The organism is Plantactinospora siamensis (genome assembly GCF_042434095.1).
Classification (GTDB): domain Bacteria; phylum Actinomycetota; class Actinomycetes; order Mycobacteriales; family Micromonosporaceae; genus KBS50.
Window position 1 is genome coordinate 287637 of sequence record NZ_JBHLUE010000016.1, and the last position, 56623, is coordinate 344259.

A 56623-nucleotide genomic window follows, 5' to 3' on the forward strand; every position below is an offset into this window, starting at 1 on the left:
CCCGCCGACCTGCGGGCCGCGCTCTGGCGCCGGCTGCCGCCGCTGGCCCGGCTGGCGCTGCGCCGGTTCCCCGGCGCGGTGCTGGTGCAGTCGCCCGGCGAGGGCGAGACGGCCGCGGGCCGCGGCGGCGACCAGGTCCGGCTGGTGGGGCCGCCGGGCGAGCTGGCCCTGTTCCTCTTTGGACGGCAGCGGGTCGCCCGGGTCCAGCTGGACGGCCCGGCGTCCCTGACCCAGCGGCTGCGCGAGCTCCGGCTGGGTGTCTGACCCGCGCCCGGCGGAAATCGGTGGGCCGACCGGTCCGGGTTTGTCACTGATCGGTCAATCAGTGTCCGGTGCAACTCCCGCGCTGCAATTGGCTTTAGGCTCAACCCGCCGGTCGGGCGGTCGGGGGTCCCGCCGGCGCTGCCCACGGCGGGATCGGCCGCGGTGCGGCAGGGTGGTCGGCTGCCTGCGAGGAGGAGTCAGCATGCGCACCTTTGCCGCGTCAGCCCTCACCGAGCCGCCGTTCCCGGGCCGGCTCAACGAGCACACCCCGGTGGCCGCAGACCTGTCCGCCCGGTGGGCCGGCGATCTCGGGCTGGTGGCCACGCCCGCCGAGTCCTCCCGGCTGGCCCGGGCGAACGCGGCCGACCTGGCCGGCCGGGCCTGCCCGGACGCCGCGCCCGAGCACCTCGGCCTGCTCACCGACCTCATCACCTGGCTGTTCGCCTTCGACGACCGGTGCGACGACGACGGGCTGGGCGCCGATCCGGGCCGGCTGGCCCCGGTGGTGGCCCGGTTGCTCGACATCGTCGACCTGATCGGCGACGAGGCGCCGGCCACGCTGCTCAAGTCCGCCGGGCCGATCGGGGTGGCGCTGCACGACCTCGGCCGCCGGGTCCGCGCCCAGACCCCGCCCGCCCTGCTGCTGCGGTTCGCCACCGAACTGCGCGACTACCTGCTCGCGCTGCTGTGGGAGGCGGCCAACCGGGTCCAGCACCGCCGCCCGGTGGTCTCCGAGTACGTCCAGATGCGCCGGCACACCGGCGCCGTCTATCCCAGCTTCACCCTCACCGACGCCGCCCACCACGCCGACCCGGACGCCACCTGGCTGGCCGACTCCCGACTGTCCAAGCTGGACCTGCTGGCGGCCGACCTGGTCTGCTGGTGCAACGACATCTTCTCGTACGACAAGGAGCGGCGGGCCGGCTCGGACGGGCACAACCTCGCCGCGGCCGTGGCCACCGAGACCGGACTGGACGAGACCAAGGCGCTGACTGCCGCGGCGAACCGGTTCAACGACGCGCTGGAGGCGTACCTGCGGCTGGAGCACGAGGTGCTGGCCGACGGTGACCGGCAGGTGGCCCGGTTCGCCACCGCCCGGCGGTGCTGGATCCGCGGCACGTACGACTGGTCCATGCGGGCCGCGCGGTACAACTGAGCCGGCCGACGGGTCCGGCCGGACGCCTCAGCCGTGCCGCCGCCAGGACGCGGCGGGACCGTCCGGGCCGCACCGGAGGTCCATCTCGATCCGCTCCGGGCCGGTGAACTCGACCCGCACGTGGTCGTCGGCCTTCTCCGCGTCCTGCCGGGTGCCGAAGCCCTGGGCCGGCGACGTGGTGAGCACGACCACCCGGCCGCCGTCGCACCTGGCGATGACCGTGCCGCCGGGCGAGGAGAAGACCCGGCCGGCCGCCGTGGTCGCGGTGGTCGGTCCGGACCCCGGCGTGGCCGTCGCACCGGCCGACGGCCACGCCGAGGCGGCCCCCCCGGTGGCGAGATCCCGGGCCACCTCCTCCCCAGAGGTGATCCGGGCGGCTGGCCCGCTGCCGATGCCGGCCGCGATGAGCCGGACGGCGGCCAGCCCACCGCCGGTGGCCACCGCCGCGGCGCAGAGCCATCCGGCTACGAGGGCGACGCGGCGATCCATGCGGCCACTATGCCCGGTCGGGATTAAGGCCGGGGGTAGGCCGACCCTAAGGAGCGGATAAGACGATCGCCCGGGCCGCGGGCCGGCGCTACCGTCACTGGGGTGGCCCGCCTCCTGCTGATCGAAGACGACCTGGCGATCCGTACGCCACTGCTGCGGGCGCTGCACGAGCGGGGACACGCGGTGGGCACGGCCGCGACCGCGATGGCGGGCCTGCAGTCGGCGCTGGACGACCAGCCCGACCTGGTGGTGCTGGACCTCGGACTCCCCGACCTGGACGGCCTCCAGCTGCTGGGGATGCTGCGGGCCGTCAGCTCCGTACCGGTCATCATCGCCACGGCGCGGGACGACGACACGGAGATGGTGCGCGGCCTGGACGCCGGCGCGGACGACTACGTGGTGAAGCCCTTCACGGCCGCCCAGCTCGACGCCCGGATCCGCGCCGTGCTGCGGCGCGGGCCCGGCCGCCCCGCCGAGCCGGCCACGCTGGTCGTCGGCCGGCTGCGCCTCGACCCCGGCGCCCGACGGGCGGAGCTGGACGGCCGGGCCCTGGACCTCGCGCCACGCGAGTTCGACCTGCTGGCCTACCTCGCCGGCCGGCCCGGCCAGGTCGTCTCGAAGCGGGAGCTGCTCACGGCCGTGTGGCAGGTCCCGTACGGCGGGGCCGACAAGACCGTCGACGTGCACCTGTCCTGGTTGCGCCGCAAGCTCGGCGAGACCGCCCAGGAGCCGCGGTATCTGCACACCGTACGCGGCGTGGGGGTACGGCTCGACGCGCCGCCGCCCGCGGCCGCGCTCCCGGACCCGCGGTGAGACGCCGGCTGACCCTGCTGGTGGCCGCCACCACCTGCCTGGTGCTGGTCGCCTTCCTGGTGCCGCTGGCCACGCTCCTGCGCAGCGTGGCCCGGGACCGGGCGCTCGCCTCCGCCACGGCCGAGGCACAGGGCCTGGTGTCGCTGGTGGGCACGGCGGAGCGGCCCAGCCTGCGGCTGAGCGTCGAACAGGCCACCGCGACCTCCGGCCGGCCGATCACCCTCTACCTGGGCGACGGTTCCGTGCTGGGCAGCCCGGCGGCTCGGTCCGACGCCGTCGAGCTGGCCGGTCGGGACGGCCGCAGCCTGACGGTGGCCCGGCCCGGCGGGCACGAGATCGTGATCGCGGTGCGGGGCCGGCCGGAGGGCACCGCGGTGATCCGCACCTTCGTCACCCGTGCCGAGCTCGGCCGCGGCGTGGGACGCGCCTGGCTGGTGCTCATCGCGCTCGGCGCCGCGCTCGTGGTGCTCGGCGTCGCCGTGGCCGACCGGCTGGCCCGGACCCTGGTGGCGCCCATCACGGAGCTGTCGGTTGTCTCGCACCGGCTGGCCTCCGCCGATCTGGCCGCGCGGGCGCGCGCCCAGGGTCCACCCGAGCTGCGCGAGGTGGCCAACGCCCTCAACCTGCTCGCGGGGCGGATCCAGGAACTGCTGCAGGACGAACGCGAGCGGGTGGCGGACCTGTCGCACCGGCTGCGCACCCCGCTCACCTCGGTGCGGCTGGAGGCCGAGGCGCTAACCGATCCCGCCGAGGCCGACCGGGTGGCCATGCGGGTGGACGACCTCGAACGGGCCGTCAGCGGCCTGATCCGGCAGGCCCGCTGGCGTACCGAGGCGACCGGCGCGGGCCGCTGCGACGCCACCGAGACGGTCCGGGACCGGGTGGCCTACTGGTCGGCGCTGGCCGCCGACACCGGCCGGCGGGTGGAGGTCGCGCTGCCAGCCGAACCCCAGCCGGTCCGGGTCGGGGCCGATGAGCTGGGCGCGGCGGTCGACGCGCTGCTGGGCAACATCTTCGCGCACACCCCGGACGGAACGGCCTTCGCGGTGCGGCTGGCCGGCGGGCCCGGCGGCACCACCCGGCTGGAGGTCACGGACGAGGGGCCGGGGCTGCCCGGCGACGCCGTGGCCGACGCGCTGCCCCGCGGGGTGAGCCGGGCCGGATCGACCGGCCTCGGCCTGGACATCGCGCGGCGCGCGGCCCAGCGCTCCGGCGGGCGCCTCGGCCTTGGGGCCGGACCGGCGGGAGGGGCCCGCATCGTGCTGGAGTTCGGCCCGCTGCCGCCGGCGGGCGGTTCTTAACCCGGGGTTTGCCGTCGCACAGCGTGCGGCTAGCGTCCGGTAGGCGAACCTCGTGGCAACACGACACGAGGAGGCATTCCCATGATCCGCAGAATCCCGCTCCTGCTGGCCGGCGTCGCGGTCGCCGCGGTCACCGGCACGGCGATCGGCGCGGCCGCCGCCGAGCTGGCCCCGACGCAGGCGCCGGCCCAGACCTCCGCCGCGGTCGACGACCGGTCCGGCGGCGCCGACGACTCCGCGGCGCCGGGGAGCTCGCCGGCCGCCCCGATCCGGCCCGCGCACTCCGGTACGACCGACGACCCGGCATGGCCGCCGGTTCCGTCGGCGCCGGTCGCAGCCCTGAGCGCCGCTCCCGACGACCGGAGCAGTCACGGCCGCGACGACGCGGCCCGCGACGATCACGGCCGGAACGACGGGGCCGGCGACGACCGCGGCCGGGACGACGCGGCCGGCGACGACCGGGGCGGCCACGGCCGCGACGACGCGGCCGGCGACGATCACGGCCGGCGCGGCCGGGACGACGCGGCCGGTGACGATCACGGCGGGAACGGCCGGGACGACGCGGCCCGCGACGACCGCGGCCGGCGGCACTCGGACGACTGACCACGGGGGTGTCGCTCGGTCCGGCCGCTCCGGCGGCCGGACCGGCCAACCCACCGTGCGAGACCTCCGGCGGCACAGGGCCTAGCCGATCACGGGGGGCACGCAATACTCTTCGGTAACCGCGACCGAGCGTGACCCCCGTCACGTGTGAACCCCCGAAGGCGGCAGCACCGATGGCTCTCGATGTCCCGTACCGCTCGATCCCCGACATGTTCCGGCAGCGCGTGGCGGCCACCCCCGACGGCCGCGCGTTCGCCCACCCGGCGCCCGACGACTCCGGGCCGGTCTGGCTGACCTGGGCCGACATGAGCCGCCGGGCCAGCGCCGTGGCGGCCGGGCTGCGGTCGGTGGGGATCGACCACGAGGACCGGGTGGCCATCCTGGCCGGCACCCGCATCGAATGGATCATCGCGGACCTCGGCATCATGTGCGCGGGCGGCGCCACCACCACCGTCTATCCGACCACCGAGCCGGCGGACACCGGGTTCATCCTGGCCGACAGCGGATCCCGGGTGCTGATCGCCGAGGACGCGGCGCAGGCCGCCAAGATCGCCGGCGCCGACCTGCCGGCGCTCAGCCACGTCGTCCTGATGGACGGCCCCGCCGATCCGGCGGCCCGGCCCAGCCAACTCACCCTGGCCGAGCTGGAGGAACGCGGCGAGGCGGCGCTGGCCGCCGACCCGGCCCTGGTCGACCGGGTGGTGGCCGCGATCGAGCCGGACCATCTGGCCACGCTGATCTACACCTCCGGCACCACCGGCCGGCCGAAGGGCGTCGAGCTGCTGCACGCCGGCTGGTGCTGGGAGGGCGTGGCGCAGTCGGCCTTCGACCTGCTGCGCGCCGACGACCTGCAGTATCTCTGGCTGCCCCTGTCCCACTCGTTCGGCAAGACCCTCATCTGCGGTGTCATCCACGTCGGCCTGCCCACCTACGTCGACGGCCGGGTGGACAAGCTCATCGAGATGCTCTCCGTGATCCGTCCCACGCTCATGTGCGGGGCGCCGCGGATCTTCGAGAAGGTCTACAACCGGGTGGTGACCACGGCCCGGGCCGACGGCGGGGCGAAGGCGAAGATCTTCGGCTGGGCGGTGCACACCGGGCGCCGGCGGGTGCAGCACCAGCAGGCCGGCCGGCCCGTACCGGCCACCCTGCGGTTGCGGTACGCGCTGGCCGAGCGGCTGGTGTTCAGCAAGCTCCAGGCCCGGCTCGGCGGCCGGATGCGGGTCATGGTCTCCGGCGCCGCGCCGCTGAGCAGGGACATCTCCGCGTTCTTCGCCGCCGCCAACCTGCCGATCTCCGAGGGGTACGGGCTGACCGAGACCAGCGCCGGTAACTTCGTGAACCGGCCGGACGGGCTGCGCATCGGGACCGTGGGGCAGCGGCTGGGCGACCTGGAGTGCCGGATCGACGCCGACGGCGAGATCCTGCTGCGCGGCACGCCGGTCATGCGCGGCTACCACAACCTGCCCGAGGAGACCGCCAACGCGTTCACCGAGGACGGCTTCTTCCGTACCGGCGACATCGGCGAACTCGACGAGCAGGGCTACCTCACGATCACCGACCGGAAAAAGGACCTGGTCAAGACGTCCGGTGGCAAGTTCATCGCGCCGAGCCACATCGAGGGGCTGTTCAAGGCGCTGTGCCCGTACACCTCGCAGGCGATCGTGATCGGCCAGGCCCGCAACTACTGCACCATGCTGGTGACGCTGGATCCGGACGCGCTGGCCGGCTGGACCGCCGGCGGGCCGCTGGCCGGCCGGCCGTACGCCGAGGTGGTCGCGGCGCCGGAAACCCGGGCGATGGTCGAGGAGTACGTCGCCCAGCTCAACGGCCGGCTGAACCGCTGGGAGACGATCAAGAAGGTGGCGATCCTGCCCCGGGACCTGACGATCGAGGACGGCGAGATGACGCCGTCGCTGAAGATCAAACGCCGCGGCGTGGAGAGCAACTTCGCCGCCGAGATCGAGCGGATGTACCAGGGCACCCTCGCCGAGATCTGACCCCGCCGGATCCCGCCCACCGACCGGCATCAAAACCGGACCCGTTGGGTAAGGCACGTTGCGGCGGCGCCCGGGTACTCGGGCCGCCGCCGCGACACGAGGGGGGCGACCGGCGATGACAGCCAGGGTGTCAGCACACGTGCAGACCGGCGCCCTGGTGATAAGCCTGGCCGGCGGGGCGAACGTGGTCCAGGCGCACCTGCTGCGGCGGGCCGTGGCCCGCTGCATGGTGCACCGGCCGCCGTACCTGGTGCTCGACTGCACCGGGTCGTCCCGCCGGACGCTGCTGCCGGCCGTGCTGCCCGTCCTCGTGGTCAACACGTACGCGCGTAGACGGGGGATGGCCATGGTGATCTGCGGTTCCGTGCCGGTGCTGCGCCAACTGCTCCGCCGCTTCCCGGCCCGCCGGGTGCGCGCCTATCCCAGCCTCGCCGACGCGTTGACCGCGCTTCCGCCGTACCCGTGCCCGCCCGGCGTGCGGCGCGCGCACCTGCGGATGCCGGCCAGCCCCGACGCGGCCGGCGCGGCCCGCCGGCTGGTCCGGGAGTGCTGCCGGCGGTGGGGCGTCGAGGCCGGCGCCGACAACGGCCAGCTGGTCGTCTCGGAGCTGGTGGCGAACGCGGCCGAACACGCCCGGACCGAGATCGACGTCACCGTCTCGCAGTACCGCGGGCGGCTGCGGATCGCGGTGGGCGACCGGAGCCAGCAGCTGCCCACGGTCGACCGGCGGCAGCCGGCCGGGCTGGCCCTGGCCGAGCGCGGCCGCGGCCTGGACCTGGTGGCCCGGTCCGCCGCCGGGTTCGGCGTGCTGCCCGCCTCCGACGGGAAGATCGTCTGGGCGAGCGTGCCGGTCCCCCGCCCCCGGCGGGTCGTGCTGGCCCGGCTGCGCCGCCTGCGCCGGTGGCGGTCGCCCGCCTGGCTGTCCCGGCCCCGCCCGGTCGCCGGCCGGCTCCGGCTCGCCTGATCCCGCCCGGCGCAGCTCAGGCGATGATGGCCGGCTCGCGCCAGACCGTCCGGTTGGGCCGCTCCAGCCCGTACCGTACGGCGGCGATCCGGCGGACGGCCTCGCGCAGGTCGGCCGGCGGCAGCGTGAACGGCAGCCGGAGGAAGCGCTCGAGCGTGCCGTCGAGGCCGAACCGCGGCCCCGGCGCGAGCCGCACCCCGACCTCCTCGCAGGCCCGGGCGAGCGCGCTGGACACCGGGCCATCCAGCTCGGCCCACAGCGTGACCCCGCCGTGCGGCACGGTGACCCGCCAATCCGGCAACTCGGCGGCCAGCGCGGCGAGCAGCGCGTCCCGCTGCGCCGTGAGCTGGGCCAGCCGGGCCGCCACGATCCGCCGCCGGTCGGCCAGCAGGCGCACCGCGACGAGTTGATCCAGCACCGGGCTGGCCATGTCGACCCCGACCCGGACCGCGGCCAGCCGCTGCACCTGCGGCGCCGCGGCCCGGACCCAGCCGATGCGCAGGCCGCCCCAGTAGGGCTTGCTCATGCCGCCGATCGACACCACCCGGGCGTGCCGGTCGAAGGCGGCCACCGGCGGCGGCACCGCGGCGCCGTCCAGCGGCAGATCGACGAACGACTCGTCCACCACCAGGTCCGCGCCGGCGGCGTGCGCGGTCGCCACCAGCCGTTCACGCAGGTCCACCGGCATGAGGTGACCGGTGGGATTCTGGAAGTCGGGGATCACGTACGCCAGTCGCGGCCGGACCTGGCGCAGGGTGCCGAGCAGCAGGTCCGCGTCCCAGCCCGGATCGGCGGCGCCGAGCCCGTGCGTGGTGATCCGGGCCCGGCGCGCGGCCAGGGCGGCCAGCGCGTTCGGGTACGTGGGGGACTCGACGAGGACCCGCTCCCCGACCGGTACGCCGAGCCGCAGCACCAGGTCGAGCGCCTGCTGCGTACCGCTGGTGATCATGATCTGGTCGGCGCAGGTCGGCAGGCCGCGCGCGACGTACGCCGCGGCCACGGCCTCGCGCAGCTCCGCCACCCCGGTCGGGTGGTAGCCGGCGCCGCCGAGATAGCGCGGCAGGTCCTCGGCCGCGGCCCGGGCGGCCGCCACCAGCTCGGCCGGGGCCGAGAGCGCCGCGCAGCCGAGGTCGATCATGTCGAGGTCGTCCTGCGGCGTCCACAGACCCGAGCTGGCCACCCGGTGCCCGGCCGGCAGCCGGGTCCAGCTGCCGGCGCCGCGCCGGCTTGCCAGGTGACCGCTGTCGCGCAGTTCCCGATAGGCGGCCGTGACGGTGGTGCGGCTGATGGCCAGGGCCTCGGCCAGGTCGCGCTCGGCCGGCAACCGTGCCCCGAGCGGCAGCCGGCCGTCGGCAAGCAGGCCACGGACGGCGCCGGCCAGCGCGCCGTAGTCCGGCTGTCGCCGCGGGCCCGGCAACGCGTGCCACTGCCCCAGCAGCCGGGCCAGTTGCTGGCCCCGAACCAGCACCGCCATGCCGCCCTCCCGAAATTGGCTCTTTGCCGACCGTTGACTGGCCCTCAGACTGGCATGCGTGAAACGGATTGGCAATCTCCGAGGCCGCCGGTTGCCCCGCCGGCTGACCCAGCTCTACGTCGGGCTGGTGCTGTACGGCGTGAGCATGGCGCTGATGATCGAGTCCACCCTCGGCCTCGACCCGTGGGACGTGTTCCACCAGGGGGTTTCGCGGCGGACCGGTCTCACCATCGGCACCGTGACGATCGCCGTCGGCGCGCTCGTGCTGCTGCTGTGGATCCCGCTTCGGCAACGTCCGGGCCTCGGCACCATCAGCAACGTGGTGGTGATCGGCCTGGCCGTCGACGCGGCGCTGGCCCTGCTGCCCACCGGCCGGCCGCTCCCGCTAAGGATCGGCTTCCTGGTGGCCGGGATCGTGCTCAACGGCGTGGCCACCGGGCTCTACATCGGAGCCCGCCTCGGCCCCGGCCCCCGGGACGGGCTGATGACCGGCTTCGTGGCTCGCCACCCGGGCCGGTCCATCCGGTTGGTGCGTACGGTGATCGAGGTCACGGTGCTGGCCGTGGGCTTCCTGCTCGGTGGCACCGTGGGGGTCGGCACCGTGCTCTACGCGGTGGCCATCGGGCCGCTCGCGCACGTTTTCATCCCCCTGTTCACGGTGCCGCCAGCGGTGGCCCGGGAGCCACGACCGGCCCGCCTATCACATTCCGTGAAAGTTGCGCCCTAGGCCGTTCCCACCGCCGGGCTCGGCACGGCATCATCGTTGCTATGACCGAGGCGGGGTGGCGCTGGGCCGACGCGTGGATATTCGTGGCGCTGGTGATCGCCGGTGGCGCCGGCCGGCACCGCCGGGCCGCCACCAGCCGCCGGCCCGAGGGGGTCCGGCTCACCGACGTGCTGTCCACGGCCGACCACCTGCACAACGCCATTCCGGGCCGGGCCGAGGTCGAGGCCGCGGTGCGCCGGTTGGCCGGCGCAGGACTCGTCACGGTCTGCGACGGCTGGTTCCGGGTCACGCCGGCCGGTGAGCACCTGTGGCGGACCCGCCCGCGCGGTGGCTTCGGCACGGCCGTGGAGACGGTGCACGGCGTGCTCACCAAGCGGCACGCCCCGGGCGCGGCCGAGTGGGCGTTGGGTGAGGAGGAGCACGCAACGGCCGTCCAGGAGTACGCGGCGGCCCGGCTGATGATCCCGAGCCCGCGCCGATCCCCCGAGGACGACCTCCGGGCCTGACCCACGCCACCGACCCGGCGCTATCGGACCTGCCGGCCGGCGGCGCGCAGCACGTCCTTCACCTCGCCGATGGCCACCTCGCCGAAGTGGAAGATGCTGGCCGCCAGCACCGCGTCGGCGCCGGCCGCCACGGCCGGCGGGAAGTCGGCGGCCCGGCCGGCCCCGCCGCTGGCCACCACCGGCACGTCCACGGCCGCCCGGACGGCCCGGATCAGCTCGAGGTCGAAGCCGGTCTTGGTGCCGTCCGCGTCCATCGAGTTGAGCAGGATCTCCCCGGCGCCCAGTTCCGCCGCGCGGCGCGCCCAGGCCACCGCGTCGATGCCGGTGCCGCGCCGGCCCCCGTGCGTGGTCACCTCGAACCCGCTGGCCGGAGCCCCAGCGCCGAGCGCCGGGGCGGCGTCGAGGTCGTCCCCGGCCGTGCTGTCGGTGGGCAGGCCCGTGGCCGCGGCCTCCCGCGCCGCGGCCGTGGTCCGCCGTACGTCAAGGGAGAGCACCAGCACCTGCCGGCCGAACCGCTCGGCGATCTCGGCGATCAGCTCCGGCCGGACGATGGCGGCGGTGTTCACCCCCACCTTGTCGGCGCCGGCCCGCAACAGGGCGTCCACGTCGGCCACCGAGCGCACCCCGCCGCCCACGGTCAACGGGATGAAGACCGACTCGGCCGTGCGGCGGACCACCTCGAGGGTGGTCCGCCGCTCGTCCGCGGACGCCGTGACGTCCAGGAAGGTCAGCTCGTCCGCCCCCGCGGCGTCGTACGCGGCGGCCAACTCCACCGGATCGCCCGCGTCGCGCAGATCCTGGAAGTTGACCCCCTTGACCACCCGGCCCGCATCCACGTCGAGACAGGGAATCACCCGCACCGCCAGCGTCATGCGGCCGAGCCTATCCGGCGCCGGGGACGGGACCGAGGGTTAACAGGGGGCCCCGGCTATACAGAAAGCGATAACAAGGGGCCCTTCCTTACAGCCGGACCAGCATCTTGCCCAGGTTCTCGCCGCGCAGCAGGCCGAGGAACGCCTCGGGCGCCCGCTCGATGCCGTCCACCACCGTCTCGTCGTACCGGATGGCCCCGTCGCGGAGCCAGCCCGACATGTCGGCCACAAACCGGTCCCGCAGGTCGTTGTGGTCGTTGACCAGGAAGCCGCGCAGCGTGAGCCGCTTGCCGACCACCTGTGCCAGGTTGCGCGGCGCGGCCGGCGGCTCGGCGCTGTTGTACTGCGCGATCATGCCGCAGATCGCGGCCCGGCCGTGCACGTTGAAGGCCGAGATCGCCGCCTCCAGGTGGTCGCCGCCGACGTTGTCGAAGTAGACGTCGATGCCGTCGGGCGCGGCGGCCCGCAGCGACTCCCGCACCGGGCCGTCGTGGTAGTCGAACGCCGCGTCGAAGCCGAGCTCACCGAGCCGCTTGACCTTGGCCGGCGAGCCGGCGCTGCCGATCACCCGGGCCGCGCCCTTCAGCTTGGCGATCTGTCCCACCAGGCTGCCCACCGCGCCGGCCGCGGCCGAGACGAACACCGTGTCGCCCGGGCGCATGGCCGCGACCTCGAGCAGGCCCGCGTACGCGGTCTGGCCGGTCAGCCCGAGCACGCTGAGGTACGTGTTGACCGGCGCGATGGTCGGGTCGACCTTCCGGCCGGCGCCCGCGTCCAGCAGGGCGTACTCGCGCCAGCCGAGCCCGTGCAGCACGGTGTCCCCGGGGGCGAACCCGTCGGCCTCGCTGGCCACCACCTCGCCGAGGGCGCCGCCTTCGAGCGGCGCGTCGAGCCGGAAGGGCGGGACGTAGGACTTGGCGTCGTTCATCCGCCCCCGCATGTACGGGTCGACGGACATGAGCGTGTTGCGGACCAGCACCTGACCCGGTCCGGGCGTCGGAACCGGCGCCTCGACCAGGCGGAAGTTCTCGGCGCTCGGCCACCCCTCGGGGCGGCTGGCCAGGTGGATCTCGCGTCCGGTGTCGGTCATCGGGCTCCCTCCACGGTGAGCGTGACGTCGATGTTGCCTCGGGTGGCGTTGGAGTACGGGCACACCTGGTGCGCCTGGTCCACGAGCTGCCGGGCCGCCTCCGGCTCGACGGCCGGCAGGCTCACCACCAGCGTGACGGCCAGGCCGTACCCGCCGCTGCCGTTCGGCCCGATGCCCACCCGCGCCTCGACGGTGGAATCGGCGACGTCGGCCTTGGCCCGCCGGGCCACCACCCGCAGCGCGGAGTGGAAGCACGCGGCGTAGCCGGCCGCGAACAGCTGCTCGGGGTTGGTCGCGCCACCGGCGCCGCCCATCTCCTTGGGCACCGCGAGGTCCAGGTCGAGCGTGCCGTCCGAGGTGGTCACGTGGCCGTCCCGACCCTCGCCCGTGGCGAGCGCCTGGGCGGTGTATAGCGTCTGCATCTCAGTTCCCCCTCTGCTGTTGGTGCACGGTCGCGGTGATCCGGGTGAGCGTGTCCCGCAGCGCCACCAGCTCGGCCTCGGTCAGCCCGGTGGCCGCGGCGACCCGCCGGGGCACCTCGGCGACCCGGTCCCGCACCGCGCGGCCGGCCGTGGTCAGCTCGATCTCGACGACCCGCTCGTCCCGCGCCGACCGGCGCCGGTTGACCAGGCCCGCCGCGGCCAGCCGCTTGAGCAGCGGGGACAGCGTGCCCGAGTCGAGTTCGAGCGCGGCGCCGAGCTCCTTGACGGTCGGCGTGGCCGGGTCGCGCTCCCACAGCACCAGCAGCACCAGATACTGCGGGTACGTCAGGCCCAGCTCGTCCAGCAGCGGTCGGTACACGTCGGTGACGGCTCGGGAGGCGGCATAGAGCGCGAAGCACACCTGCCGCCGCAGCTCCAGATCACTCACCCGACCGACGCTAGCCCGCAACTAAATTGCGCACAACTTAATCGGGCGTGACCAAACCCACGATCGAGCCGGCGCCGATCGCCGCCGGTCACCCGCCGAGCACGGCCAGCGCGTCCCGGACGGTGAACGCGCCCGCGTACAGCGCCTTGCCGGCGATCACGCCCTCCAGGCCGAGGGGTTCGAGCGTGGCCAGCGCGCGCAGGTCGTCGAGTGTCGACACGCCGCCGGAGGCGATCACCGGCGCGTCGGTCCGGCCACAGACCTCGCGCAGCAGGTCCAGGTTCGGGCCCCGCATGGTGCCGTCCTTGGTGATGTCGGTCACGACGTATCGGGCCGCGCCGGCCTTGTTGAGCCGTCCCAGCACCTCGTAGAGGTCGCCGCCGTCCCGGGTCCAGCCCCGGGCCGACAGGGTACGGCCGCGCACGTCCAGCCCGATCGCCACCCGGTCGCCGTACTCCCCCGCCACCCGGTCGCACCAGGCCGGGTTCTCCAGCGCCGCGGTGCCGATGTTCACCCGCGCCGCCCCGGTGCCCAGCGCCGCGGCCAACGACTCGTCGTCCCGGATGCCGCCGGACAGCTCCACGGACACGTCCAGCTGCCGGACCACCTCGGCCAGCAGGTCGGCGTTGGATCCCCGGCCGAACGCCGCGTCCAGGTCCACGAGGTGGATCCAGGAGGCGCCGTCCCGCTGCCAGGCCAGCGCGGCCTCCAGCGGATCGCCGTAGCTGGTCTCGCTGCCGGCCGCGCCCTGCACCAGGCGGACCGCCCGGCCGTCGGCCACGTCGACGGCGGGAAGGAGGGTGAGGCTCAACTCTCAAGGCTCCCGTCGGGATTGGATCAGGGTCAAAATCGGATCAGGTACGTCGGTCCAGGGTCAGCGCGACCAGCACCGGCAGGGCGAGCAGCAGCACCAGGCTGAGCACCACCCGCAGCGCCAGGTCGTCCACGAGCAACCAGACCAGGGTGGGCGTGGCCATGGCCACCACGGTGATGCCGCTGCGCTGCGACCGGGTGAGCCGGCGCAGCCGGCCGGTGCGCCGGTCCGGCAGCCGCGGCGCGAGCCGGCGCAGCACCCCGTGCGTCCGCCGGCGCCGGGCCGCCCGCCGCGCGGCCACCGCCCGCTGCCGGTCCAGCTCCGCCTGCCGGGCCGCGCGCCGCCGGGCGCGTTCCTTGCTCATCCGGTACGCCCCGACGCGGCGCCGCCGAGCGAGGCCGCGCCGGCGGACGCGCCGGCGCCGTCGGACGCGCCCGCGACGTCGGACGCGGCGGGGATGTCGGCCGCGCTCGCGAGCACCCGGCGGGTCACAGCGTGCCCAGCCAGTTGCGCAGCAGCAGCGCGCCGCCGTCGCCGGACTTCTCCGGGTGGAACTGGGTGGCGCACAGCGCCCCGCGTTCCACGGCCGCCACGAACGGCGTCTCGTGGGTGGTCATCGTCACCCGGGCGCCGGTCCCGACCAGCGGCGCCGGCTCGGACACCCCGTACGAGTGGACGAAGTAGAACCGGCTCCCGGCCGGCAGCCCGGCGAACAACCGCGACCCCGCGGGCGCCTCGACGGTGTTCCAGCCCATGTGCGGCAGCCGGCGCGCGGGCAGCCGGGACACCCCACCCGGCAGCAGGCCGAGCCCCTTCGTGACCACGCCGTGCTCCTCGCCGTACTCGAAGAGCACCTGCATGCCCACGCAGATGCCGAGCACCGGCCGGCCGGCCGCCACGCGTTCGGCGATCACCGGGCCGGCGCCGACGGCGTCGATCCCGGCCATGCACGCCGCGTACGCCCCGACACCCGGCACCACCAGGCCGTCGGCGCCGGCCGCGGCCGCGAGATCGGCCGTGACGGTCACCTCGGCGCCGGCCCGTTGCACGGCGCGTTCGGCCGAGCGCAGGTTGCCCGACCCGTAGTCGAGCACCACCACCCGGGCCATCAGCTCTCCCCGAACAGCCAGGTGAGACCGCCGGCCGTGGCCAGCAGCGCGAGCACCGACACCAGCGCCACGGCGCCCTTCCCGGCGCCCTGCCGGTGCATGGACACCGCGCCGCCGAGCAGCGCCCCGGCCAGCGCGAACAGCGCCACGACGAGGATCGTCCCCATTAGAGGGCGCCCTTCGTGCTGGGGACCGCGCCGGCCGCGCGCGGATCGATCGAGACCGCCTCGCGCAGCGCCCGGGCCACGGCCTTGAACTGGGCCTCCACCACGTGGTGCGCGTCCGGGTGGCCGCCCGGCCGGGCCGCCCGCAGCACCTCGACGTGCAGCGTCATCCGCGCCGCCTGGCCGAACGACTCCCAGATGTGCCGGGTCATGCTCGTCGGGTAGACCGGCCCGATGTACGGCGGCAGCGCCGGCTCGTCGTGCACCACGTACGCCCGGCCGGACAGGTCGACCGACGCCCGGGCCAGCACCTCGTCCATCGGGATGGTGGCCGAGCCGTACCGGCGGATGCCCGCCTTGTCGCCCAGCGCCTCCGCCAGCGCCGCGCCCAGGGCGATGGAGGTGTCCTCGATCGTGTGATGCGCGTCGATCTCCAGGTCGCCGACCGTCCGCACGGTGAGGTCGAAGCCGCCGTGCCGGGCAATCTGGTTGAGCATGTGGTCGTAGAACCCGACCCCCGTGCCGATCTCGGCTCGGCCCGTGCCGTCCAGCCCAAGCTCGACCAGCACCTTGGTCTCGGTGGTGACCCGTTCGACCCGGGCGGTCCTACTCATGGCACACCTTTCGTTCGCGACTGCGGGGCCGGCAAACCCGGCCATGCGCGCATTCCGGCGTCGGCGCGTCCCACGCGGACCGACCCCGGAACGCGCGTCCTCGCGCTCACCGGAGCGAACCTTTCGTTCGCGACTGCGGGGCTGGCAAACCCGGCCATGCGCGCATTCCGGCGTCGGCGCGTCCCACGCGGACCGACCCCGGAACGCGCGTCCTCGCGCTCACCGGAGCGGCTCCATGGCGGCGAGGAAGGCGTCGGTTTCGGCGGGGGTGCCGGCGGTCACCCGGAGCCAGCCCGGCAGGCCCACGTCGCGCACCAGCACGCCGCGGTCGAGCAGGGTCTGCCAGGCGGTCCGCTGGTCGCCGGGGACGGAGAACAGCACGAAGTTCGCGTCGCTGTCGGCCACGGCGTGCCCGCGGGCGCGCAGCTCGGCGACGATCCGGTCCCGGGAGGTCTTGACCACCTCGACCGTGGCCAGCAGCGCGTCCCGGTGCGCCAGCGCCGCCCGCGCGGCCGCCTGGGTGAGCGCCGAAAGATGGTAGGGCAGCCGGACCAGCTGCACGGCGTCGACCACGGCCGGATCCGCGGCAAGATAGCCGAGCCGGCCGCCGGCGAAGCCGAACGCCTTGCTCATCGTGCGGGTCACCACCAGCCGCGGGTGGCCGGGCAGCAGCGACAGCGCGCTGGGGGTGCCGGGCCGGGCGAACTCCGCGTACGCCTCGTCCACCAGCACCATCCCGGGCGCCTCGGCCAGCACCGCGGTCACCACGTCGAGGCCCAGCGCCGTGCCGGTGGGGTTGTTCGGCGAGCAGAGGATCACCACGTCCGGGCGGTGCTCGCGGACCTGCGCCGCGGCGTCGGCCGCGGTGAGCCCGAAGTCGGCGCCGCGCCGGCCGTCCCGCCAGCCGGTGCCGGTGCCGAGCGCCAGCAGCGGGTGCATGGAGTATGCCGGGGTGAAGCCCAGCGCCGTCCGGCCCGGCCCGCCGAACGCCTGCAGCAGCTGCTGCTGGACCTCGTTGGACCCGTTGGCCGCCCACACGTTGGGCACCCCGAGCCCGTGGCCGAGGTAGTCGGCCAGGTCGGCGCGCAGCGCGAGCGCGTCCCGGTCCGGATAGCGGTTGAGGTCACGCAGCTCGGCCGCGACCGCCTTGGCGATCGCCTCCACCACCGGCTCCGGCACCGGGTACGAGTTCTCGTTGGTGTTGAGCCGCACGGCAACGTCGAGCTGCGGCGCCCCGTACGGAACCCGGCCGCGCAGGTCGTCCCGCAGCGGCAGGTCGTCCAGGCCCGTCACGCGGTCTCCCCCGGCCCGCCCGGGAACCTGGCCCGGACGGCCTCGCCGTGCGCCGGCAGGTCCTCCACGGTGGCGAGGGTGCGCACGTGCGGCGCCACCTCGCGCAGCGCGGCCTCGTCGTACTCGATCAGGTGGATGCCGCGCAGGAACGACTGGACGGACAGCCCCGAGGAGTGCCGGGCGCACCCACCGGTCGGCAGCACGTGGTTGGAGCCGGCGCAGTAGTCCCCGAGCGACACCGGCGCGTACGGCCCGATGAAGATCGCCCCGGCGTTGCGGACCCGCAGCGCCCACTCCCGGGCGTCCCGGGTCTGGATCTCCAGGTGCTCCGCCGCGTACGCGTCGACCACCCGCAGCCCGGCGGCCAGGTCGTCGACCAGCACGGCCCCGCTCTGCTGGCCGGTCAGCGCCGTGGTGATCCGCTCGCTGTGCTTCGTGAGGGCCACCTGCCGGACCAACTCGGCCTGCACGGCCTCGAGCAGGCCCTCATCCGGGGTGACCAGGATGCTCGCCGCCAGCGGGTCGTGCTCGGCCTGGCTGATCAGGTCGGCGGCCACGTGCACCGGGTCGGCCGTGTCGTCGGCCAGCACGGCGATCTCGGTGGGGCCGGCCTCGGCGTCGATGCCCACGAGCCCGCGCAGCAGCCGCTTGGCCGCGGTGACCCAGATGTTGCCCGGACCGGTGATCATGTCCACCGGCGCGCACCGAGGCTCGACCCCGGCCGCGTCGGTGGTGGACCCGTAGCCGAGCATCGCCACGGCCTGCGCGCCACCGGCCGCGTAGACCTCGTCGACGCCCAGCAGGGCGCAGGCGGCGAGCACCCGGTCGTCGGGCAGACCGCCGTTTTCCCGCTGCGGCGGGCTGGCCACCACCAGCGCGGAGACCCCGGCCGCCTGGGCCGGCACGACGTTCATCACCACGGTCGACGGGTACATCGCGAGGCCGCCGGGGACGTACAGCCCGACCCGCTCGACCGGCACCCAGCGCTCGGTGACGGTGCCACCCGGCGTCACCGTGGTGGTGTGGTCGGTGCGCCGCTGGTCGGCGTGCACCCGGCGGGCCCGGTCGATCGACTCGGTCAGCGCCGCCCGGACCTCCGGGTCGAGCCGCCGCTCGGCCGCGACGAGCGCCTCGGCCGGGACCCGCAGCCGTTCCAGCCGGACCCCGTCGAACCGCTCGGTGGCCTCGCGGATCGCCGCGAACCCATGCTCCCGGACCGCCTCGACCAGGGGGCGGATCTGCTCCACCGCCACCGAGACGTCCAGCTGGGCACGGGGCAGCAACTCGCGCGGATCACGCGAGCCACCACGCAGGTCGATCCGGTTCAACACCCGTGCAAGTCTAGGCGGCGCGCCGGCGGCGTACCGGATCGGTCCACACCGCGGACCGTGAGCCGGCCCACGTCGGCCGGCCCGGACGGTCTCACCCGCTCGGTCCGGCCGCCTACCGGCGGTCGCAGCAGCCGACCGGCCCGAAAACCCAGCGGGCCCGACCAGCCGGTGGGCTGGTCCGGCCCGACTCGGGTCGCAAGATCGAAATCCGGATGGTCGGGATCCGGGCTAGGCTCGACCGGTGAGTACCCGGTTGCCGCTGTTTCCGCTCGGGACCGTGCTCTTTCCCGGCCTGGTCCTGCCGTTGCACATCTTCGAGCAGCGCTACCGGGCCCTCGTCCGGCACCTGCTCGAGCTGCCTGCCGACGCGCCCCGCGAGTTCGGGGTGCTGGCCATTCGCAGCGGTTGGGAGGTCGGCGCCGCGCGGCCGGCCGGGCCCGCTCCGGCCGGCGGCCCCGGGGACACCCCCGGCGAGGGCAGCGGAGTCAGCGCGGGCGGCGGAAGCAGCGCGGGCGCCGTCAGCCTTCACGACGTCGGGTGCACAGCCGAGCTGCGCCAGGTGACCGAGCTGCCCGACGGGCGGTTCGACCTGGTCACCGTCGGCCGGCGGCGGTTCCGCCTGCTCGAGGTGGACGCCGACTCCGAGCCGTACCTCTGCGCCCGGGTGGAATGGCTGCCGGAGCCCCCCGGGTCGGCTGAGGCCGCCGACCTGCTGGCGCCCCGGGTGCTCGCGGTGTTCCGGCAGTACCTCGGGCTGATCCGGCAGGATCCCGAGGAGGTCACCGAGCAGTTGCCGGAGGACCCAACGGTGCTGTCACACCTGGTCGCCGCCACCGCGGCGCTGACCATCGCGGACCGCCAGCGCCTGCTGGCCCTGCCGGACACCACCGAACGGCTCCGCGCCGAGCTCCGGCTGCTCAACCGGGAGTCCGCGCTGCTGCGCGAGGTTCGCGCCGTGCCGGTGCCGCTCACCGAGCTGGCCCAGCCCGGCGGCCCGAACTAAAGCTCACGTCGCCCGGGATCGGTCGTGATCATTGCGGGATTTCGGTACGGACACGCCGAAGGGTTCCACCATTGTCCCGCATCGATCATGACGCCCGAGAATCCGGCTCCGGTCCGCCGCCGGGCTCCTGGGCAACGCCAGGCTCCGGGCCGGCGCCAGGCTCCGCGGCGGCGCCAGGCCGTGCGGCGGTGCCCGGCCGTGCGGCGGTGCCAGGTCGTGCGGCGGTGCCAGGTCGTGCGGCAGCGTCGGGCTCCCAGCCGGCGCCGAGTTCCGAGCCGGCGTACGACTCCGGCTCCGGCTCGGGTCGCAGGGATGGCCAGCGGCTCCATCCGGACAGCAACGTGTAGGTGATCACGGCGCCCAGCGCGGGCAGCAGCAGGTCACCGTGCGGCACCGGGAGCGCTCCACCCAGCACCCAGTCGACGCCGCCGGCGCGCAGATCCGGCGGCTTGCTGAACACCTGGCCCACCGGCGCCGACTCCACCAGGCGCCGGAAGTCGGCCAGTCCGATCCACCGGCCCAGCCGCCACGCCACGGCCGCCGCGCCGATGCCGCCCAACCCCAGCGCCACCAGCGTCACCGGGCCGCGCAGCCGGCGCAGCACGAGCCACGCGGCGATCGCGAGGAGGACCCCGAACCCGAGGCCCAGCAGGCTGAACCAGCCGTCCGCCGCGATGAACTCCTCCGGCTCGGGCTTCGCCGCCACGGCGCCGTCGGCCGTCTTCAGCACGGCGACGCCGGGAGCGAGGGCCCGCCAGAGCAGCCCCAGCGGCGCGCCGAGAGCGGTCACGGCGACCACCACGGCGATGGCCACCGCGAGCATCCGTCCGGGCCGCCGCGGCCGCGCCCATCGGACGCCCGACCCCATCGGGTACGTCCCGCCGTCCGGCTCGCTCCCCATCGGGTGCGTTCCGCCGTCCGTACCGGCGCTTGGCGACGCTCCGCTCCCGCCCATCGACGACGGCCCGGCGACGGCGGGTCGTGACTGCTCGTCGGGCCCGGCGTGCCCGGTCTCGTCTCGCCTGGGCTGATCCGCGGCGGCACCACTCACCCGGTGATCCTCTCAGGCGGACCCACCCGGCCGGAGGCCGGTACCGGCAGCGGTACGTGACGCGGCACACAGAACGCGCCGGAACTCACCTCCAGCACCACACGTGACACTGTCACTACGTTCCGATCATGCCGAGTGCGGAACATGAGTCTCCGGTGGCGCTGGCCAAACTGGATCCGGGCATGCTGGCCTGGCTGCTGACGAATGTCTTCGATGTGAAGGTTCCCGACTACCACCATGCGCGCACCCATTCAACGGACGTCCGCGTTCTGGTCCCGCGGACCTATCACGCGGACGGCATGCTGCTCTTCTGCGACGCCGCCGACCAGCCACTGCTCGCGAGCGTGCTCGAGGTGCAACGCGGCTGGGACATCACCAAGCGGCGCATCTGGAAGCTGTACGTGGCCCAACTCGAGGCCGAACTCGATGTCGATGCCGCCCTACTGGTCTATTGCCCCAGTCCCACGGTGGCTCGACGTTATCGCGGTCTGTTCGAGTTCGACGGGTTGAGCCTGTCGCTCCGACCGTTCATCTTCACGCCCAATGACGTGCCACTGGTAGTGGACGCGGCGCTGGCCCGCGCCAACCCGGCCCTGGCAGTGCTCTCGGCGATCTGCCACAGCGACCACGCCGACCTGGAATCCACCTTTCCGGCGCTGGTGGAGGCACTGCGATCGCTCGGTCCGAGCCGGGCGGTCCTCTATTATGAAGTTGTAGTGGCCGGGCTGCCGGTGGCGGCCCGGAAACGTTGGGAGACGTTCATGACCACCACGGCCGACCACGAGTTCCGCAGCGAGTTCGCCAAGCACTACGTGAACCTCGGCCGGGCCGAGGGCGAGGCACGAGGCGAGGCACGAGCGGTTCTGATGGTGCTCGAAGGGCGTGGCGTGGCCGTTCCCGACGAGGCCCAGGACCGGATCCGTGGCTGCACCGACCTGGCCCAGATCGAGACGTGGCTGCTCCGCGCCGGCACCGCCACAACGATCGGCGACGTCCTCCACGAGTAGACACACCCCGTGCACGGCCGTCTTCGGTCGAGGACCACCCGGCAGGCCACCTCGGCGCGGACGCGGCGACGGCCGGCCGGGAGCCGACCGCGACGACCGACGCGCCGGTACGGCGCCCGCCGCGCGGCTACCGGGTATCGCGTTCGGCAGCGTGCGTACGCAGACCCGCGAAGATGATCGCGAGCGTGCGCCGCCTGAGATCGCTGTCCCAACCGCCCCGCAGCGCCCCCTGACACGTGCTGGTCAGCAGGGCCATCACCGCGGCGGGCGCCACCGCCGGATCGACCGCGCCGGCCCGCTGGCCCTGCCGGACCAGTTCCCCGACCGCCGCCGTGAAGAGTTCCAGCGCGCCGAGGACCTGCCCGCCGGCGGGATGTTCAACGCCGTCGCCGGCTGGGCCGACGTCGAGCAGGTCGACCACGGACTTCTTCTCCGCCGCCTCGTCCACGAGCCGGGTGAAGACCTCAAACAGCGCGGTGCCCGGGTCGCCACCGCGGGCCAGGGCGACGATCTCCGCCGTCACCCGGCCCAGCAGGCGCTTCATGATGGCCCGCAGCAGTTCGTCCTTGGTCGGGAAGTGCCGGAACACCGTCCCGATGGCCACCCCGGCCCGGGCCGCCACCTCCTCCGTGGACGCCGACCGGCCGTGCTCGGCGAAGACCTGTTCGGCGGCGTCCAGGATCCGGTCACGGTTGCGCTGGGCGTCGGCCCGTAGCGGACGAGACGAGCCGGGTGCCGTTCCGGTGCCGGCCCCTTGCGCAGAAGGTGAGTCGTGACTCATCATCAGTCCTATCTTGAGTGCCCACTCATTTTAGCGGAGGTGCGGAACGATGACGCCGACCGAGGCCTTCCACCGGATGCGCGCGCAGTGGTTGTCCAACACCCCGACGTTCGACGGTGACCTGATGGCCGAGGACGTCGTGGTGGAGACCCCCTTCGCCCCGCCGGGCCGGCCGCGACGACTCGTGGGACGCGCGGCCAACGTCGCCCGGGCCGAGGTCGGTCGGGCGGCGCTGCCGGTACGGTTCGACGACTGCCGCCACGTCATGATCCACGAGACCACCGATCCGGAGGTGATCGTCGTGGAGTACGAGCTCGTCGGCACCCACACCGGCACCGGGGTGACGGCGTCCGCCCCGTTCATCGGGGTGCTCCGGATGCGCGACGGCCGGATCGCACACTGGCGGGAATACCAGGACCACGCCGCGATCGCCGCGGCCGTCTCGCAGCCAACCGGGTGAGGCCCGTCCGGTCGGCGTCCGCCGGGACGACTTTGCCCCGTCGATCAGTCGGCCGGTGGTCCGACGGTCAGCCGGCCAGCGGCCAGGGGCCAGGGGCCAGGGGTCCGGCGGTCAGGCCGGTGGTCCAGCGGTCAAGCCGGCCGCCGGCCAGGACCAGCGGTCAGGCCGGTGGTCCAGCGGTCAGGCCGGCCGCCGGCCAGGGCCAGTGGTCCAGCGGTCAGGCCGGCCGGCGGTCAGGGCCAGTGGTCCAGTGGTCAGCGCAGCAGCCCGGCGTCGCGTAGGTGGGCGAAGACCAGTTGATCCACGGCTGACACCCGGTCGCGGTCGGCGAGCGTGAGCCAGCCGATCTCCTCGATCTCGTTGTCCGGCGCCGGCTGCCCCCGATGGTCGGCCGTGTAGCAGGCCATTCGCACCATGGTGCCGGGCGGCTGTCCGTGCGCCGGCGCCGTGAAGGTGCCGAGGTGCCGGGCGGTGTCCGGGACGATATCGACGGTCAGCTCCTCGCGGACCTCCCGGACGAGGGTTTCCCCATCCGACTCGCCGGGCTCCCGCTTGCCCCCGGGCAGGTACCACACGTCCCGGCCGCGGCTGCGGGTACTGAGAACCGCCCCGTCGACCAGAAGGATCCAGGCGACCTTGTCGATCATGCTCAGCCGGCGACGGCGCTGGGGCCGAGCAGGGCCTTGAGGTCGGCCATCAGCGCGGTGGTCGGCGCCACCCGGGTGGGTCCGAGCCGCAGCAGCGTGGCCCGGGACCCGTTGACCAGCTTGACGTGCACCTCGGCCGATCCGGGATGGCTGATCAGCACCTCGCGCAGCCGCTCGACCAGCGGCGGGGTGCAGCGCGACGGCGGCAGGGCCAGCACCACCGGCTTCACCTCGTCGGCGGCGGTGATGTCCGGGATGGACAGGTCCATGGCCATCAGCCGCGGCTGGTCGTCCCGCCGGTCCACCCGGCCCTTGACCACCACGATGGCGTCCTCGGCGATGTACTGCCCGACCACCTCGTACGTGTTGGGAAAGAACAGCACCTCGACGGCGCCGCCCAGGTCCTCCAGGCTGGCCGAGGCCCAGGCCCGGCCCTGCTTGGTGATCCGGCGCTGCACTCCGGAGAGGATCCCGGCCAGCGTGACCACCTGGCCGTCGTTGACCCTCCCCTCCTCGAAGAGGGCGGGGATCGACATGTCGGCCGCCGCGGAGAGGACGTGCTCCACGCCGAACAGCGGATGGTCCGAGACGTACAGGCCGAGCATCTCGCGCTCGAAGCTGAGCAGGTCGGCCTTGTCCCACTCGCCCTCGGGGATGGTCGGCGTCACCACCATCCCGCCGCCGTCGGCGTCATCACCGCCGAACGCGGCGCCGAACAGGTCGTACTGGCCGACCGCCTCGTTGCGCTTGATGTCCAGGAACGAGTCGATGGCGTCCACGTGGATGGCCAGCAGGCCCTTGCGGCTGTGCCCCAGCGAGTCGAACGCGCCGGCCTTGATCAGGGATTCGATGGTCTTCTTGTTGCAGGCCACCGCGTCGACCTTGCGCAGGTAGTCGTAGAAGTCGGTGAACGCGCCCTTCTCCTGCCGGCTGCGGCGGATCGACTCGACCACGTTGGTGCCGACGTTGCGGACCGCCGCCAGGCCGAACCGGATGTCGTCACCGACCGCGGCGAACCGGGCGTTGGACTCGTTGACGTCCGGCGGCAGCACCTTGATGCCCATGCGCCGGCACTCGGCCAGGTAGACCGCCGACTTGTCCTTGTCGTCGCCCACCGAGGTGAGCAGCGCGGCCATGTATTCGGCCGGGTAGTTGGCCTTGAGGTACGCCGTCCAGTACGACACCAGCCCGTACCCGGCGGTGTGCGCCTTGTTGAAGGCGTAGTCGGAGAACGGGACCAGGATGTCCCACAGCGTCTTGATGGCGGCGTCGGAGTAGCCGTTGGCCTTCATGCCCTCGGAGAAGGGCACGTACTCCTTGTCGAGGATCTCCTTCTTCTTCTTGCCCATCGCCCGGCGCAGCAGGTCCGCGGCGCCCAGCGTGTAGCCCGCGAGCTGCTGGGCGATCGCCATGACCTGTTCCTGATAGACGATCAGCCCGTAGGTGTCGCCCAGGATGTCCTCGAGCTTCTCGGCCAGCTCCGGGTGGATCGGCACCACCGGCTTGCGGCCGTTCTTGCGGTCGGCGTACTCGTTGTGCGCGTTGGCGCCCATCGGACCGGGCCGGTACAGCGCCAGCACCGCGGAGATGTCCTCGAAGTTGTCCGGGATCATCGAGCGCAGCAGCGAGCGCATCGGGCCGCCGTCGAGCTGGAACACTCCCAGCGTGTCGCCGCGGGCCAGCAGCTGGTAGGCCGGCTTGTCGTCCAGCGGCAGCTGTTCGAGGACCAGCTCGACGCCCCGGTTCTCCTTGATGGAGTCCAGGCAGTCGTCCATGATCGTGAGGTTGCGCAGGCCCAGGAAGTCCATCTTGAGCAGGCCGATGGTCTCGCACGCGCCCATGTCCCACTGGGTGATGATCGCGCCGTCCTGCTCGCGCTTGTGAATCGGCAGGACGTCGATCAGCGGGTCCCGGGACAGGATCACGCCGGCCGCGTGCACGCCCCACTGCCGCTTGAGGCCCTCCAGGCCCTTGGCGGTGTCGACGATCTTCTGGACTTCCCCGTCCGACTCGTAGAGCTGCCGGAACTCGACCGCCTCCGGGTAGCGCGGGTGCTTCGGGTCGAAGATGCCGCCCAGCGGGATGTCCTTGCCCATCACAGCCGGCGGCATGGCCTTGGTGATCCGGTCGCCCATCGCGAACGGGTAGCCGAGCACCCGGGCCGCGTCCTTGATCGCGGCCTTCGCCTTGATCGTGCCGTACGTGATGATCTGCGAGACCCGGTCGTCGCCGTAGCGCTCGGTGGCGTACCGGATCATGTCCCCGCGCCGACGCTCGTCGAAGTCCATGTCGATGTCGGGCATCGAGATGCGGTCGGGGTTGAGGAAGCGCTCGAACAGCAGGCCGTGCGACATCGGGTCCAGCTCGGTGATGCCGAGGGCGTACGCGATGAGCGACCCGGCCGCCGAACCGCGGCCCGGACCGACCCGGATGCCCTCCCGCTTGGCATACGCGACCAGGTCGGCGGTGACCAGGAAGTAGCCGGGAAAGCCCATCTTGAGGATGACGTCCAGCTCGTACTCGGCCTGCACCCGCCGGTCCTCCGGCACGCCGCCGGGGAACCGGTGGTCCAGCCCGCGCAGCACCTCCTTGCGCAGCCAGGACTCCTCGGTCTCGCCGGCCGGCACCGGGAACTGCGGCATCAGCTTGCGGGAGGCGAACACCTCGGAGTAGTCGCCGATCCGCTCGGCGATCTCCAGGGTGTTGTCGCAGGCGCCCGGCACCTGGCTGTCCCACAGCGCCCGCATGTCGGCCGGGGACTTCACGTAGTAGCTGCGACCCTCGAGCTTGAACCGCTTCGGGTCGGCCATGGTGGACCCGGACTGCACGCAGAGCAGCACCTCGTGCGCGTCGGCGTCCTTCTCGTACGTGTAGTGCAGGTCGTTGGTCGCCAGCGGCTTGAGGTTGAGCCGCTTACCGAGCCGCAGCAGGTCCTCCCGGACCCGGGTCTCGATGCCGAGCCCGTGGTCCATCAGCTCGAGGTAGAAGTTGTCCGGGCCGAAGATGTCCCGGAACTCGCCGGCCGACTCGCACGCCTTGTCGAAGTTGCCGATCCGCAGCCAGGTCTGGATCTCACCCGAGGGGCAGCCGGTGGTGGCGATCAGCCCCCGCGCGTACTCGTTCAGCAGCTCGCGGTCGGCTCGCGGCTTGTAGAAGAAGCCCTCCAGGCTGGACCGGGACGAGAGCCGGAACAGGTTGCGCAGCCCGTCGGCGTCCGCGGCCAGCATGGTCATGTGGGTGTACGCGCCGCCGCCGGAGACGTCGTTCTCGCCGCCGTCGGCCCACCGCACCCGGGTCCGGTCGCCGCGGTGCGTCCCGGGCGTGAGGTAGGCCTCCAGACCGATGATCGGCTTCACCCCGGCGGCCGTGGCCTGCTTGTGGAAGTCGTACGCCCCGTAGAGGTTGCCGTGGTCGGTCATGGCCAGGGCCGGCATGCCGAGCCGATTGGTCTCGGCGAACAGCTCCTTGAGCCGGGCGGCCCCGTCGAGCATCGAATACTCGGTGTGCACATGTAGGTGCACGAACGAGTCAGACACCCGGAGCCCCCCTCACCTCACCGGCGCCGACCCCCCGCCGCCGCCGGTCCCCGAGCCTAGTCCCCGGACGCGCCGGCCGGCAGGGGTGACACGGCGGACGCGAGATGATCCACATTTCGCCACCGGCGCGGCGACATTTCGCCACCGGCGCGGCGACATCCCGCCACCGGCGCGGCGACGTCCTACCGGCGGCGCGGCGACATCCCGCCGGCGGCGCGGCGACATCCCGCCGCCGGCGCGGCGACATCCCGCCGGCGGCGCGGCGACATCCCGCCGCCGGCGCGGCGACATCCCGCCGGCGGCGCGGCGACATCCCGCCGGCGGCGCGGCGACATCCCGCCGCCGGCGCGGCGACATCCCGCCGCCGGCGCGGCGACATCCCGCCGCCGGCGCGGCGACATCCTACCGGCGGCGCGGCGACATCCTGCCGCCAGCGCGGTCAGCGGACGAAGGGTTCCACCATCACCGCGGCGGCCCGCAGCCACGCGTCCCGGGTCTCCGGCTGGAGCTGCCCGTACTCGATCGAGGAGCCGGTCTCCAGGGCCGGGTCGTACGGGACCACGGCCACGGCCCGGGTCCGGGTGCCGAAGTGCCGCTCGAGGTCGTCCAGCAGCGGCGACCGGCCGGGCGTCGGGCAGGACAGCAGCGTCACGGCGTTCTCGACGAGCGCGCCCATGCCGGTCTCGTGCAGCAGGTCCAGCATCCAGTCCGCGGTGAACGCCGCGTCCTCCCGGGGCACGGTGGTGATGACCAGCTGATCGGCGGCCCGCAGCACGGTCTGCCAGTTCGCGCTCTCCACGTTGTTGCCGGTGTCCACGCAGATGATGTTGTGGGTGCGGCGGAGCAGGTCGAGGACCCGGCCGACGGTGTGCTGGTCGAGCCGGGACGCGAACCGGGAGTTCTCCTCGCCGGCCAGCACGTCGTACGAGCCGTCGGAGGCGTGCCGGAGATAGTCGTCCAGCCGCTCGTACAGCGCGGTGCCGGAACTCGCCTCGATCATCATGAGGTCGGCCACGAGATGCTTGATCGTCCGGGCGTGCCGGGCGCTGCCGGCGCGCAGGCCCAGGGTGCCGCGCAGCTCGTTGTCGTCCCAGGCCAGCACGCCCTGCCCGCGCACGCTGCCGATGGTGGCGGCCGCCAGCACGGTGGCGGTGGTCTTGTGGACCCCGCCCTTCGGGTTGGCGAAGGCGATCACCCGGGGCCGGTCGACGTCCCGACCGAGGATGGCGCCGGCGCGCTGGGTCTCCGGGTCGGCCTGTCCGCGCCGGCGGGCCGCCGTGCGCGGATAGCCGGGCTCGATGGTGACCCGTCCCTGCGCCGGGATCGACGGGCCGGGAGGCAGGGTCGCGGGGGCGGACGGCGCCGGGATCGAGTGCGCCGGGATCGGCTGCGCCGGCCGGGGCTGCGCCGGGATCACCGGCGCGGGGATGGGCGCCGTGCCGGCCACGGCACCGGGCGGCGGCGCGGTCCCGACCGAGGCGCTGCCCGCCGGCACGCCGCCGAGCACGGCGCCACCCGGCGAACGGCCGCCGACCGCGGCCGTGCCGGACGGAACGGCGCCGACCGCGGCGGAGCCGGCGGCCCGGGACAGCGGTGCCGCGGCGGAGCCGGCGGCCCGGGACAGCGGTGCCGCGGCGGCGCGGCCGGCGCCCGCCGGGGCCGAGCCGCGACCATCCGGCGGTCGGACGACCGGCTCGGTCCACGGCGGGGTTGGCGCGGCCGGCGCGGGGCGCTGCGGTCCCGGCGCGGCCCGCGGCGGGGTCGGCTCGACCCACGGGGCCGCGAGCCGGTCGGTCCGGCCGGGGCCCGGTTCCATCCATCCGCGGCCCGGGTCGGCCTGGCCGGGCGGCTGGTCCAGATCGGGGGGCGGCGGCTCCGCCCGCGGCGCCGGCTCGGTCCACGACCGGTCCGGCTCCGGCGCGGTCCACGATCGGTCCGGCTCCGGCGCGGTCCACGACCGGTCCGGCTCCGGCGCGGTCCACGACCGGTCCGGCTCCGGCGCGGTCCACGACCGGTCCGGCGCCGGCTCGGTCCACGAACGGTCCGGCGCCGGATCCGCCGGTTCGAGCAGCGCGTAGCGCGAATCGGCGCTCTGCGCCGGCGCCTCGGGCTGCAGGGCCGAGTAGCGGGACGTCCCGGCCTCCCCCTCGACGGACAGGTCACGCAGGGCCGCGTACCGCGACTCGCTGAGCTGCCGTGCGGCCGCCCGGTCGACAAGCTCGGGCCCGCCCGCGCCGTCGTCGTCGCCGAAGAAGGTGCTGCCGGCCGGACCCACCCCGTACCGGTCGCCGCCCGGCTGCGGGTAGCCGCTCCGGGTCGCCGGCACGCCCGACCAGCCCTGGCCGCCGGGCGCGCCCGGCTCCGCGCCGGGAAGGTCCGCGTCCGGCGGCGCGCCGTCGCCGCGCCGCCCCGGGCCGCGCGGCCCACGGCCCTCGTCCCGCCGGGCGTCCGGCTCGTGGTGGTCCGCCGACCGGCCTCCGCGCGCCCGGTCGAGCAGCGCCCGCCAGCGCGGCGCAGGCTCGGCCGGGCGGCCCCAGCCGTTGTCGGTGCCGTCCACGGCTCGCCCTCCCCAGCGCGATCGGTCCCCGCCTGACAGGCTACGAACTGGAGCCCGTCCGGGCCACACCGGGGGGACGCGGAGCGCCGTCGGTGTGCCGGCGCCGCGCGGGCGGCGCCGATGGACCCGCGGTCACCGTAGCTTGACCCGGGTACTCCCGGCTATGGCAACCGGTCATCCGGCACCATCGGCCGAGGGCGGCGCCGACGCCGCGGGGGCGGTGCCGGTGGAGCCACCGGATGCAACGCCGTCCGTCGATGGATCCGATGCCGTCGCGGTGCCGGCCGTCGATGTCGGTACGCCCGTGCCGGGCGCCGCCGTCCGGCTCGGGGCGGTCGTCGGCGACGGGCCGCCCGGCGTCGGGACCGCGGCGGACGGTGATCCAGCATCCTCCGGCGACCGGGAGACCACCGGCGGGGAGACCACCGGCGGAGAACCGGCCGGCACCGGGACGACCGGCGCGGACGCGGCCGGCGCCGGGACGGCCGACCCGGATCCGGCCGGCGGGGACGCGCCGCCGCTGACCGGGTCCGTCGGCGGTATCGACATCGGGTCCGTGGCGGTGACCAGACCGCGCTGCTCGGGCAGCGGGGGTGTGAACACCGCGTCCTCCGGCCGGCTCACCGCCGGCGCCGGGTCGACGGCCCGCACCTCCGGCCGGGCGGCCACCCGCTCCAACGCCACGGGGGTGGCCCGGACCACGGCCGCGTACAGGCAGCCACAGCCGGACCGGTACGCGGCCGCCTCGGCCGCGGCCGCCTCGGCCTGGCCCCGCAGCCGCTGGCGCAGCGAGCGCTCCGCGGCGCCGTCGCCGAGCACGGCGGCGGCCTGGCGTCGGTAGTCGCCGGCCACCGCGGCCCGGACCCGGGCCACTTCGATCATGCCGGCGTAGACGTCGGCGGGAATCCGCCGGGCCGGGATGCGGACCGGCGCGGTCGGCACGCCGGGCAGCGGCACCCGACCGAACACCGCGGCCACCCCGGAGCCGCCCAACGCCGGCGCGAGCCGGTCCGGCGCCACGTATCCGGCCAGGGTGACCAGCGCATACGTCTCGACGGTGGCGCTGGCCGGGTCGAGCAGGCCGGACAGCCGGGCGCGGCTGGTCTCGACATAGCCGGGCACCGACTCGCCCTGGCTGACGCCGATCCGCGGCGGTCCGGCCGCCATGGGCGGCGCGCTCGCGGGCCGGCCCACCACGAGGACGGCGGTGAGCAGCACGGCCACCACCGACAGCAGCGCGCTGCCGGTGACCACCCGCGGACCCGACCGCCCCTGCCCCAGGTCGCCGACCATCCGGACGAGGGCGGGCAGCACCCGTCGGTCCAGCCGTCGCAGCAGCTCGCCGGGACGCACGGGCGACAACTCCCTCCTGGTTCCCGGGCAGGCTCGTCCGTCACGCACAGTCAGTCGCGCAGGACGGCGAGTGCCCGCTCCAGGTCGTCAGGGTAGTCGCTGACGAAGCGCACCGGCTCCGCCGTTCGGGGGTGTAGGAAGCTCAGCGCCCGGGCGTGCAGCCACTGGCGGGCGAGCCCCAGCCGTGCGGAGAGGGTCGGATCGGCGCCGTACGTCAGATCTCCGACACACGGATGCCGCAGGGTGGAGAAGTGCACCCGGATCTGGTGCGTACGCCCCGTCTCCAGCCGGACGTCGACCAGGCTCGCCGACGGGAACGCCTCGATGGTGTCGTAGTGGGTGATGCTCGGCTTGCCGCCGGAGACCACCGCCCACCGGTAGTCGTGGTGCGGGTGCCGGTCGATCGGCGCGTCGATGGTGCCGCGCAGCGGGTCCAGGTGGCCCTGCACCACGGCGTGGTACTGCTTGTCGACCTCGCGCTCCTTGAAGGCCCGCTTGAGGACGGTGTATGCCAGCTCGCTCTTGGCGACCGCCATCAGACCGGTGGTGCCCACGTCGAGCCGGTGCACCACGCCCTGCCGTTCGGCCGCGCCGCTGGTGGCGATGGTGTGACCCATGGCCGCGAGACCGCCGATCACGGTAGGCCCGGTCCAGCCGGGGCTGGGGTGCGCGGCCACCCCCACCGGCTTGTCGACCACCACGATGTCCTCGTCGGCGTACACGACCCGCAGGCCGGGGACCGCGGCCGGGACGACCGCGGGCGCGGCCGCCGGGGCCGGCAGCGTGACCTCCAGCCAGGAGCCGGCCGACACCTTGTCGGACTTGGGCCGGGCTGTGCCGTCGACCCGGGCGTCGCCGGCCTCCACCAGCGCCGCGGCGGCCGTCCGGGAAAGCCCGAACAGCCGGGAGACGGCCTGGTCCAGCCGCATCCCGTGCAGGCCGTCCGGCACCGGCAACGATCGCTGCGGGCCAGCGGGCCGCTGGGGCGTCGAGGTCACGCGCGCTCCCCGCCGGCCGTTCCGGCGCCGGTCGCTTCGGCGCCGGCCGGCCGGGTCCGGCTGCCGTCGCGCCGGTGTCCGGTGAGTTCGAGCAGGACCGCGAGCACCACACCGCAGAACAGCGAGCTGTCGGCGAGGTTGAACACCGGGAAGTGCTGGCCGTACGGGCCGAACACGCTGATCATGTCGACCACATGCCCGAGGAAGACGCCCGGCGCCCGGAAGATCCGGTCGGCGAAGTTGCCCAGGGCGCCGCCGAGGACCAGGCCGAGCGAGATGGCCCAGGGCACCGACCGGAGCCGGCCGGCCATCCAGCCGATCCAGGCGACCACCGCCAGCGTGATGATCGGGAAAACCCAGGTGTGGTCGGAGCCGACGCTCCAGGCCGCGCCGCTGTTGCGGATGACGCTGAGCCAGATAAGGCCGCCCAGCAGCCGGACCGGCTCACCGGGGACGAGGCCGGACAGCGCCCACTGCTTGGTGCCGGCATCGACCAGCAGCGCCACCGCGGCCGTGAGGACCAGGATGAGAATCGACCGCCGACGCCGATGGTCCGGCGGCCGCGGGTCGGTGTCCGGCCGGATCGGCCGCGCTTCGGTCATCTGCTCCCCATCGACGCGCTCGGTCATCCCGGCCGTGCGACCGGGCTCGCCCTACGGGCCGGCGACGGGGCCGCTGACGCGGCGGGCCCTATCGCCGCTCCTCCAACTGCTTGCACTTCACACACAGGGTGGCCGACGGGAACGCCGCGAGGCGCTCGACCGGGATCGGGTCGCCACACCGCTCGCACCAGCCGTAGTTGCCGGCGTCGAGCCGCTCAAGGGCCCGTTCCACCTGCGTGATCCGCTCAAGGATGCCGTTGGCGAGGGAAATCTCCTGCTCCCGCTCGAACGTCTTGGTGCCCGTGTCGGCCTGGTCGTCGCCGGCCGAATCGGTCAGTCGCTCGCGCTGCAGCTCGGTGATCTCGCTCAGCGTCTGATCGTACTCGCCACGCAACTCGTCCCGTCGGGCCGCCAGCGCGGCCCGGATCTTCTCGGTCTCGGCGGCGCTCCGGGTGCCCCGCGGCGGCTTGCGGCCGGTGGTCTTCGTCTCGACTGGCTTCGCCATCGTCGCTCCCTAGGCCGCGGATTCCGCGGCGATCGGCGGTGCCTGGGCGGTGGCCCCGGCGCGGCTGCCGCCGACCGGAACCGTGGTCGATGTGGTCCGGCGCGCACAGCCCCAGATGCACAAAGGGGTACGCGACGTCCGTCGCGCACTCCAGAGGGTGGCAAGAATACGGAACGTACAGACGTCCGACAACGCGCCGCACCGTTCTGTCCTTGATCGGCCCGATTAATATGGCAAACCGGGCAAAGCGCACGTTAGCAGATCAGTCCCGTAGGTCGGCCCCGGACTCCCCGAACCAGCGGGCCAACCGGCCGCGCCGGCTCACCGCCCGCAGCCGGCGCTCGGCGGCGTCGCGCACCTGGTCGGTGGCCACGATCAGCAGACTGTCCCCCAGCCGGAGCCGGGTGTCCGGCCCCGGCACAAACCCTCGGCCGTCCCGCAGCACCAGCGTCACCGAAGCGCCGACCGGCAGCCGGAGCTCGTCCACGTGCACCCCGGCCAGCCGGGACCCCGGCGGGATCTCCAGTTGCAGCAGGTCGGCCCGCATCCGCTCGAGCGGGGCCGTCTCCACGTGCATCTCGGCCGCCTCGGCCGGGGCGGTCACCCGCAGCCGACGGGCCACCGCGGGCAGCGTGCCGGCCTGCACCACCGTGAAGATCACCACGAGCACGAAGACCACGTCGAACAGGCGGCCGGCGCCGGGCACCCGCAGCGACAGCGGGATGGTGGCCAGCACCACGGGCACGGCCCCGCGCAGACCGGCCCAGGACAGGAAGGCCTGCCGCCGGGGCCCGAGCCGGAACGGCGTGGCCGAGACCCCGACCGACAGCGGGCGGGCCAGCAGCACCAGGGCCAGCCCGGTGACCACCGCCGGCAGCACGGCGCCGGCCAGCCGGCCGGGCGCGGCCAGCAGCCCCAGCAGCACGAACAGGCCGATCTGCGCCAGCCAGGCGAGGCCGTCGGCGAAGCCGAGGATGGCCTGCCGGTGCGGCAGGCGGGCGTTGCCGAGGACCACCCCGGCCACGTACACGGCGAGGAAGCCCGAGGCGTGCAGCACGCTGGCGGCCGCGTACGCGAGCACCGTGAGCCCGATCACGGCGATCGGGTAGAGCCCGGCCGCCGGCAGCGCGGACCGGCGCAGGGCCAGCCGGCCGAGCTGGCCGACCCCGAACCCCACCACGGCGCCGGCGGCCAGCTCGTAGCCGATCGTCGCGGCCTCCAGCCACCAGTGCGGGGCGCCGGCCGGTTCCCGGGAGAGCAGCAGCACCAGCAGCACCACGGGGGCGTCGTTCATGCCGGACTCCGCCTCCAGCGCCGCCACCAGCCGGGGCGGCAGCCGCAACCGGCGCAGCGTCGCGAAGACCGCCGCGGCGTCGGTGGAGGACAGCACCGCGCCGTACAGCAGGGCGAGCCGCCAGGGCAGGTCGAGCAGCAGGTGGACGGCCGCGCCGACGACCACGATGCTGACCCCGACGCCCACCGTGGCGAGCGTCGCCGACAGGCCCAGCACCGGGCGGAGGGTGCTCCACCGCGCCGTGAGACCGCCCTCGGCGATGATGACGATGAGCGCGCAGAAGCCGAGGTCGCGGGTGAGCTCCGCGCTGTCGAACCGGATGCCCAGCCCCGCCTCGCCGATCCCGACGCCGAGCGCCAGGTAGACCAGCAGGCTGGGCACGCCCAGCCGGGTGGAGAGCCGGACCGCGCCGACGGCCACCAGCAGGACCAGGGCCCCGACCAGCAGGCCGACGTCCAGCGGAGTGCTCACGACTGGCAGGGGCGGGCTGACACCTCGGTCAGCTGCCGGGGTGGCCGATGAGCAGCGCGGTGTCCGGCTCGCAGACCGCGCAGGGGGTGAAGCCGAACTCAACCGCCTCGCGCACCGGCAGCGGCTCGGACCGCCGGCCGGTCAGGTGTGGGCAGCCGGCGAGGTGATAGCGCGGCCGGCCGTCCACCACCAGGACGTCATCGGCCAACTGCGCCACCCGGGCGGCGTCGGCGGCCCGGCTCGGCTGCACCGCGGGCTCGTCCGGTGGATCCTCCGGCGGGGCGTCCGGCGCCAGTCGGTCCGGCTCGGCGGCCGCACCGGGCCGACCCGCCCGAGTCCCCTGGCCGGGAACCGCCTGACCGGGAATCACGGTGCCGGCGCCCGGGCCGTACGCGCCGGTGGGCGGGACCGCGTCCGCGCCGGCGGCCCGACTCGCGGCCGCGCGCCCGGCCGCCGCCTGCCGGGCACCGGCCACCAGCGCCACGGCGGCCAACAGGCTCGCGGCGATGGAGCTGATGAGCAGGACGCTGGATCCGCTGGCCAATCCGACCACGAGCAGGACCACGGCGACGAGGATGAGCAGAAGGCTTCCCACTATCACGGCTCACCCCCGCCGCTGCGTACCCGATTCGTTATGTGTCAACCCGGCGCCCGGTGGGGCGCCGGCGCCCGGCTCAGCGGCCGGACTCGAGAGCGCCGGAGCGCCCGCCACCGTACGAGTTGGCGAGCCCAGCGGCCGCGAGGCTGGCGTTGCCGGACCGATTGCCGTCGTTCCGACCCATCTCCACCTCAAGACCCTGGCCCCGCCCGTCGAGGTCGCGCAGCTGGCTCTCCAGGTAGGCCTTGAGCCGGGTGCGGTACTCGCGCTCGAACTGCTTGAGCTCCTCGATGTGCTTCTGCAGGGCCGTGCGCTTGGCGTCCAGGCCACCCATGGCCTCCTGGTGGCGCTGCCGGGCGTCGCGCTCCAGCGCGTCGGCCTTGGCCCGCGCCTCGCGGGTGACCTCCTCGGCCTTCGACCGCGCCTCGGACAGCAGCTGGTCGGCCTCGCGGCGCGCGTCCGACACGTGGTCGTCCGCGGTGCGCTGGGCCATCATCAGCACCCGCAGGGCCTGCTGCTCGCCGTCGCCGCCGCCGACCGCGGCGCCCTGCGAGCGAACCTGCTCGAGCTCGGCCTGCATGGCGCGGGCCGCCTGCTCGGCGGCGGCCTTGTCCCGCTGCACCCGGTCGAGCTGGGCCTTGACGTCGTTGAGCTCGGCCGCCAGTCGCGGGTCGGCGCCGGGGCCGGCCGGCGCGCCGCCGCGGCCACCGCGCTCCACCTGGGCGCGCAGCTCGTTGTTCTCCTCGATCAGACGGGCAAGCTCACGCTCGACCTCGTCCAGGAACGCGTCGACTTCTTCCTCGTCGTACCCCCGTTTGCCGATCGGTGGCTTCTTGAAGGCGACGTTGTGGACGTCGGCCGGGGTTAGCGGCATCGAAACTCCTCGGGTCAGTTGCGGCCGCGTAGCACGCTGGTCAGCTGGTCGATGTGATCAGCGGCTGCACCACGAACCTCATCAGCACGAACAGGATAACCAGGAGCACAAGGGAGGCCAGGTCGATGCTCACGGTACCAATTCGCAATGGCGGGATCACACGCCTCAACGCCTTGAGAGGGGGATCAGTGACGCTCCACACGGACTCGAGTCCCGCGGACGCCGCCCGGCCCGGCTGCCAGCGCCGGCCGTACTGCAGGACTGCGCCCAGCACAAACCTGGCCAAAATCACCAACAGGAACACATAGAGGAGCAGGTACAGGACCTGAAACAGGATCGAGAACACGGAACCCCTCGGTCGGATCAACTCAGGCTGAAGAACCCGCCCTCAGCGATCTTGGCCTTGTCCTCCGCGGTGACCTGGACGTTGGCCGGTGAGAGCAGGAACACCCGGTTGGTCACGCGCTCGATCGTACCCCGCAGGCCGAACGCCAGCCCGGCGGCGAAGTCCACCAGACGGCGGGCATCCGCCTCGTCCATTTCGGTGAGGTTGATGATCACCGGCACCCCGTCCCGGAAGTGCTCGCCGATCGTGCGCGCCTCACGGTAGGTGGTGGGGTGCAGCGTGGTGATCTGGTAGCGCTGCTCCTCCTCCGGCGGCGCCACCCGGGGCTGCGGGGCGAGTGCCAGGTTGTCCCGCGTGTGGTAGGTGTGCGTGGACGCCGGCTCCGCGGGCGCCGGCCGGGTGATCGAGCGCACGCTCGCCCGCTCGGTGCGCTCCGGCCGCTCCGCGCGCTCCTCGTCGTCGCGGTCCAGCTCGCTCATCCGGCTGGTCGCGCGCTCAGTCAGCCGCCCCCGCTCGGTCGAACGGGACCGGACCGGCGCCGCCGGCTCCTCCGGCTCATCGTCGGAGTCGTCGTACTCGTCGCTGTACCGACTGGAGCGGTAGCGCGACTGACGGTAGCCACCCTTGTCGTAGCCGCCCCCATCGTCGTCGTACCCGCGCTCGTCGTCCTCCTCGACGAGCCCGAGCCAGACGCCCGCCTTGCGCAGTGCACTCATCGCCGCGCCCCTTCGTCCGCCGTGCGGCACGCGCCCCCGTACCGCGTCGCTGCCCACTCGCGTGGACACCCACCGCGCTCACCGGCGCCGGCCACCCGGTCGCGGCCGGGTCGCCAGCCCCCACCCCGGCCTGCCGGGCCTTGCCGGACCCGACGGAACAACACCGGTGTAATTCGCTGTCGGCGCCAGGCTACCGCAGCGTGGCACGCATTCCGAGCAACGCGCTGCCGACCCGTACGAGTGTCGCGCCGGCGGCCACGGCGGCCTCGAGGTCCGCGCTCATCCCGGCCGACAGCGCCGTCGCACCGGGATGGTCGGCCCGGACCGCCGCCGCGACCTCGGCCAGCCGGCCGAACGCCCGGGCCGGTTCCCAGCCCTGCGGCGCCACCGCCATGAGGCCGGCCAGCCGCAGCGCCGGCGCCCCGGCCACGGCCGCGGCCACCGCGTCGAGCCCCGCGTCGGCGGCGGCCGCCCCGGGCAGCGCACCACCGCGGTGCGGGTCGCCGTCGACACTGACCTGCACCAGCACGTCCAGCGGCGCGTCCCGCACCTGCCCGGCGGCCCGGTCCAGCGCCGCGGCCAGCCGGACGCTGTCCACCGACTGCACCACATCGGCGTAGCCGACCACGGACCGGCACTTGTTGCGCTGCAGCCGGCCCACGAAGTGCCACCGCGGCCGGGCCCCGGCCGCGGTGGCCTCGGCGGCCTTGGCGGCCGCCTCCTGGTCGCGGTTCTCCCCCACGTCGGTGACGCCGAGGCCGGTCAGCAGCACCACGTCGGCAGCCGGGTACGTCTTGGTGACCGCCACCAGCGTCACCTCGGCGGCCGGCCGCCCGGCCGCCGCGCACGCCGCCGCGATCCTGGCCCGGACCCGGTCGAGGTTGCCGGCCAACTCGGCACGACGCGTCCCGGCCGCCGCGCCGGCGACCGGGTCCGCACTGGACATGGACAAGGGACGCTCAGGAACCGTTCTTGAGGAAGTCGGGGACGTCGACGTCGTCGAAGAGCACCCGACGCGGCTGCGGGCTGGGCGTGGCCGGCGGCGCCGGCGAGACCGGCACGGCCGGCGGCGACACCGCCGCGGCGCCGCTCTTGCGAGGCGCCTCGGCCGCCTTGTAGGCCGGGGTGCCCCCGTCGAAGCCCGCCGCTATCACCGTCACCCGGACCTCGTCGCCGAGCGCGTCGTCGATGACCGCGCCGAAGATGATGTTCGCGTCCGGGTGGGCCGCGTCGGTGACCAGTTGAGCCGCGTCGTTGATCTCGAACAGGCCCAGATCCGATCCGCCGGCGATGGAGAGCAGCACGCCGCGCGCGCCGTCCATGCTCTGCTCGAGCAGCGGGCTGGAGATGGCCGCCTCGGCCGCCTCGACCGCCCGGTTGTCGCCCCGGGCGCTGCCGATGCCCATGAGCGCGCTGCCGGCGCCGCTCATCACGCTCTTGACGTCGGCGAAGTCCAGGTTGATCAGGCCCGGCGTGGTGATCAGATCGGTGATGCCCTGGACACCGGAGAGCAGCACCTGGTCGGCCTGCCGGAAGGCATCCATCATGCTGATGCCCCGGTCGCCCAGCGCCAGCAGCCGGTCGTTGGGGATCACGATGAGCGTGTCGCACTGGTTGCGCAGCTCCTCGATCCCGGCCTCGGCCTGGACCTGGCGCCGCTTGCCCTCGAACGAGAACGGCCGGGTCACCACGCCGATGGTGAGCGCGCCCAGCTTGCGGGCGATGTTGGCCACCACGGGGGCGCCGCCGGTGCCGGTGCCGCCGCCCTCGCCGCAGGTCACGAAGACCATGTCGGCGCCCTTGAGCACCTCCTCGATCTCGTCCCGGTGGTCCTCGGCGGCGTTCTTGCCGACGTCGGGATTGGCCCCGGCGCCGAGGCCCCGGGTCAGCTCGCGGCCGACGTCCAGCTTGACGTCGGCGTCGCTCATCAGCAGCGCCTGCGCATCGGTGTTGATCGCGATGAACTCGACACCCTTGAGTCCGACCTCAATCATCCGGTTGACGGCGTTGACTCCGCCCCCACCGATGCCGACGACCTTGATGACCGCCAGGTAGTTGTGCGGAGGTGTCATCGGGGTCCTTTCCTTCGAACTCGGCAGGGGTAAACCCTTACCCTCTACTAGAGGCTTAGAGTTATGTCAACCACTGATCCTCTCGGGGCAACGTATGCGCCGCCCCGGCGGCAACCAAGGACCTCCCGCGGCGTGTCGCCGCGCCGGCTACCGGATCGTCACCACGTCCGGAGCGCTCACATCGATGGTGTTCCCCCGCCTCGACAGCAGCGAGGCGGCCACCCGGGCCTTCACCTCGCTCTGCGCGGCGTCCCCCCAGATGATCGTGCGACCGTCCCGCAGCAGCAGCGTGATCCGGGCCGGGCTCGGGGCGCCCACCTCGGCAACCTGCTGCCGCAGCTCCGCCGGCAGCGAGCCGAAGACCTCGGTGGCGGCCCGGGTCGCCGGGTCGGTGGGACCCGGCGCGGCCACCCGGGCCAGCGGCAGTCCGTCCGGGCGCAGCGGCGCCGATTGGAACACCACGCCGGTGTTGTCCAGCACCGCGAAGCCGCCGTCCCGGGGCACCGCCAGCGCCGGTGTCCGCTCGACGACCTCCACCACCACCGTGTCGGGCCAGGACCGGCGCACGGTGACCCGGCGCACCGCCGGCAACGCGGCCACCCGGCGACGTACCGCGGCGAGGTCCACCCGCGCCAGCGGCGTACCGGTCGGCACGGCCGCGGCATCGCTGACCTGCGCGGCGGTCAGCACCCCGGTGCCGGCCACCCGCACCCGGGCCACGCCGAGCAGCCCGGTGCCCAGCACCACCCAGGCGATCAGCGCGGCCAGCGCCAGACCGCCGGCCAGCACCGCCCAGGGCAGCGCCGCCCGCAACCGCCGGCGCCGGGCCCGTTGCATGAACCGGCGGGCGGAGGCCGGCACGGCGTCGTTGCCGGCCCGCACCAGTCGCCACCGCCGGGCCGCGTCGATCCCGCCCGGTCCGGCCCCGGTACGTCCGCGCGCCGGGGCGCCGGCCCCGCCGGGCGGCGCCGGATCCCCGGTTGCGGCCGGCCCGTCGCTGCCCGCCGCGTCCGCCACCGACAGCCGACCACCGGTACGACCGGCGGGGCCCCGGGCCGCCCGGCCCGGACCACGCCCACCGCTGCCGGGGCGCGGCGCTCCGGCGCGGCGCGGCGCGTCCGACGACCGGCCCCGGCCGGCGGCCGGGCTCATCCGGCCGCGGAGGCCGCGGCGTCCGGGCCGGCGCTGGGGACGACGGCATCCGGGCCGGCGCCGGGGGCCACGGCGCCCCGACCGGCGCCGGGCGCCACGGCGTCCCGACCGGCGCCGGGCGCCGCGGCCGCCGGCCCGCTCGCGCCCCGCTCGGCGAGCGCGGCCAGCACCTCGTCGCCGAGCAGCGAGATCGGCGGCGCGCCCATCGTCACCACCACGTCCCCCGGCCGGGCCCGCCGGGCCACCTCGGCCGGCACGGCGTCCCAGTCCGGCAGGAAGATCTTGCGGTCGGCCGGCAGCTCGATCGCCTCGGTCAGCGCGACGCCGCCCTCGCCCGGCTGGCGCGCCTCCCCCGGGCCGAAGACCTCCAGCATCACCACCTCGTCGGCCAGCCCGAGCGCCAGCGCCAGCTCCGCCTGCAGGTCGCGGGTCCGATAGAGCCGGTACGGCTGGAAGACCACGATCAGCCGGCCGCCCGCGGCCACCTCCCGGAGGGTCTCCAGGGCCAGCGTCATCGAGGTGGGGTGATAGGCGTACTCGTCCCAGACCTGGACCCCGGCGGCCGTGCCCTTGCGCTCGAACCGGCGGCGCACCCCCGGGAAGGTGGCCAGCGCGGTCACCGCGGCCTCCAGCGGCACGTCCAGCTTCAGCGCGGTGAGCACCGCCGCGGCGCTGTTGAGCCCGAGGTGCCGGCCCGGCGTCGGCAGCCGGATCTCGCCCAGCGCCTCGCCGTGCAGGGTGGCCAGGTAGCGGACCCCCTGGGCCGACGAGACGATGTCGCTCATCCGCAGGTCGGCGTCGTCGGCCGTGCCGTACGTGAAGACCGTGCGGCCCCGCTCGCGCAGCTGCGCCGCCAGCCCCCGGGTGCCCGGATCGTCGGCGCAGAGCACCAGGAAGCCGTCCGGCTCGGTGAGCCCGGCGAACTCGGCGAACCCGGCCTGCAGCCCGGCGAAGTCGCCGTACGTGTTGAGGTGGTCCGGCTCGATGTTGGTGATGATCGAGGCGTACGGGCGGTAGAGCAGGAAGGACCGGTCGCTCTCGTCGGCCTCGGCCACCACGTACTGGCCGCTGCCGTGGTGGCCGTTGGAACCGACCTCCGAGATCTCGCCGCCGATCACGAACGACGGGTCCAGCCCGGCCCGTTGCATGATCATGGTGACCATCGAGGTGGTGGTGGTCTTGCCGTGCGTGCCGGCCACCGCGATCGTGCGGCGGCCCGTCATCACCGCGCCCAGCGCCTCGGACCGGTGCAGCACCCGCAGCCCGCGCCGGCGCGCCTCGGCCATCTCCAGGTGGTCGTCCGGGATGGCCGAGGAGTAGACCACGGTGTCGACGCCGTCGAGGTTCTCCACCCGGTGGCTCATGTGGATGGTGCCGCCCAGCGCGCGCAGCCCGACCAGGGACGGCCACTCCCGCAGCTCGCTCCCGGTGACCGGGATGCCGCGGGTGAGCAGCAGCCGGGCCAGGCCGCTCATCCCGACGCCGCCGATCCCGATCAGGTGCACGGTGCCCAGGTCCTCGGCCGCGACCGTGCCGGCCGGGGACAGCCCCGCGGTGTTCAGCGCCGTCATCGGTCCCGTCCTTCGCTCGCGACTGCGGTGCTCCGCTTCGCCACGCTCCTCGCGCTCACCGGCTGACCGCCTCGTAGACGAAGTCCAGCAGCGCCTCGTCGCCGTCCCGGCGGCCGTAGCCGGCGGCGGCGGCCCCCATGGCGGTGAGCCGGCCCGGATCGCGCAGCAACGGGATGATCTGCTGCTCGATCCAGCCCGGGCTCAGCTCCGCGTCGTCGACCAGCAGCCCACCGCCGGCCTCCACCACCGGCAGCGCGTTGCGGCGCTGCTCCTGGTTGCTGTGCGGGTAGGGCACGTAGACCGCGGGCAGCCCGACGGCGGCCACCTCGGCGCAGGTCATGGCCCCGCCCCGGCAGAGGATCAGGTCGGCCGCCGCGTAGCCCAGCTCCACCTCGGACAGATAGGGCACCGTCACGTACGGGGTGGGCAGGTCGGACGGCACCGAGACGGGCTCGTTCCGGGCGCCGGTCACGTGCAGCACCTGGATGCCGGCCGCGGACAGCTCCTTGGCGGCCCCGGAGACGGCCAGGTTGATCGAGCGGGCGCCCTGGGAGCCGCCGAAGACGAACAGCGTCGGCAGGTCCGGGCGCAGCCCGAAGTGGGCCCGCGCGGAGGCCCGCTGCGCCACCCGGTCCAGGCCGGTGATGGCGCGCCGCAGCGGCACCCCGACCACTCGGGCGCCCTGCAGCGCCTCGGCCTGGGCGGGCTGGTGCGGGAAGCCGACCGCGATGTTCTTGGTGAACTTCATGCCCATCCGGTTTGCCACGCCCGGCGGCACGTTCACCTCGTGGATGACGATCGGCAGCTCCCGCCGCCACGCGGCGAGGTAGGCCGGGACCGAGACGTACCCGCCGAACCCGACCACCACGTCCGCGCGCACGTCGTCCAGCACCTTGCCGGCCTCGCGGGCGGCCCGCCACATCCGGTCCGGGGTGCGCAGCAGGTTCATGTTGACCGAGCGGGGCAGCTGGAAGGCGTGGATCAGCCGCAGGTCGTAGCCGTGCGGCGGGATGAGCTCGTTCTCCAGACCCTTCGGTGTGCCCAGGGCGGTGATCCGGACACCCGGGTCGTGGCGGCGCAGACAGTCGGCGAAGGCAAGCAGGGGATAGATGTGCCCCCCGGTGCCGCCTCCCGCAAGTACCACCGACCGCAACGGACCCATCAGCGTCTCCTCCCGCGCCCCGCCCCCGCGGCGCGCTCCCTGTCCACCCGGCCGTCGGTCGGCCGGGCCCCGGTGTCGCGCCGCCCGGATTTCGGCCCGGGCCTCCGGTCGGCCGCCGGCTCGGGCCGGCGCCGGCCCGGAATCGGCGGCAACGGGGCCCAGAGTAGTCGGACCCAGGGGGCCGGTGGACGGGCGTTCAGGGCTCTGGCCGCGTCGGGTTCGGAACGGGCGAACGAGGCGAGCATGCCGATGGCCGCGAGCGTGACCACGAGCGCGCTCCCACCATCGGAAATGAACGGCAGCGGCAGGCCGGTGATCGGCAGCAGCCCCACCACTCCACCGATGTTGATCAGCGCCTGGCTGATCAACCAGGTGGTGGCGGCCGCCGCGGCCAGCCGGCGGAACGGGTCGTTCACCCGCCGGGCGATCCGCAGCCCGGTGTACGCCAGCACGGCCAGCAGGGCCAGCACCACCGCGCACCCCACCACGCCCAGCTCCTCGGCCAGGATCGCGTAGATGAAGTCGTTGCGCGCCTGCGGCAGCCAGTCCCATTTCAGCACGCTCTTGCCTAGCCCCACCCCGAACCAGCCGCCGTGGTCGATCGCGGCCCGCGCCATGCCGAGCTGGTAGCAGGCGGACTGGAGGCACTTCGGGTCGTTCTGGTGCAGGAAGGCGGTCAGCCGCAGCAGCCGGTAGTTCTCCGCGTCCGTGCTGCCCGAGCCGGCCCCGAGCGAGGCCGCGGCGATCAGCAGACCGATGCCCGCCACACCCACGGCGCCCAGGGTGGCGAAGATCCGCATCCGCACCCCGGCCGCCCACAGCAGCCCCACCACGATGGCCAGCAGGCAGAGCATGGTCCCCAGGTCGTTGTAGCCCACCAGCAGGAAGAGCAGCCCGATGGCCGGGGCCAGCGGCATCAGCAGCTCGCGCCACCAGCCCACGGCCGCGCCCTTGCGGGCCACCACCTCGGCGCCCCACAGCACCATGCCGAACTTCGCGATCTCGGACGGCTGCAGCCCGATCGGACCGATGTAGAGCCAGAGCAGGTCGGCCTCCAGCGGCCCGACCCGGGCCACCTTGAGGTGGGCCAACGACTGGAAGACCAGCAGCAGGTCCAGGACGACCAGCAGCAGCAGCGAGCCGGCCAGCACCGGGCCGCCCAGCGAGCGGAACGACTTCGCCGGCAGCCGCTGGCACAGCCAGAACCCCACCAGCCCGATGAACGCGTACAGCCCCTGCTTGGCCAGGTCCGCGAAGGCGCTGCCCTTCTCCGCGTACGCCGAGACGCTGGTGGCCGAGAAGACCATGGTCAGGCCGATCACGAGCAGCAGCCCGGCGCTGGAAATCAACAGGTAGTACGAGGCGAGCGGCCGGGCCAGCAACCCGCGCAGCGCGGCCAGCCCCTCGGTCGGGTCGAACCGCCACGACGGCCGCTCCGCCGGCTGCCGGCGCTCCGCCGTCGTGCCCGGCTGCCGCCGGGGCGCTGACCCGGCCTGCTCGGTCGTCTCCGCGGTCATCGGCGCGGCTCCCGGTATCGGCCCATCGACCCATCATCGAGCCTCGACGCGCCGGGCCGGCGCAGCCGGCAGGTCGGCGTGTCGCGATGTCCCGACCGCGGACGGCAGCCGGGACGGCCCGGGCCGGGGCGTCCCGGGCAGGCTGCCCCGGCCGGTCGGCGTCGGCGGCGCCGATCCCGGCCGTGGGCGACCGTGCCGGTCGCCCGGTCGCCCGGTCGCCGCTCAGGTGGTGGCGGTCAGGAACTCGCTGTAGAACAGCCCGAGCGCGATGGCCACGCCGATGCCCGCGATGATCCAGAACCGGACCACGATGTTGACCTCGCTCCACCCCGCCAGCTCGAAGTGGTGCTGCAGCGGCGACATCCGGAACACCCGTTTGCCGGTGGTCTTGAACGAGATGATCTGGATCACCACGGACATCGTGATGATCACGAACAGTCCACCGAGGATGAGCAGCAACAGCATGGTGCGGCTGGCCATGGCGAGGCCGCCGATCAGGCCGCCCAGCCCCAGCGCGCCGGTGTCGCCCATGAAGATCCGGGCCGGTGAGGTGTTCCACCAGAGGAAGCCGACGCAGGCCCCGGCCGCCGCGCCGGCGATCAGCGCGATCTCCAGCGGGTCCCGCACCGCGTAGCAGTAGTTGCCGCCCGTGCTGTACTGCCGGTCGCCGCACCAGTGCCGGTATTGCCAGAAGGCGATCAGCGCGTACGAGCCGAGCACCATCACCGAGGCCCCGGTGGCCAGCCCGTCCAGGCCGTCGGTGAGGTTCACCCCGTTGCTGGCGCCCATCACCACCAGCACGAAGATGATCACCGAGATGATCTTGCCCACCTGCAGCGCGTGGATGTCCCGGACGAAGGAGATGTACGTGCTGCCCACCGTCTCCCCGTTGGTGCTCGGGAAGTAGAGCGCGACCACCCCGAAGACGGTGCCGACCAGCAGCTGCCCGATCAGCTTGCCCCGGGCGCTCAGCCCGAGGCTGTTCCGCTTGCGCACCTTGAGGTAGTCGTCGAGGAACCCGACGGCGCCGCAGAAGACGAACAGGCCGAGCAGCACCAGCGCGGTCAGGGTGGGCCGGACCTGCGCGATCTGCGCCTCCGGCAGGGTGGTCAGGGCCAGGTGCCCGGCCACGTACGCGATGACCGTGGCGATGATGAACACCACCCCGCCCATCGTGGGCGTGCCCTTCTTGCCCTGGTGGCTGGCCGGGCCGACGGCCCGGATCGGCTGGCCCGCCTTGAGCGCGCGGAAGATGCGGATGCCGATGGGGGTGCAGAACAGCGACACCAGGAACGCCACCGCCGCCGCGACGATGACCGCCCTCACGCCGGCTCGCCCTCGGTCGGGATCGTCTCATCGGCCACCGCGCCGGCGCCGCCGCCGGTCGCGCCCGAACCGGTCGCGCTGGAACCGTCGGCCGGGCCGGTCGGGGCCGCCGGTGGCACGCCGTCGGCCGCTCCCGGGCGCAGCGCGTCGGCCACCTCCCAGGTCCGGTAGCGCGAACCCTTCACCAGGACGGCGTCGCCGGGGCGCAGCTCGCGCCGCAGCTCCTCGACCGCCGCCGCCTGATCGGTCACCAGCACCGATGTTCCTCCCCAGGTCCCGACCGAGCGCGCCGCCTCGTGGATCGGCGCGGCCGCCTCCGCCACGACCAGCAGCCGGTCGATGTTCAACTCGGCCGCCAGCCGGCCGACCTCCGCGTGCCCGTCCCGCTCGTACGGGCCGAGCTCCGCCATGTAGCCGAGCACCGCCACGGTACGCCGGCCGTCGCCGAGCCCGGCCAGGGCCCGCAGCGCGGCCCCGGTCGAGGCCGGGTTGGCGTTGTACGAGTCGTCGATCACCGTGACCCCGTCCGGGCGGTCGAAGACGTCCATCCGCCGGGTGGACCGCAGCCCCAGCTCGCCGAGCGCCGCGCCGAGGTCCGGCAGCGGCATGCCCAGCTCCCGCGCCACGGCCGCGGCCAGCAGCGAGTTGCCGACCTGGTGCGCCCCGGTGAGACCGAGCCGGACCGGCACCCGCCCCTCCGGCGTGACCAGCGTGTAGGAGTACCGCCCACGCGCGTCCGGCCGCACGTCCACGGCCCGGACCTGCGCGTCGGCCGCCTCGCCGGCCAGCACCACCCGGGCGGTGGTGCGGTCGGCCATGGCCCGCACCAGCGGGTCGTCGGCGTTGAGCACGGCCAGGCCGTCCGGCGGCAGCGCCTCGACCAGCTCGCCCTTGGCGGCCGCGATGCCCTCCCGGGAGCCGAACTCGCCGATGTGCGCCACGCCCACGTTGATCTCGACGGCGATCCGGGGCCGGGCGATGCCGCAGAGGAACCGGATGTGCCCGGGCCCCCGGGCGCCCTTCTCCAGCACCAGGTAGCGGGTGTTCTCGTCGGCCCGCAGCACGGTCCACGGGTGGCCCAGCTCGTTGTTGGGCGAGCCGGCCGGCGCCACCGTCGGGCCGAGCCGGCCGACCAGCTGCCCGATCAGGTCCTTGGTGGTGGTCTTGCCGGACGAGCCGGTAAGCCCGATCACGGTCACCTCGGGCAGCCGGGCCAGCACGGCGCGGGCCAATGCCGCCATGGCGGTCAGCCCGTCGGCCACCAGCACCATCGGCACGCCCGCCACCTGCCGGGTGCCGAGCACGGCCACCGCGCCGGCCGCCACCGCCGCGGCGGCGTAGTGGTGCCCATCCACCCGCTCGCCCGGGAACGCCACGAACAGGCCGCCCGCGGTGACCTTGCGGGAGTCGTACTCCACTGTCCCGGTGACCCGGGCGTCCGGGTCGGCGGCCACCAGCCGGCCGTCGACCGCCGCGGCCACCTCGGCCAGGGTGAGCGGGATCATCGCTGCCCCACCAGCCGGCCGAACCGGTCGGTGAGCGCGGCCGCCAGCTCCACCCGGTCGTCGAACGGCTCGACCCGGCCGGCGATCTCCTGCCCGCGCTCGTGGCCCTTGCCGAGCAGCGCGATCACGTCGCCCGGCCCGGCCCGGCGTACCGCCTCGTCGATGGCGGCCCGGCGGCCCGGCACCTCCACCACCTCCGCGCCACCCGCGGCCCGCTCGGCCCCGGCCCGGACCTCGGCGCGGATCGCGGCCGGGTCCTCGCTGCGCGGATTGTCGTCGGTGACCAGCACCAGGTCGGCGCCCCGCGCCGCGGCCGCGCCCATCACCGGGCGCTTGCCGCGGTCCCGGTCGCCGCCGGCGCCGATCAGGCAGATCAGCCGCCCGCTGCCGGCGGTCAGCTCGCGCAGCGCCGCGAGGGCCGCCACGATGGCGTCCGGCTTGTGCGCGTAGTCGACCACGCCGCGTACCGGTCCGCCGGTGTCGACCAGCTCCAGCCGGCCCGGCACCCCCGGGCAGGCCGCCACGCCGGCCGCGGCGGTCGCCGGGTCCACGCCGGTGGCCACCAGCGCGGCGATGGCCAACAGCGCGTTCGCCACGTTGTGCCGGCCGGGCAGGGTCACCCCGGCCGGCACGGCGAGCCCGTCCGGGCCGTACGCGGTGAACCGCTGCGCGAAGCCGTCGCCCGTGATGTCGCCGGCCCACCAGGTGGCCCCGCGGTCGCCGGCCGCCGAGTAGGTGACGGTGTCCGGCTTGTCCAGCGGGCGCAGCGCCGGATCGTCGGCGTTGAGCACCTCGACCGCGCACCGGCCGTCGAACAGCAGCGCCTTGGCCGCGAAGTAGTCCGCCACGGTCGCGTGGAAGTCCAGGTGGTCGGTGCCGAAGTTGGTGTAGCCGCCCACCGCGAACCGGACGCCGCCGACCCGGCCCATCGCGAGGGCGTGGCTGGACACCTCCATGACCACGTCGGTGACGCCGCGTTCGCGGGCCGCGGCCAGCATGGCGTGCAGGTCGGTGGCCTCGGGCGTGGTCCGGACGCTGTCCACGCGCAGGTCGCCGAGCCGGGTCTCCACCGTGCCGATCAGCCCGGTCACCCGGCCGGCGGCGCGCAGGCCCGACTCGACCAGGTAGGCCGTCGAGGTCTTGCCGGCCGTCCCGGTCAGCCCGATCATCCGCAGCCCGGCCGTCGGGTGGCCGTACACCGTCGAGGCCACCGGGCCGAGCGCCTGGCGCGGATCCGGCACCACCAGCGCGGGCAGGCCGGCCTCGGCCGCCGCCGGGGCCCCCGCGGGGTCGGTCAGCACCGCCACCGCCCCGGCGGCCGCGACGGCCGGGACGAACTCGGCGCCGTGCCGCCGGGCGCCGGGCAGCGCGGCGTACAGGTCGCCGGGGCGGACCTCGGTGCTCGCGTGCGTCGCGCCGGTGACCGGCGTGCCGGCCGCCACGGCCGGGAGACCCACCCCGAGCTGCGCGGCGAGGTCGCCGAGCGGCACCGGGGTCACGGTACGGGGACGGGGATTGCCGGACACGGCGTCAGACCCTACCCGGTCCGGCCACCCGGACCGCACCGCCGCCCCGCCGCATTCGCCGCACCTACCGATGATGGCCCGGAGTGCCTGGTCAGCGGGGATAGACGACGAAGTTCGGCGGCTTCGTCCCGGTCGGCGGAACCCGGTAGTGGCTCAGGGTGAACTCCATGATGTCCTTGAACGCCGGCGCCGACACGTCGCCGCCCTCGCCGCCCGGCGTGTACGCGAAGACCGCCACCACGTACCGCGGGTTGTCCGCCGGCGCCATGCCGACGAACGACGCCACCTCGCCCGGGGCGTACGAGCCGTCCCGGACCAGGCCGCCGGTGCCGGTCTTGCCGGCCACCCGGTAGCCCGGAATGGCCGCCCGCAGGCCGGTGGCGTGGTCCACCGTGGTGACCGCCTCGAGGATGGTCCGCAGCGCGGCCGCGTTGCCCGGGCTGAGCACCGGGTGGGACTTCGGCGCCGGCGCGGGGGTACGGGTGCCGTCCGGCGCGATCGTGTCCTTGATCAGGTGCGGCTGGACCCAGGTGCCGTTGTTGGCGATGGCCGCGTACGCCGCGGCGATCTGCAGCGGGGTGGCCGAGACGCTCATGCCGATGGGCACCGACCCGTACGCCGACCCGCTCCAGTCGTCCGGCGGCAGCAGCTGGCCGGGCGCCTCGCCGGGCACACCCTCCCCGGTCGCCTGCCCGAGCCCGAACTTCTTCTGGTACTCGTACAGCTTCTCCTTGCCCAGCCGGTCGGCGATCTTGATGGTGCCGACGTTGGACGAGTAGGCCATGATCCCGGGCAGGCTCATCGGCACGGCCACCCCGCCGGGCGGCGGGTGGGTGTCGGAGAAGGTGGTGTCGGCCTTGGTGATGGTCGGCCCCACCAGGATGCTGTCGTCCGGCCGGACCTTTCCCTCCTGCAGCGCCGCGCCCATGGTGATGGCCTTGTGCACCGACCCGGGGTCGACCACGAAGCTGGTGGCGTTGTCGGTCCGGTCCGCCGGCTGGCTGTCCTTCGGGTCGGCGGCGTTGTAGGTGGGGTCGCTGGCCTGGGCCAGCACCTCCCCGGTCCGCACGTCCAGCACCAGCGCGGCGCCCGCGCTGCCGCTGGTGGCCTTCATCCGGTCGTGCAGGATGCTCTGCGCCTTGAACTGCAGGTCCCGGTCGATGGTGAGCTCCAGCGAGCTGCCCGGCTGGGGCTTGGTCTCCTTGACGAACCCGCCCGGGATGGGCGCGTTCAGGTCACCGCCGCCGTGCTCGTAGGTGCGCTCGCCGGGCACGCCGCGCAGCAGGTCGTCGTAGCGCGCCTCCAGCCCCTCCAGGCCGTTCATGTCCCGGTTGACGAAGCCGAGCAGGTTGGCCGCGAGGTCGCCGCCGGGTACGTCGCGCCGCTCGTCGCGGTCGGCGTAGATGCCCGGCAGCTCGCGCGCCAGCACCTTCTCGGCGGTCTCTACCGGTACGCCCCGGGCCAGGTACTGGAACCGGGAGTCCTGGCCGCTCTCGGTCTTCTGCCGGACCAGCCGCGGCTCCAGGTCGGCCGCGGGGATGCCGAGCAGCGGCTCGAGCGCCTTGGCGGTGAGGTGCACGTCCTTGACCAGCTCCGGGTCCGCGAAGATGTACCGGGCCTCGACGCTGCTGGCCAGCGCGATCCCGGACCGGTCGTAGATGGCCCCCCGGGGCGCGGGCAGCGCGACCGTGCTGATCCGGTCCTTGAGGCCGCCGTCGGCGTAGGCCGGACTCTGCAGCACCTGGATGGCGATCAGCCGGATGCCGATGGTGACGAACAGCACCAGCGCCACGAACGTCCCCAGCCGCAGCCGCCGCCGGGGATCCGCCAGCGGTGGCGGCGCCGGCCGCTTGGGCCGGCCGGTCCGGCGCGGGCGCGCCGGCCGGGCCACGTCGGCGCCGCGGGCCGGCCGGGACGGCACCCGGCCCGCGCCGCCGCGGGCTGCGGCGGACGCGGCCGGTCGGCCGGTCCCCCGGCGGCCGGCCGGAGCGGGCTGATCGGCCCGGTCGCCGGCCGGGGGCGTCCTGGTCGGGGCGCCGGCCGCGGCCCGGCCGCCGTCGAGCACCTGCAACGCCGGCCGGAACTTCTCCGGCGACCGGGTGGCCGGCGGGGTACGCCGCAGCTCGGCGGTCTCCCGCACGGTGCGTCCCCGCGGGGTGTACGCCCGGGCGTCGGAGATGCCGCCGAGCTGGCCGTCGGCCGGGCCACCCCGGCCCTGGCCGCGCGCGGAACCGCGCCGGGACGACGGATCGTCCCGGCGCGGGTCGTCCGGACGGGGTGGCACCTCCTCAGCCTCCCGCGCCCTGCTCGCTGGTCACCGCCGGCTCACCGGCGGCCGGCTGCGGCACGCCGATGGTCCGCCCGTCGGGCAGCCGGATGAACGCCGGCGGCCCCGAGTCGACCAGGCCCAGCTTGCGGGCCCGGGCCACCAGGTTGCCCGGCGCCTCGGCCTTGGTGATCTGGTCCTCCAGCTGCTGCTGGCGCAGGTCCAGCGTGGCCTGCTGGTCCTGCATCCGGGACAGCCGGATGGCGTTCTCGTTGATCTTCGTGTTGACCACCAGGATGCCCAGCACCCCGCCGACCACCACGGCGAGGATCAGCGCCACGAATGGCGCCCGCGGCACCAGCACTGGCGCCGGCGGCGCCACGGTGAGCCGGGCCGCCGACTGGCGGTTGGACGCCGCGGCCGCCGTGCGGCGCACGACCACCGGCTCGACGGCCAGCGCGGCCGTCCCCTCGGCCCGCGGGCCGGTCCCGGCCGCGGGCGGTTCGGGCGCCGTCCGGGCCCGCCGGGCCGGGCCCTCCGCGCCGGCCGAGCGGACCCCGCCGGCCGTACGCCGGACCGGGCCGGGCGGCGGCGTCCCGGTGCCCCGCTGCGCCACGATCCGGCCCCCCGACCGTGGTGTGCGCTGCGCTGCGTCGCGCCGCTCGCCGGTGTCCCGGCGGTCGCGCCTGTTGACGTTCATCATCCCTCCCCCTGTGTTGCCTCTCCCCCGTGACGCGGCCGTTCGCGGCGGCCCCGCCTGATTTGCCCTCCCACGGCGTCCGGATCGATCCGCTCCGCCGCGCGCAGCCGCACCGACGCGGCGCGTGGGTTGGCGGCGACCTCGGCCGCGCCCGGCAGCTCGGCGCCGCGGCTGAGCAGCCGCAGCGTCGGGCCCGTGCCCGGCAGTTCGACCGGCAGGTCCACCGGGCCGGTGCTGCGCGCCCGGCCGGCGAACGCCTGCTTGGTGATCCGGTCCTCCAGCGAGTGGTAGGACAGCACCACCAACCGCCCACCGACGGTGAGCGCGTCGAGGGCGGCCGGCAGCGCACTCTCCAGCGCCGCCAGTTCCCGGTTTACCTCGATCCGTAAAGCCTGAAACGTTCTTTTTGCCGGATGTCCGCCCGATCGTCGGGCCGGGGCCGGGATGGCCTCCCGGACCAGCTCGGCCAGCCGGGCCGAGGAGGTGATCCGGGACCGCTCCCGCTCGCGCAGGATCGCCGAGGCGACCCGGCCGGCGAACCGCTCCTCGCCGTACACCCGCAGGATCCGGGCCAGCTCGCCGTGCTGGTAGCCGTTCACCACCTCCTCGGCGGTGATGCCGGCGGTCTGGTCCATCCGCATGTCCAGCGGGGCGTCCTGGGCGTACGCGAAGCCCCGGTCCGGCTCGTCCAGCTGGAGCGAGGAGACGCCGAGGTCGAACAGCACCCCGTCGACGCCCGGCAGGTCGAGCCGGTCGAGCACGGCCGGCAGTTCGTCATAGACCGCGTGCACCAGGTGCACGCGGTCGGCGAACCGGTCCAGCCGGGCCCGCGCGTGGGCCAGCGCCTCCGGATCCCGGTCGAGTCCGACCAGGACGGTCTCCGGATGCGCCGCGAGCACCGCCTCGGCGTGCCCGCCCAGCCCCAGGGTCGCGTCGACGTGCACGGTGCGACCGGGCCGGGACAGCGCGGGAGCCAGCAGCTCAAGACACCGCTCGAGCAGCACGGGCACGTGCGTGCCCCTGAGCTCTCCCATCTCGACCCCCACCTGACCGCCGTCCCGCCCCTTGTCGGCGCGCTCGCCGTACCGCTCGTCATACCGCCAGATCCCCATCCGCTCGCGGGCCCGGGCCGCGCCGTGCGGTGCGTCCGGGTCGCGCGCCTGGCACCGGGGAAGAGGCGCCAGGAGCACGAGCGGGTGGAGATCTCGCAGTACGTCGGGCTGCTCGGCCCTACAGTCCGCCCGGCAACACCCCCTGCTCGATGTCCGCGAAGTCGTCTTCGCTCTCGGCGAGGTATGTCTCCCAGGCCTGCCGGTCCCAGATCTCCACCCGGCTGCTGGCCCCGATCACCACGAGCTCCCGGGTCAGCGCCGCGTACTCCCGCAGGTGAACCGGGATGGTGACCCGCCCCTGCTTGTCCGGCACCTCGTCGTGAGCGCTGGCGAAGAAGACCCGGCTGTACGCCCGGGCCGCCTTGTGCGTCATGGGCTGCTCGCGCAGCTGCCCGGCGATCCGCTGGAACTCGAGCATCGGGAAGACGTACAGGCAGCGTTCCTGGCCCTTCGTGATCACGACACCTCCCGCCAGCTCGTCCCGGAACTTGGCCGGGAGGATCAGCCGACCCTTGTCGTCCAGGCGCGGAGTGTGGGTGCCGAGAAACATCGGCCCAACCCCCTTGCCCTTCAGCGGCGTTCGCGGCGCCGCTCACCCCCGGGCCGGTGGTCCCGATCCCCGGGCCACCATCGCGCTCCACTGTACTCCACTTCCCTCCACTCGCAACCGATTCCGCCCCGTCGCGCGGCCCACTCGCCGGAGAAATGCCCAGGTCAACCGGGGTGGAGAGAGGTGGAGGGGATCGGCATGTCGCGCTCCCGTCCGCTATCTGACATCCGCTCCACCACCCGGATCACCGGTCAGGTTGGCCGGATAAAGGGGCAAATAAAGGACGGTGGTCCGGGTCTATCGGCCGTTCGTATGAAGGGGGTGGAGGAAAGTGGAGCCCCGCCGCCGCCGGGCCGGCCACCAGGGGCCTCCGGTAATCTCGCCTCCGTGACGGACGGGAAGATGCCCCTGCGGGCCAAGGTCGCCAGTTCGGTGTCGCGGACCGCCGCGGCGCTGTCCCGCGCCGCCGGGAAGGGCGACGGGTCGGTGATCGGCGGCTGGATCGGCCTCAAGATCGATCCAGAGCTGCTTGCCCACCTCGCCAACGGGCGGTCCATCGCCCTGGTCTCGGGCACCAACGGCAAGACCACCACCACCCGGCTGACCGCGGCCGCGCTCGGGGTGCTGGGGCCGGTGGCCACCAACTCGTTCGGCGCCAACATGCCGACCGGCCACACGTCCGCGCTGGCCAAGGCCGGCCGCACGCCGTTCGCCGTGCTCGAGGTGGACGAGCACTACCTGCCGCAGGTGATCGAGGCCACCGAGCCGCACGCCATCGCGCTGCTGAACCTCTCCCGGGACCAGCTCGACCGGGCGAAGGAGGTGGCCATGATGGCCCAGCTCTGGCGGGCCACCCTGATCCGCTACCCGGCCATCCGGGTGGTGGCCAACGCCGACGATCCGATGGTGGTGTGGGCGGCCACGCCGCCGGCCGGTCCGCTCCGGGCGGAACGGGTGGTGACCTGGTTCAGCGCCGGCCAGCGCTGGCACGACGACTCGTGGGTGTGCCCCGAGTGTGGGTCCGCGATCGAGCGGTCCGGCGAGGACTGGTGGTGCGCGGGCTGCCCGCTGCGCCGCCCCCGGCCGCAGTGGGTGGTGGAGGACGAGGGCGTCCTCGACCCCACCGGGGCCTGGCACAAGGTGCAGCTCCAGCTGCCCGGCAAGGTCAACATCGGCAACGCGGCCACCGCGCTGGCCGTGGCGGCCGAGTTCGGCGTACGCCCCACCGACGCGGTCTCCCGGCTCGGCACGGTGACCTCGGTGGCCGGCCGGTATGCCCAGGTGGTGCGGGACGGCCGGAACATCCGGCTGCTGCTGGCGAAGAACCCGGCCAGCTGGCTGGAGGCGTTCGACATGGCCGACGAGGCGCCGACCCTGCTGTCCATCAACGCCCGCGACCCGGACGGGCTGGACACCTCCTGGCTGTTCGACGTGGACTTCGCGCCGCTGCGCGGACGGCAGGTGCTGATCACCGGCGACCGGGCCTATGACCTGGCCGTCCGGCTGGACGTCAACCGGGTGCCGTTCCAGCACGTCCGCACCTTCCGCGAGGCCGTCGCCGCGGTGCCGCCCGGTCGACTCGAGGTGATCGCCAACTACACGGCGTTCCAGGACATCCGAGCGGAGTTGGACCGTGTCAACTGAGAGCCTGCGCATCGTCTGGATCTATCCCGACCTGCTGTCCACGTACGGCGACCGGGGCAACATGCTCATCCTGGCCCACCGGGCCCAGCGACGCGGCCTGCCGGTGGAGATGTACGAAGTGCGATCCGACCAGCCGGTGCCCAGTTCGGCCGACATCTACCTGATCGGCGGCGGCGAGGACGGGCCGCAGGCGCTCGCCGCGCAGCGGCTGCTCGGCGACGGCGGCCTGCACCGGGCGGTGGCCCAGGGCTCGGTGGTGTTCGCCGTCTGCGCGGGTTACCAGCTGCTCGGCTCGTCCTTCTACGCCAAGGGCGCCCGGTGCGCCGGCCTCGACCTGCTGGACCTCAGCTCCGACCGGGGGCCCTCGCGGGCCGTCGGCGAGCTGGCCGGCCCGATCGACCCGCGGCTCGGGCTGCCGCCGCTGAGCGGCTTCGAGAACCACGGCGGCCGCACCCACCTCGGCTCCGGCGTCTTCCCGCTGGCCCGGGTCAGCACCGGGGTCGGCAACGACGGCGCCAGCGAGGGCGCGTGGCACGGCAAGCTGCTCGGGACGTACTCGCACGGCCCCGCCCTGGCCCGCAACCCGGCGCTGGCCGACCTGCTGCTGCGCTGGGCCGTCGGCGCCCGGGAACTGCCGCCGCTGGACGACTCCTGGTCCGACCGGCTGCGCTCGGAACGGGCCGCCGCGGTGGCCGCCGCCGCTCGGCAGTGACCTCGGCCCGAGAACCCAACCGGGACCCGGCGGGCACCGCGGGTCCGGTCGACGCCGCGGACCGGGCAGCCGACGCGGCGGACGCCGGGCAGCCGGCAGACCCGGCCGGCACCGCACACGCGATCGACACCGCACACGCGACGGACACCGCACACCCGGCCGACACCGCACACGCGACGGACACCGCGGCACCGGGCCGAGCGGACACCGCGGTGAACACGCCCGGCCCGGCGGGGTCGGCCGGGCGCGGGCGCCGGTTGGCGGCGGCCGGGGTGGCCGCCGCCCGGACGCTGGTGGATCATCGGGCCGGTCGCCGCTTCCTGGCCCTGCTGGTGGTGCTCGGGCTCTGCGCGCTGGGCCTGCTGCTGATGCCCCATCCCGATCTGGCCGCGGCGCCCCGGCTGGCACACCGGCTGGGCCCGGCCGCCCCGGTCGCGGCGGTCGTTCTCGGCGCCGTGCTCATGGCGGTGCTGGTGCCGCGCACCCTCATCACGGTGGCCTGGGGCGCCCTCTTCGGCCCGTTGCAGGGCGCCGGCTACACCCTCGCGGCCGCCC

Annotated in this window: 55 protein-coding genes (2 of these 55 only partly in view); 15 read left to right on the forward strand and 40 right to left on the reverse strand. The window is 74.5% G+C overall.

All coding sequences use genetic code 11. The annotated features are described in order from the left end of the window. Both ACFFHU_RS18725 and ACFFHU_RS18730 read left to right on the forward strand, forming a co-directional pair. Positions 1-264, forward strand: the 3' portion of a protein-coding gene (locus ACFFHU_RS18725; RefSeq protein ID WP_377340629.1) for a TIGR03085 family metal-binding protein. 366 nt of this gene lie to the left of the window's left edge; the window shows 264 of its 630 coding nt (coding positions 367-630); its start codon lies beyond the left edge, outside the window; its stop codon occupies positions 262-264. Positions 265-466: 202 nt separating this feature from the next. Then, complete coding sequence (locus ACFFHU_RS18730; RefSeq protein WP_377340631.1) at positions 467-1420, forward strand: terpene synthase family protein; 954 nt, start codon at positions 467-469, stop codon at positions 1418-1420. Positions 1421-1447: 27 nt separating this feature from the next. Here ACFFHU_RS18730 and ACFFHU_RS18735 read toward each other — a convergent pair whose 3' ends face one another. After that, positions 1448-1909: a hypothetical protein gene (locus ACFFHU_RS18735; RefSeq protein ID WP_377340633.1), complete on the reverse strand. Its 462-nt coding sequence runs from the start codon at positions 1907-1909 to the stop codon at positions 1448-1450. A gap of 102 nt (positions 1910-2011) precedes the next feature. On the opposite strand from ACFFHU_RS18735, the gene ACFFHU_RS18740 reads away from it, so the two are divergent. The 5 genes from ACFFHU_RS18740 (at position 2012) to ACFFHU_RS18760 (ending at position 7590) form a co-directional block, all read left to right on the forward strand. Next, complete coding sequence (locus ACFFHU_RS18740) at positions 2012-2722, forward strand: response regulator transcription factor (RefSeq protein WP_377340635.1); 711 nt, start codon at positions 2012-2014, stop codon at positions 2720-2722. Beyond that, positions 2719-4023, forward strand: coding sequence for a sensor histidine kinase (locus ACFFHU_RS18745; RefSeq protein ID WP_377340637.1), 1305 nt, complete (start codon positions 2719-2721; stop codon positions 4021-4023). The genes ACFFHU_RS18740 and ACFFHU_RS18745 overlap by 4 nt, the downstream gene beginning before the upstream one ends. 81 nt (positions 4024-4104) lie before the next feature. Then, complete coding sequence (locus tag ACFFHU_RS18750; RefSeq protein ID WP_377340640.1) at positions 4105-4626, forward strand: hypothetical protein; 522 nt, start codon at positions 4105-4107, stop codon at positions 4624-4626. 173 nt (positions 4627-4799) lie between these two features. Continuing rightward, positions 4800-6626, forward strand: coding sequence for an AMP-dependent synthetase/ligase (locus ACFFHU_RS18755; protein ID WP_377340641.1), 1827 nt, complete (start codon positions 4800-4802; stop codon positions 6624-6626). Positions 6627-6753: 127 nt separating this feature from the next. Continuing rightward, positions 6754-7590 carry an ATP-binding protein gene (locus tag ACFFHU_RS18760; protein WP_377340643.1) on the forward strand — a complete coding sequence of 279 codons (837 nt, stop codon included), beginning with the start codon at positions 6754-6756 and terminating at the stop codon, positions 7588-7590. A 16-nt stretch (positions 7591-7606) separates the two neighbouring features. On the opposite strand, the gene yczR is transcribed toward ACFFHU_RS18760, so the two are convergent. Continuing rightward, positions 7607-9064: a MocR-like transcription factor YczR gene (gene yczR, locus ACFFHU_RS18765; protein ID WP_377340645.1), complete on the reverse strand. Its 1458-nt coding sequence runs from the start codon at positions 9062-9064 to the stop codon at positions 7607-7609. Positions 9065-9122: 58 nt separating this feature from the next. On the opposite strand from yczR, the gene yczE reads away from it, so the two are divergent. Together yczE and ACFFHU_RS18775 are read left to right on the forward strand one after the other, a co-directional pair. Next, positions 9123-9791: a membrane protein YczE gene (gene yczE / locus ACFFHU_RS18770; RefSeq protein WP_377340647.1), complete on the forward strand. Its 669-nt coding sequence runs from the start codon at positions 9123-9125 to the stop codon at positions 9789-9791. A gap of 41 nt (positions 9792-9832) precedes the next feature. Then, a complete protein-coding gene (locus tag ACFFHU_RS18775) occupies positions 9833-10297 on the forward strand; it encodes a hypothetical protein (protein WP_377340648.1) in 465 nt (154 codons plus the stop codon). Positions 10298-10317: 20 nt separating this feature from the next. Here ACFFHU_RS18775 and hisF read toward each other — a convergent pair whose 3' ends face one another. From hisF to hisD, 11 genes are all read right to left on the reverse strand, one after another. Next, the gene (gene hisF / locus ACFFHU_RS18780; RefSeq protein ID WP_377340649.1) at positions 10318-11169 is read right to left on the reverse strand and encodes an imidazole glycerol phosphate synthase subunit HisF; all 852 of its coding nucleotides are present in this window, start codon (positions 11167-11169) and stop codon (positions 10318-10320) included. 88 nt (positions 11170-11257) lie between these two features. Beyond that, the gene (locus tag ACFFHU_RS18785; RefSeq protein ID WP_377340651.1) at positions 11258-12259 is read right to left on the reverse strand and encodes an NADP-dependent oxidoreductase; all 1002 of its coding nucleotides are present in this window, start codon (positions 12257-12259) and stop codon (positions 11258-11260) included. Further along, the gene (locus ACFFHU_RS18790) at positions 12256-12681 is read right to left on the reverse strand and encodes an organic hydroperoxide resistance protein (protein WP_377340652.1); all 426 of its coding nucleotides are present in this window, start codon (positions 12679-12681) and stop codon (positions 12256-12258) included. Before ACFFHU_RS18790 ends, ACFFHU_RS18785 begins: the two co-directional genes overlap by 4 nt. A 1-nt stretch (position 12682) precedes the next feature. Continuing rightward, on the reverse strand, positions 12683-13129 hold the full coding sequence (locus ACFFHU_RS18795) for a MarR family winged helix-turn-helix transcriptional regulator (protein ID WP_377340654.1): 447 nt from the start codon (positions 13127-13129) through the stop codon (positions 12683-12685). Positions 13130-13217: 88 nt separating this feature from the next. Next, the gene (gene priA / locus ACFFHU_RS18800) at positions 13218-13940 is read right to left on the reverse strand and encodes a bifunctional 1-(5-phosphoribosyl)-5-((5-phosphoribosylamino)methylideneamino)imidazole-4-carboxamide isomerase/phosphoribosylanthranilate isomerase PriA (RefSeq protein ID WP_377340657.1); all 723 of its coding nucleotides are present in this window, start codon (positions 13938-13940) and stop codon (positions 13218-13220) included. Positions 13941-13983: 43 nt separating this feature from the next. Continuing rightward, the gene (locus ACFFHU_RS18805; protein ID WP_377340659.1) at positions 13984-14307 is read right to left on the reverse strand and encodes a hypothetical protein; all 324 of its coding nucleotides are present in this window, start codon (positions 14305-14307) and stop codon (positions 13984-13986) included. Between the two features lie 124 nt (positions 14308-14431). Next, entirely contained in the window at positions 14432-15052 is a 621-nt protein-coding gene (hisH, locus tag ACFFHU_RS18810) for an imidazole glycerol phosphate synthase subunit HisH (RefSeq protein ID WP_377340661.1), read from the reverse strand. Next, positions 15052-15219: a CG2302 family histidine operon protein gene (locus ACFFHU_RS18815; RefSeq protein WP_377340663.1), complete on the reverse strand. Its 168-nt coding sequence runs from the start codon at positions 15217-15219 to the stop codon at positions 15052-15054. Before ACFFHU_RS18815 ends, hisH begins: the two co-directional genes overlap by 1 nt. After that, positions 15219-15830 carry an imidazoleglycerol-phosphate dehydratase HisB gene (gene hisB, locus ACFFHU_RS18820; protein ID WP_377340664.1) on the reverse strand — a complete coding sequence of 204 codons (612 nt, stop codon included), beginning with the start codon at positions 15828-15830 and terminating at the stop codon, positions 15219-15221. Before hisB ends, ACFFHU_RS18815 begins: the two co-directional genes overlap by 1 nt. Before the next feature lie 219 nt (positions 15831-16049). Continuing rightward, positions 16050-17123, reverse strand: coding sequence for a histidinol-phosphate transaminase (locus ACFFHU_RS18825; RefSeq protein ID WP_377340667.1), 1074 nt, complete (start codon positions 17121-17123; stop codon positions 16050-16052). Further along, positions 17120-18454, reverse strand: coding sequence for a histidinol dehydrogenase (hisD, locus tag ACFFHU_RS18830; RefSeq protein WP_377340669.1), 1335 nt, complete (start codon positions 18452-18454; stop codon positions 17120-17122). Before hisD ends, ACFFHU_RS18825 begins: the two co-directional genes overlap by 4 nt. Before the next feature lie 241 nt (positions 18455-18695). On the opposite strand from hisD, the gene ACFFHU_RS18835 reads away from it, so the two are divergent. Next, the gene (locus ACFFHU_RS18835) at positions 18696-19457 is read left to right on the forward strand and encodes an LON peptidase substrate-binding domain-containing protein (protein WP_377340671.1); all 762 of its coding nucleotides are present in this window, start codon (positions 18696-18698) and stop codon (positions 19455-19457) included. Positions 19458-19542: 85 nt separating this feature from the next. Here the strand turns inward: ACFFHU_RS18835 and ACFFHU_RS18840 are convergent, their stop codons facing one another. Next, entirely contained in the window at positions 19543-20412 is an 870-nt protein-coding gene (locus ACFFHU_RS18840) for a DUF2567 domain-containing protein (RefSeq protein ID WP_377341210.1), read from the reverse strand. 224 nt (positions 20413-20636) lie between these two features. On the opposite strand from ACFFHU_RS18840, the gene ACFFHU_RS18845 reads away from it, so the two are divergent. After that, positions 20637-21515 carry a hypothetical protein gene (locus ACFFHU_RS18845; protein WP_377340673.1) on the forward strand — a complete coding sequence of 293 codons (879 nt, stop codon included), beginning with the start codon at positions 20637-20639 and terminating at the stop codon, positions 21513-21515. 127 nt (positions 21516-21642) lie between these two features. Here ACFFHU_RS18845 and ACFFHU_RS18850 read toward each other — a convergent pair whose 3' ends face one another. Continuing rightward, positions 21643-22299, reverse strand: a complete 657-nt coding sequence (locus ACFFHU_RS18850; protein ID WP_377340675.1) for a TetR/AcrR family transcriptional regulator — start codon at positions 22297-22299, stop codon at positions 21643-21645. A 46-nt stretch (positions 22300-22345) separates the two neighbouring features. Between ACFFHU_RS18850 and ACFFHU_RS18855 the strand changes: the two genes are divergently transcribed. Then, positions 22346-22756: a nuclear transport factor 2 family protein gene (locus ACFFHU_RS18855; RefSeq protein WP_377340676.1), complete on the forward strand. Its 411-nt coding sequence runs from the start codon at positions 22346-22348 to the stop codon at positions 22754-22756. 254 nt (positions 22757-23010) lie between these two features. Here the strand turns inward: ACFFHU_RS18855 and ACFFHU_RS18860 are convergent, their stop codons facing one another. The 25 genes from ACFFHU_RS18860 to mraZ all read right to left on the reverse strand — a co-directional run bounded on the left by ACFFHU_RS18860 (position 23011) and on the right by mraZ (position 53712). After that, the gene (locus tag ACFFHU_RS18860; RefSeq protein WP_377341211.1) at positions 23011-23409 is read right to left on the reverse strand and encodes an NUDIX hydrolase; all 399 of its coding nucleotides are present in this window, start codon (positions 23407-23409) and stop codon (positions 23011-23013) included. Next, on the reverse strand, positions 23406-26939 hold the full coding sequence (gene dnaE, locus ACFFHU_RS18865) for a DNA polymerase III subunit alpha (protein ID WP_377340678.1): 3534 nt from the start codon (positions 26937-26939) through the stop codon (positions 23406-23408). Before dnaE ends, ACFFHU_RS18860 begins: the two co-directional genes overlap by 4 nt. Positions 26940-27378: 439 nt before the next feature. After that, positions 27379-29496: a MinD/ParA family ATP-binding protein gene (locus ACFFHU_RS18870; protein WP_377340679.1), complete on the reverse strand. Its 2118-nt coding sequence runs from the start codon at positions 29494-29496 to the stop codon at positions 27379-27381. A 174-nt stretch (positions 29497-29670) separates the two neighbouring features. After that, a complete protein-coding gene (locus ACFFHU_RS18875; protein ID WP_377340682.1) occupies positions 29671-30849 on the reverse strand; it encodes a hypothetical protein in 1179 nt (392 codons plus the stop codon). Between the two features lie 50 nt (positions 30850-30899). Beyond that, positions 30900-31778 carry an RluA family pseudouridine synthase gene (locus ACFFHU_RS18880; RefSeq protein WP_377341212.1) on the reverse strand — a complete coding sequence of 293 codons (879 nt, stop codon included), beginning with the start codon at positions 31776-31778 and terminating at the stop codon, positions 30900-30902. Positions 31779-31843: 65 nt separating this feature from the next. Beyond that, on the reverse strand, positions 31844-32449 hold the full coding sequence (lspA, locus tag ACFFHU_RS18885; RefSeq protein WP_377340683.1) for a signal peptidase II: 606 nt from the start codon (positions 32447-32449) through the stop codon (positions 31844-31846). Positions 32450-32537: 88 nt separating this feature from the next. Beyond that, positions 32538-32954, reverse strand: coding sequence for a TraR/DksA family transcriptional regulator (locus ACFFHU_RS18890; RefSeq protein WP_377340684.1), 417 nt, complete (start codon positions 32952-32954; stop codon positions 32538-32540). 262 nt (positions 32955-33216) lie between these two features. Continuing rightward, the gene (locus ACFFHU_RS18895) at positions 33217-34719 is read right to left on the reverse strand and encodes a potassium/proton antiporter (RefSeq protein ID WP_377340686.1); all 1503 of its coding nucleotides are present in this window, start codon (positions 34717-34719) and stop codon (positions 33217-33219) included. 28 nt (positions 34720-34747) lie between these two features. After that, on the reverse strand, positions 34748-35320 hold the full coding sequence (locus tag ACFFHU_RS18900) for a hypothetical protein (RefSeq protein WP_377340688.1): 573 nt from the start codon (positions 35318-35320) through the stop codon (positions 34748-34750). 73 nt (positions 35321-35393) lie between these two features. Then, the gene (locus ACFFHU_RS18905; RefSeq protein ID WP_377340691.1) at positions 35394-36191 is read right to left on the reverse strand and encodes a DivIVA domain-containing protein; all 798 of its coding nucleotides are present in this window, start codon (positions 36189-36191) and stop codon (positions 35394-35396) included. A 40-nt stretch (positions 36192-36231) separates the two neighbouring features. Continuing rightward, positions 36232-36537: a YggT family protein gene (locus tag ACFFHU_RS18910; protein ID WP_377340694.1), complete on the reverse strand. Its 306-nt coding sequence runs from the start codon at positions 36535-36537 to the stop codon at positions 36232-36234. Between the two features lie 17 nt (positions 36538-36554). Beyond that, positions 36555-37253: a cell division protein SepF gene (locus ACFFHU_RS18915; RefSeq protein ID WP_377340696.1), complete on the reverse strand. Its 699-nt coding sequence runs from the start codon at positions 37251-37253 to the stop codon at positions 36555-36557. Positions 37254-37443: 190 nt separating this feature from the next. Next, positions 37444-38199 (reverse strand): YggS family pyridoxal phosphate-dependent enzyme, encoded by a 756-nt coding sequence (locus ACFFHU_RS18920; protein WP_377340698.1) that lies wholly within the window; start codon positions 38197-38199, stop codon positions 37444-37446. A 13-nt stretch (positions 38200-38212) separates the two neighbouring features. Then, positions 38213-39325, reverse strand: a complete 1113-nt coding sequence (gene ftsZ / locus ACFFHU_RS18925; RefSeq protein ID WP_377340701.1) for a cell division protein FtsZ — start codon at positions 39323-39325, stop codon at positions 38213-38215. A 147-nt stretch (positions 39326-39472) separates the two neighbouring features. Next, positions 39473-40234, reverse strand: a complete 762-nt coding sequence (locus ACFFHU_RS18930) for a cell division protein FtsQ/DivIB (RefSeq protein ID WP_377341214.1) — start codon at positions 40232-40234, stop codon at positions 39473-39475. A 239-nt stretch (positions 40235-40473) separates the two neighbouring features. Next, positions 40474-42048 (reverse strand): UDP-N-acetylmuramate--L-alanine ligase, encoded by a 1575-nt coding sequence (gene murC / locus ACFFHU_RS18935; protein ID WP_377340704.1) that lies wholly within the window; start codon positions 42046-42048, stop codon positions 40474-40476. Positions 42049-42103: 55 nt separating this feature from the next. Then, the gene (gene murG / locus ACFFHU_RS18940) at positions 42104-43210 is read right to left on the reverse strand and encodes an undecaprenyldiphospho-muramoylpentapeptide beta-N-acetylglucosaminyltransferase (RefSeq protein ID WP_377340706.1); all 1107 of its coding nucleotides are present in this window, start codon (positions 43208-43210) and stop codon (positions 42104-42106) included. Beyond that, complete coding sequence (locus tag ACFFHU_RS18945) at positions 43210-44727, reverse strand: FtsW/RodA/SpoVE family cell cycle protein (RefSeq protein WP_377340708.1); 1518 nt, start codon at positions 44725-44727, stop codon at positions 43210-43212. The genes murG and ACFFHU_RS18945 overlap by 1 nt, the downstream gene beginning before the upstream one ends. 222 nt (positions 44728-44949) lie before the next feature. Next, positions 44950-46053, reverse strand: a complete 1104-nt coding sequence (gene mraY, locus ACFFHU_RS18950; protein WP_377340710.1) for a phospho-N-acetylmuramoyl-pentapeptide-transferase — start codon at positions 46051-46053, stop codon at positions 44950-44952. Beyond that, positions 46050-47558 carry a UDP-N-acetylmuramoyl-tripeptide--D-alanyl-D-alanine ligase gene (locus ACFFHU_RS18955; protein WP_377340712.1) on the reverse strand — a complete coding sequence of 503 codons (1509 nt, stop codon included), beginning with the start codon at positions 47556-47558 and terminating at the stop codon, positions 46050-46052. Before ACFFHU_RS18955 ends, mraY begins: the two co-directional genes overlap by 4 nt. Further along, positions 47555-49084, reverse strand: coding sequence for a UDP-N-acetylmuramoyl-L-alanyl-D-glutamate--2,6-diaminopimelate ligase (locus tag ACFFHU_RS18960; protein ID WP_377340715.1), 1530 nt, complete (start codon positions 49082-49084; stop codon positions 47555-47557). The genes ACFFHU_RS18955 and ACFFHU_RS18960 overlap by 4 nt, the downstream gene beginning before the upstream one ends. 91 nt (positions 49085-49175) lie before the next feature. Then, on the reverse strand, positions 49176-51368 hold the full coding sequence (locus ACFFHU_RS18965; protein WP_377340718.1) for a peptidoglycan D,D-transpeptidase FtsI family protein: 2193 nt from the start codon (positions 51366-51368) through the stop codon (positions 49176-49178). A gap of 4 nt (positions 51369-51372) precedes the next feature. Continuing rightward, the gene (gene ftsL, locus ACFFHU_RS18970) at positions 51373-52050 is read right to left on the reverse strand and encodes a cell division protein FtsL (RefSeq protein WP_377340721.1); all 678 of its coding nucleotides are present in this window, start codon (positions 52048-52050) and stop codon (positions 51373-51375) included. After that, positions 52050-53096: a 16S rRNA (cytosine(1402)-N(4))-methyltransferase RsmH gene (gene rsmH / locus ACFFHU_RS18975; protein ID WP_377341216.1), complete on the reverse strand. Its 1047-nt coding sequence runs from the start codon at positions 53094-53096 to the stop codon at positions 52050-52052. The genes ftsL and rsmH overlap by 1 nt, the downstream gene beginning before the upstream one ends. Positions 53097-53280: 184 nt before the next feature. Next, on the reverse strand, positions 53281-53712 hold the full coding sequence (gene mraZ / locus ACFFHU_RS18980) for a division/cell wall cluster transcriptional repressor MraZ (RefSeq protein ID WP_095566175.1): 432 nt from the start codon (positions 53710-53712) through the stop codon (positions 53281-53283). Positions 53713-54114: 402 nt separating this feature from the next. Here mraZ and ACFFHU_RS18985 point away from each other — a divergent pair, with 402 nt between their 5' ends. The 3 genes from ACFFHU_RS18985 to ACFFHU_RS18995 all read left to right on the forward strand — a co-directional run. Further along, on the forward strand, positions 54115-55356 hold the full coding sequence (locus ACFFHU_RS18985; protein WP_377341217.1) for a MurT ligase domain-containing protein: 1242 nt from the start codon (positions 54115-54117) through the stop codon (positions 55354-55356). Continuing rightward, a complete protein-coding gene (locus ACFFHU_RS18990) occupies positions 55346-56068 on the forward strand; it encodes a type 1 glutamine amidotransferase (RefSeq protein ID WP_377340724.1) in 723 nt (240 codons plus the stop codon). Before ACFFHU_RS18985 ends, ACFFHU_RS18990 begins: the two co-directional genes overlap by 11 nt. Before the next feature lie 212 nt (positions 56069-56280). Then, positions 56281-56623, forward strand: partial view of a TVP38/TMEM64 family protein gene (locus ACFFHU_RS18995; RefSeq protein WP_377340726.1) — the 5' end (the start) only. 407 nt of this gene lie beyond the right edge of the window; 343 of the gene's 750 nt are visible here — the first part of the coding sequence; its start codon is at positions 56281-56283; its stop codon lies off the right edge, out of view.

Excerpts from the sequence above, each read along its gene's own strand:
- ACFFHU_RS18730 (WP_377340631.1), top strand. The coding sequence starts at position 467 with ATGCGCACCTTTGCCGCGTCAGCCCTCACCGAGCCGCCGTTCCCGGGC.
- ACFFHU_RS18735 (WP_377340633.1), bottom strand. The coding sequence starts at position 1,909 with ATGGATCGCCGCGTCGCCCTCGTAGCCGGATGGCTCTGCGCCGCGGCG.
- ACFFHU_RS18750 (WP_377340640.1), top strand. The coding sequence starts at position 4,105 with ATGATCCGCAGAATCCCGCTCCTGCTGGCCGGCGTCGCGGTCGCCGCG.
- ACFFHU_RS18755 (WP_377340641.1), top strand. The coding sequence starts at position 4,800 with ATGGCTCTCGATGTCCCGTACCGCTCGATCCCCGACATGTTCCGGCAG.
- yczR (WP_377340645.1), bottom strand. The coding sequence starts at position 9,064 with ATGGCGGTGCTGGTTCGGGGCCAGCAACTGGCCCGGCTGCTGGGGCAG.
- ACFFHU_RS18775 (WP_377340648.1), top strand. The coding sequence starts at position 9,833 with ATGACCGAGGCGGGGTGGCGCTGGGCCGACGCGTGGATATTCGTGGCG.
- hisF (WP_377340649.1), bottom strand. The coding sequence starts at position 11,169 with ATGACGCTGGCGGTGCGGGTGATTCCCTGTCTCGACGTGGATGCGGGC.
- ACFFHU_RS18785 (WP_377340651.1), bottom strand. The coding sequence starts at position 12,259 with ATGACCGACACCGGACGCGAGATCCACCTGGCCAGCCGCCCCGAGGGG.
- ACFFHU_RS18790 (WP_377340652.1), bottom strand. The coding sequence starts at position 12,681 with ATGCAGACGCTATACACCGCCCAGGCGCTCGCCACGGGCGAGGGTCGG.
- ACFFHU_RS18805 (WP_377340659.1), bottom strand. The coding sequence starts at position 14,307 with ATGAGCAAGGAACGCGCCCGGCGGCGCGCGGCCCGGCAGGCGGAGCTG.
- hisH (WP_377340661.1), bottom strand. The coding sequence starts at position 15,052 with ATGGCCCGGGTGGTGGTGCTCGACTACGGGTCGGGCAACCTGCGCTCG.
- ACFFHU_RS18815 (WP_377340663.1), bottom strand. The coding sequence starts at position 15,219 with ATGGGGACGATCCTCGTCGTGGCGCTGTTCGCGCTGGCCGGGGCGCTG.
- hisB (WP_377340664.1), bottom strand. The coding sequence starts at position 15,830 with ATGAGTAGGACCGCCCGGGTCGAACGGGTCACCACCGAGACCAAGGTG.
- ACFFHU_RS18840 (WP_377341210.1), bottom strand. The coding sequence starts at position 20,412 with ATGGGCGGGAGCGGAGCGTCGCCAAGCGCCGGTACGGACGGCGGAACG.
- ACFFHU_RS18845 (WP_377340673.1), top strand. The coding sequence starts at position 20,637 with ATGCCGAGTGCGGAACATGAGTCTCCGGTGGCGCTGGCCAAACTGGAT.
- ACFFHU_RS18850 (WP_377340675.1), bottom strand. The coding sequence starts at position 22,299 with ATGATGAGTCACGACTCACCTTCTGCGCAAGGGGCCGGCACCGGAACG.
- ACFFHU_RS18855 (WP_377340676.1), top strand. The coding sequence starts at position 22,346 with ATGACGCCGACCGAGGCCTTCCACCGGATGCGCGCGCAGTGGTTGTCC.
- ACFFHU_RS18880 (WP_377341212.1), bottom strand. The coding sequence starts at position 31,778 with ATGCGGCTGGACCAGGCCGTCTCCCGGCTGTTCGGGCTTTCCCGGACG.
- lspA (WP_377340683.1), bottom strand. The coding sequence starts at position 32,449 with ATGACCGAAGCGCGGCCGATCCGGCCGGACACCGACCCGCGGCCGCCG.
- ACFFHU_RS18890 (WP_377340684.1), bottom strand. The coding sequence starts at position 32,954 with ATGGCGAAGCCAGTCGAGACGAAGACCACCGGCCGCAAGCCGCCGCGG.
- ACFFHU_RS18905 (WP_377340691.1), bottom strand. The coding sequence starts at position 36,191 with ATGCCGCTAACCCCGGCCGACGTCCACAACGTCGCCTTCAAGAAGCCA.
- ACFFHU_RS18915 (WP_377340696.1), bottom strand. The coding sequence starts at position 37,253 with ATGAGTGCACTGCGCAAGGCGGGCGTCTGGCTCGGGCTCGTCGAGGAG.
- ACFFHU_RS18920 (WP_377340698.1), bottom strand. The coding sequence starts at position 38,199 with ATGTCCAGTGCGGACCCGGTCGCCGGCGCGGCGGCCGGGACGCGTCGT.
- ftsZ (WP_377340701.1), bottom strand. The coding sequence starts at position 39,325 with ATGACACCTCCGCACAACTACCTGGCGGTCATCAAGGTCGTCGGCATC.
- murC (WP_377340704.1), bottom strand. The coding sequence starts at position 42,048 with ATGACGGCGCTGAACACCGCGGGGCTGTCCCCGGCCGGCACGGTCGCG.
- murG (WP_377340706.1), bottom strand. The coding sequence starts at position 43,210 with ATGGGTCCGTTGCGGTCGGTGGTACTTGCGGGAGGCGGCACCGGGGGG.
- ACFFHU_RS18945 (WP_377340708.1), bottom strand. The coding sequence starts at position 44,727 with ATGACCGCGGAGACGACCGAGCAGGCCGGGTCAGCGCCCCGGCGGCAG.
- ACFFHU_RS18955 (WP_377340712.1), bottom strand. The coding sequence starts at position 47,558 with ATGATCCCGCTCACCCTGGCCGAGGTGGCCGCGGCGGTCGACGGCCGG.
- ftsL (WP_377340721.1), bottom strand. The coding sequence starts at position 52,050 with ATGAACGTCAACAGGCGCGACCGCCGGGACACCGGCGAGCGGCGCGAC.
- mraZ (WP_095566175.1), bottom strand. The coding sequence starts at position 53,712 with ATGTTTCTCGGCACCCACACTCCGCGCCTGGACGACAAGGGTCGGCTG.
- ACFFHU_RS18985 (WP_377341217.1), top strand. The coding sequence starts at position 54,115 with ATGCCCCTGCGGGCCAAGGTCGCCAGTTCGGTGTCGCGGACCGCCGCG.